The organism is Xanthobacter flavus (assembly GCF_017875275.1).
In the GTDB taxonomy this organism is placed as follows: Bacteria; Pseudomonadota; Alphaproteobacteria; order Rhizobiales; family Xanthobacteraceae; genus Xanthobacter; species Xanthobacter flavus_A.
This window is the reverse complement of the sequence record NZ_JAGGML010000001.1, coordinates 1,019,817-1,075,283: the sequence shown is the minus strand read 5'-3', so window position 1 is coordinate 1,075,283 and position 55,467 is coordinate 1,019,817. Positions and strand designations below refer to the sequence as shown.

Here is a 55,467-nt window from a genome sequence, read left to right as displayed (position 1 = left end):
CGGCCCGGCTCGGCCGTGCGCGCAGTCGGGCGCGCGCCCGGCCATGGTTGAAAGAACGAATGTCTGCGGCGCGCCACATGCCCTAGCAATGGACCAGCGCGGCGGCTCAATCAAGGCGTCCGCGAAGCGGGGCTCGCGGGGGCGGGGGCAATCCGTGCCTGTAGGCCTCTCGCGGCTGGCAAGGAGGCGTGGTCCCGGCTGGAGTCTATCGCGCGGCCTTGGACGGCGCGGGCATGAAAAAGGCCGCCAGAGGCGGCCTTCGAGAACATTGGAAATCGGAAGATGGCTTCAGCCGAACTCAGTTCAGCTTGGTCTTGACCTCGCCGATGGCGTTCGAGATCAGCCGGTCGGCCACGTCGCCCGTGGCAGCGCGGCCGAGAAGCACTTCGGCGGCCTTGGCGGCGGCTTCGGCAGCGATGGCCTTCACGTCGGCCACGGCCTGATGCTCCGCCTGGGCAATCTTGTCCTCAGCCATCTTGGTGCGACGGGACACAAAATCCTCAAGCTTGGCCTTGGCCTCGGCGGCGAGACGCTCGGCCTCTGCCTTGGCTGCGGTGACGATGGATTCGGCCTCGGCCTCGGCCTCGCGCTGCTTGCGCTTGAACTCAGCGACGAGCTTTTGCGCCTCTTCCTTGAGGCGGCGCGCTTCTTCCAGCTCGGCCGAGATACGCTGGCCGCGGCTGTCGAGCGCGGAGGCGATCGCGCGGTGCGCGCCGGCATAGATGAGGATGCCGACGAAGACCACGAAGGCGATGGCGACCCAAAGTTCAGCCAGTGACATCTCGTTCATAACGTGGTCCTCGGGTCCGTCTGCGTCAGCCCGGTCGGCCTGCGCGACGTTGAAACGTCAGGGGCTCGTCAAGAACGCAACCCGATCCGGCGCGTTCGGAATTCCAGGCCCGGCAGCCGTGACGGCCGCGGGCATCGCGGCCCTCAGGCCGCGTCCTTCTTGGCGAGGGCGCCATCGACCGCCTGCTCCACCTCGTGCTGAGCGGGGCTCGTGCCGATGAGGGTGGAAACAATGGCACCGGTGGCGTCCACGGCGATGCCCTTCACATGGGTGAGGGCCTCGGTCTTGGTGGAGGCGATGCGCTCTTCCGCGGAGGCCAGCTTGCTGGCGAGATCCGCTTCCAGAGACTTGCGATTGGTGTCCTGCTCGGCGCTGAGACGGTTGCGCGTCTCACCGGCGATGGAATTGGCCTTGGCGCGAGCCTCGGCGAGGGCCTTCTCGTAGGCCGCCTGGGCGGCCTCGCTGTCGGCCTTGTGCTTCGCCGCCTCCTCAAGGTCATCGGCGATGCGGTCGTGACGCTCTTCCAGGATGCGGCCGATGCGCGGGAGGGCGATGCGGCTCATCAGGAAGTAGAGCAGGCCGAAGCTCAGGGCGAGCCACAGCAGCTGCGAGGCGAAGGTGGTGCCGTCGAAAGGCGGAAAATGGCTCTTGTTGCCATGGCCCGCATCCGCATGCCCCGCTCCGGGAACTGCGGCGGCAGGCTCGTGTGTTCCGTGCCCGGCTGCGCCGGTGGGCGGAGCCGCCTGCGCGACCACGGCCGGCTTGCCGGCAGGATCGCTCGCCGCCGAGACGGGAGCGCCCATCAGGACCGCACCCGCAAACGCCAGCGCGACAGTCACTTTCCACGACTTCATCATGGCTTGCCCGCCTTCGCACCTGTCGAGGCAACGGCGCCTCGGCACAGGGTGTCAATCACTGCGCCCGGGCGCCTGGCGCCCGGGAGACCTCTTCCGTCGCGCGCCTGAAATCAGGCCACGAACAGCAGGACGAGGGCGACGACGAGCGAGAAGATGCCGAGACCTTCCGCGAGGGCCGCGCCGATGAACGCGCGGGCGAACTGGCCGTCGGCCGCCGACGGGTTGCGCAGGGCGCCGGAAAGGAAGTTGCCGAAGATGTTACCGACGCCGACACCGGCGAGACCCATGCCGAGGCAGGCGAGACCGGCACCAATGTACTTACCAGCTGCGGGATCCATGGACTGCTCCTTCAGAAAACTCGAGTTGGGGAAACGGCGGAACGGCGAGGCGACGTCCGGGTCAGTGACCCGGATGGATCGCGTCGTTGAGGTAGATCGAGGTGAGCACCGCGAACACGTAGGCCTGCAGCACCGCCACCAGAAGTTCCAGCGCGGTGAGCGCCACGATCATCAGGAAGGGCAGCGTCGCGCCGAACCAGCCGGCGACACCGGCCGAGGCCAGGCCCACCACGAAGAAGGCGAACACCTTCAATGCGATATGGCCGGCCAGCATGTTGGCGAAGAGACGCAGCGACAGGCTGATGGGGCGGGAGAGGAACGAGACGACCTCGATCACCACCAGGAAGGGCAGCAGGAACGCCGGGACGCCAGACGGCACGAACAGGTGCAGGAAGTGGGTCCCGTGCTTCATGAAGCCGTAGATGATCACGGTGCCGATCACCAGCAGCGCCAGAGCGGCGGTGACGATCAGGTGGGCCGTGACGGTGAAGGTGTAGGGGATGAGGCCCACCACATTCGCCACCAGCACGAACATGAACAGCGAGAACACCAGGGGGAAGAACACCATGCCCTGGTTGCCGGCGCTGTCGCGCACCATCTTGGCGATGAATTCGTAGCTCATCTCCGCCGCCGACTGCGCCCGGCCCGGTACGAGGGTGCGGCCGCGGGTGGCGTAGGTCAGGAAGAAGAAGATGATCGCCACGATGCCGAACATGAACACGGCGGCATTCGTGAACGAGAATTGCACGCTGCTGAAATTCAGCAGGTCGACATAGCGCTTGATCTCGAACTGGTGGATCGGATCGACGGTCATCCGAACACGCCCCCTGCCATCGCGGCCTCGGCCGCTGAACCCAAGATCACGGCCGAAGCCGCCAAATGCATCAACAGGACGCAATCCGTCGCCGGACCCACCCCAATGACCCGGGCGGCTCGCGCCACCCCGAAAAACTCGTCCCGCCCGCGCTTCCGTCGAGGAGCGCCCGTCAGGACTTGCCGGAGCCGATCTTCCGGCCTTCGCCGGAGACTCTCAGCATGTTCACCACGCCCGCGGCAAAGCCGACCAGCGTGAACACGATCAGCCCCCAGGGCGTGATCGAGAAGAAGCGGTCGATTCCGTAGCCGATGAGAGATCCCACCAGAACGCCCGACACAAATTCGGCACCCAGCCGGAAGGCAAGCGCGACGCCAGATTTGGACGAAGTATCCTGCCCTTTCGGGGCCGGCACCTCGGTTTTGGCACGCACCTGGCCCAACGAAGAGTTGAGCTGCTCAAGCCTCGCGGAGAGCTCGGTATCGCTGGGCCGGGAGCCTGCCGCCCCGTCCGGTCCGCTTTTGCCTCGCGAGGAGGTGTCGTCAGGTCCGGACATGGCGCAAGTTCCTGGCTCCGGTGGAGGACAGCAGCCCTCCCCCTCGAACCGCGGCGCACCATAGTTGCGTCAAAATTGGGTGTCAAGGCGGCCGCACTAGGTATCAAGTTTTTGAAAATAAAAGAGAAAAATGTGGCTGCGACATCGTGCTTCGCCGCTGTGCTGCCGTTCCGGGCGAAAGCGTGCGCCCACCGCCTTCCGCATGGGCGGCCAGGCCGCGCAGGAAAGGCCGCGCTCAAGCCTCTGCGGGGTCGCTAGACGGCCTCGCGCAGGCGCTCGGCGCTCTGCAGATCCACCGACACCAGACGGGAGATTCCCCGCTCGGCCATGGTCACGCCGAACAGGCGATTCTGGTGGGCCATGGTGATGGGATTGTGCGTGATGGTGAGGAAACGCGTGTCGGTGAGGCGCGTCATCTCCTCCAGCAGGGTGCAGAATCGCTCGACGTTGGCGTCGTCGAGCGGCGCGTCCACCTCGTCCAGCACGCAGATGGGCGCGGGATTGGTCAGGAACACCGCGAAGATGAGCGCCATGGCGGTCAGCGCCTGCTCGCCGCCGGAGAGCAGCATCAGCGTTTGCGGCTTCTTGCCGGGCGGCTTCGCGATGATGTCGAGGCCGGCTTCCAGCGGATCGTCCGCATCGGTGAGGACCAGTTGCGCCTCGCCGCCGCCGAACAGCGTGTCGAACAGCTTGCGGAAATGCCCGTCCACCACGGCGAAGGAGGCCTGAAGCCGTTCCCGCGCCTCGCGATTCAGGCTCTGGATCGCGGCGCGCAGGCGGCGGATGGCCTCGTTCAGGTCGTCGCGTTCGGTGGTGAGTCGGGTGTGCTGGGCTTCGGCTTCCTCCAGCTCCACGTCGGCGCGCAGGTTCACGGCGCCGAGGCGCTCCCTGTCGCGCTTCGCCCGCTCCAGCGTCGCCTCGATGGCCGCGACATTCGGGGGAGGGGACGAATCGCTGATTCCGGCCTGCTCTCGGGCGAGGTCCGGCGGACCGTCAAGGATGTCGGCAATCTCGCGCTGGAGATCGTCGCGGCGCTGGCGGGCGCCTTCCAGCCGGGCGTCGGCGCGGGCGGCCTCGGCGCGGGCGCCGGACATGGCCTCCAGCGCCTCGCGTGCGGCCCGGTCTGCAGCGGCGAGCGCCTCCTCGCCCTCGGCGAGGCGGTCGGCGGCCTCGCGTCGGGCGGCCTCCGCCTCTTCCAGCGCATTCATCAGGGCGCGGCGGCGGCGGATGAATTCGGAGGGCGCTTCCTCGATCTCGGCCAGCTCGGCCTGCGCCTCCGCTTCCCGGGCGGCGATGGCGGCGAGGCGCTCCCCGGCACCGCCGGCGCGCTGGCGCCAGGAGCGTTCCTCGGCGGCGATGGCTTCCAGGCGACGCATGCGCTGGGTGGCATCGCGCCGCAAGGCATCGAGCCGGGCGCGGGCCTCCGCCACGGCGGCGCGTCGCTCGGCCGTCTCGGCACGGGCGCGGGCCAGATCCGATTCGAGCACCTGCGGGGTGTCGAGCGCGGCAAGCTGGCGCTCGGCGTCCGCGAGGGCCGCTTCCGATTCGCTCCGCACGGCGGCGAGGCGGTTGCGCGCCTCGGCCAAAGCGGAAAGGCGGGCGAGATGCTGGGCGGCGCGGCGCTCGGCTGCTTCCAGCGTGGCGCGGCTCGCCTCGGCGGCGCGCTGGGCGGTGCGGCGGGCCTCGCGGGCCATGGTTTCGGCCTCGGCGGCCTGCCGCAGCACGCTCTCCCGATCGGCGAGGGTGGCGCGCACCTCGTCGAGATGCGCTTCCGCCACGGCCGCCTCGGCCTCGATGTCGGCGAGCCGGTTGCGCTCGGCGAGGCGGCGGGCGGCGGCGGTGGGGGCGTCGGCGGCGGCCACCACGCCGTCCCAGCGCCACAAGTCGCCCTCCATCGAGACGAGGCGTTGCCCGGCCTTGAGTCGCGCCGCCAGCGCCGGGCCGTCGGCGCGGGCCACGATGCCCACCTGTGCTAGCCGACGCGCCAGCGCCGGGGCGCCGGAGACAAATCGGGAAAGAGGCTCCGCGCCTTCAGGCATGGCGGGGTCGGCCGAATCGATGATTGCCCCAGACCAGCGGGCAGGGGCGGCCCCGTCCACCGGCAGATCGAGATCGTCACCCAAGGCCGCACCCAGCGCCGTCTCATAGCCCTTTGCGACGGTGACGAGGTCGGCCACCGGCGGGAAGCGTGCGTCGGAGGACTGAAGCACCTTCGCCAGCGTTCGCGCCTCGGTCTCCAGACGGCCGAAGCGGGCCTGCGCCTCAGCTAAAGTCGGGCGCAGTTCCTCCATGGCGCGGCGGGCGAGGGTGTGCGCCACTTCGGCGTCGATGCTGGATTCCTCGGCCTCGGCCAAAGCGTCGCGGGCGGCCTCTGCCTCCATGCGCAAGCCTTCGAGGGCGTCAGTGCCGGCCTGCTGCTTGAGGCGGCTTTCCTCCGCCTCCACCGAGGCGCGCTCGGCGGCGTTTCGAACCAAACGGTCGCGTGTCTCCCGCAGAAGCTGCTCCAGCGAGGCGCGCCGGGCGCCGAGATCGGCGAAGTGCGCGGTCTTCTCCTCCAGCGCGCGCTCGGCCTCCTCCAGAAAGGCGGCGGCCTCTTCCTGCATGTCGGTGGCGATGGCCTCGCGCTCGGCCGCCTCCTCCTGCTCGAAGCGCAGGTTTTCGGCCTCGGTGGCGAGACGCTCCAGCACGCTTTCGGCATCGTGGGAGAGTGCCTCCTCGCGGGCGGTATCCTGTGCCAGCTGGACGAGGCGGCGCTCCAGTTCTCCCTTGCGGGCGGCGAGGCGGGCCTCCTCGGCGTCCAGCTCCTGCCGGGCATGGGTGAGGCGCTGAAGCGCGGCGGCGGCTTCCGCCTCCTTCTGGCGTAGAGCGGGCAGGGCGTGGGCGGCGAGGGCCTGGAGGCGCGCGGCTTCGGCCTGAAGGCGTGTGTGCTCGGCGCCGTCGTGCCTGGCGGCTTCGACGGCCTGCTCGGCGTCGGCCAGCGCCTTCGTCACGTCCTGCCAGCGCAGCCAGAGCAGGGTCGCCTCGCACTGGCGGATCTCGGCGGCCAGCGACTTGTAGCGCACGGTCTGTCGCGACTGGCGGCGCAGGCTGTCCACCTGCGTTCCGAGTTGGGTGATCACGTCTTCCAGCCGCAGCAGATTTTGCTCTGCCGCCTTCAGCCGGGTCTCCGCCTCGTGGCGGCGGGCGTGGAGGCCGGCGACGCCGGCGGCCTCTTCCAGGATGCGGCGGCGGGCATTGGGCTTGGCGCCGACGATCTCGCCGATCTGCCCCTGCCGCACCAAGGCCGGGGAGCGGGCGCCGGTGGAGGCGTCAGCGAAGATGAGCTGCACGTCGCGGGCGCGCACATCCTTGCCGTTGATACGGTAGCTCGATCCGGAGCCGCGCTCGATGCGGCGGACGATCTCCAGCTGGTCCCACTCATTGAACGCGGCCGGGGCCGTCCGGTCGGAATTGTCGAGGTGCAGCACCACCTCGGCGGAATTGCGCGCCGGCCGCCCCGTGGTGCCGGAGAAGATGACATCCTCCATGTCGTTGGCGCGCATGGCTTTGTAGGAGCTTTCGCCCATCACCCAGCGCAGCGCCTCGACGAGGTTGGACTTGCCGCAGCCGTTCGGCCCCACGACGCCGGTGAGGCCGGGCTCGATCAGGAGATCGGTGGGCTCAACGAAGGTCTTGAAGCCCACGAGCCGCAGGCGGTCGAACTTCATGCCGCGATCTTGGCTGTGGGAACGGGGACGGTCATCGGCGCGGGGTGTGCCAGCCTTTCCGGTGGAGGTCAAACCAGCGTGCATGGGCCGTCGCCCCTGCGCAAGCCTTGGCCCGCCAACGATCCACAAAGGGTCATCGCTGTGGCGGCGGGAGATGCACGCAGATGCGCCTCATGGTTGCGCTGACGCCTCCTGCCTTACCTTCCCGGCCCGAAAGGGGTACAAGGCGGCAAGCGCCGCATTGCGTCGGTGCGCCGGCGCCCCATTTATGGGGAGCCCCCCGGCTGCGCGCCTTCGGGCGCCGCGGGGAACGATTTTCGGGGATTGCGACACATGCTGCTCAATCAGGCAGGCGCCATGGGTGCCAAACCGGCTGCGGGTTCGGACAGCGCCGGCGGCGACATCATCGAGACCACCACCCAGACCTTCATGGCCGAGGTGATGGAGGAATCGAAGCGACGTCCGGTCCTCGTGGATTTCTGGGCGCCTTGGTGCGGCCCGTGCAAGACGCTGACCCCGGTGATCGAGAAGGTGGTGAAGGCCGCCAAGGGCAAGGTGCGCCTCGCCAAGCTCAATATCGACGATCATCCGGTGATCCCCGGCAAGCTCGGCATCCAGTCCGTGCCCACCGTCTATGCTTTCGTGAACGGCCAGCCGGTGGACGGCTTCATGGGCGCGCTGCCCGAGGGGCAGGTGAAGGCGTTCATCGACCGCCTCCTCGGTCCCGCCACGGACGGGCTTGAGGAAGCCCTCGCGGCCGCCGAGGGCGCGCTGGCGGATGGCGACCTCACCGCAGCCGCGGAAATCTTCGCCGGCGTGCTCGGCGAAGAGCCGGACAATCTGAAGGCGCTCGCCGGGCTCGTGCGTACCCAGGTGGCGGCCGGCGCGCTGGAGCAGGGGAAGGCGACGCTGGCGCTGGCGCCTGCCGACAAGGCGAACGATCCGTCCATCGCCGCCGCCCGCGCCGCCCTTGATGTGGCAGAGCAGGCGGCCTCTCTCGGCGACCTCGCGACGCTTCAGGCGAAGCTCGATCTCGACCCCGCCGACCATCAGGCCCGCTTCGACCTCGCGCTCGGCCTCAATGCCAAGGGCCGGCGGGAGGACGCGCTGATCCACCTGCTCGACATCGTCAAGCGCGACCGCTCGTGGAACGAGGATGCGGCGCGCAAGCAGCTGGTTCAGCTGTTCGAGGCGTGGGGCCCGACCGATCCACTCACCCTTTCAGGCCGTAAGAAATTGTCAGCGATCATGTTCGCCTGAGAGCGCGGCCTTCCTGTCCGGGGCGGGCGCGTCTTTCGATCGTTTGGGTCGATGCGCTTTCCCGATGCGGATGGAATTTCGCTCGCAGGCGATCGAAAAGGATTTTTTTCGTGGCTGCCAACCGCAACTACCTGGCGCCGGCGGACATTCCGCTGGTGATCCCCGTATTTCCGCTAACCGGCGCGCTGCTGCTGCCGCGGGCGGAGCTGCCGCTCAACATCTTCGAGCCGCGCTATCTGGCGATGGTGGACGATGCGCTCGGGGGCGCGCGGCTCATCGGGATGATCCAGCCGGACGAGGCGGCGCCGGCCAGCGCGCGCGGCCCGGCTGTTCATAAGGTCGGCTGCGTGGGGCGGCTCACCCAGTTCGGCGAGACCGGGGACGGGCGCTACCTAATTACCCTGAGCGGAATCTGTCGCTTCCGGGTGGTCGAGGAGATGCCGGTGACGACGCCGTACCGCCAGTTCCGCATCGATACCGGCACGTTCGCCGAAGATTTCGATGTCTCGGCCGGCGAGGCGGAGGTGGATCGGGATGCCGTGCTTGCCGCCCTCGCGGCCTTTCTCGACGCGAACAAGCTGGAGGCGGACTGGGATGGCATCCGCCAGGCCGGCACCGAGACGCTGGTGAATGCGCTCTCGGTGATGTCGCCCTATGGCGCGCTGGAGAAGCAGGCGCTGCTGGAGGCGGACAATCTCAAGGCGCGGGCGGACATGCTGGTCGCGATCACCCAGATGATGCTGGCCCGCATGCCGGGCGACGGCGAAGGCTCGCTCCAGTAGCTCAGGGTTCCACCGCGAAGCGCAGCCGTCCGGCCGGCGCAAGCGTGCGGGCGTCGAAGGTGCGGATCTCGGTCGCGCCGTTGAGCTCGATGGCCACCACCACCACGTCGCCGGAGACGGCGGTGGAGACGATGCGGCTGCCCTTGGGAAGAAGCGCGGTCATTTCGCCGGAAGCGAGCGGTTTCGCCCGGATCATGCGATAACCGATCACGCCGAACACGGCCGCCACCCCCAGCACCATGACCAGCATGGAGATGCTGGAGAAGCGGCGGAACTTGCGGATCACGCGCTCCTGCTCCGGCGTCAGCGCCTCTTCGGGGGTGTCGATCTGGGGCGGGCGGTGGAACATGAGGGGCCGGGGCTCCTGACGGGACAAGAATGAACGCGAAGACGACCGAAGCTGCCCTTGCCGACGGCTTCGACGACCTCACCGATGAGATCGGGCCGGACGAGACCGGTCAGGACGCAGGCGCGAGCCTTATCCTCGCCGTCGCGCCCGAGGATGCGGGCCAGCGGCTGGATCGCGTCCTGGCACGCCTCGCGCCCGAACTCAGCCGCACCCGCATCCAGCGTCTCGTTGCGGAAGGGCAGGTGTCCATCGGCGGGGGAGTGGTAGGGGACGCGGCCGCGAGGGTCAATGCCGGCGAGGTCTACACTCTCACCCTGCCGCCCCCCGAGCCGGCCGAGCCGGTGGCCGAAGACCTCCCTCTCACCATCGCCTTCGAAGACGATCACCTCATCGTCATCGACAAGCCGGCGGGACTGGTGGTGCATCCGGCGCCGGGGCATGCCTCGGGCACACTGGTGAATGCGCTGCTGCACCATTGCGGCGACAGCCTGTCGGGCATTGGCGGAGTGCGGCGGCCGGGCATCGTGCATCGCATTGACAAGGATACGTCTGGGCTCCTGGTGGTCGCCAAGTCGGACGCCGCCCACAAGGGCCTTGCCGCCCAGTTCGCCGACCACGGCCGCACCGGGCCGCTGGAGAGGGCCTATCTCGCCTTCGTCTGGGGCGCGCCCGAGCCGAAGGGCAGGGTGGATGCGCCCATCGACCGCCATCCCACGCACCGCCAGAAGATGGCGGTGCGCGGGTCCGGCCGCCATGCGGTGACCCATTGGGACGTGCTGGGCACCTTCGTCGGCAAGAACGGCGCGGAGGTTGCGAGCCTCATCGAATGCCGTCTGGAGACCGGGCGCACCCACCAGATCCGCGTCCATATGGCCCACGCCGGCCACCCGCTCCTCGGCGACGAAGTGTATGGCCAGGGCTTCCGCACCAAGGTCTCGCTGCTGCCGGACGAGGCTCGGGCCTGCCTCGCCGCCCTCGGCCGGCAGGCGCTGCATGCGGCGCGGCTCGGCTTCGCGCACCCGGTGACGGGCGAGGAATTGTCGTTTGAAAGCGCGCTGCCGCAGGATCTTGCGGATCTGGAGGCGGCGCTGCGCGACTGATCGCGAGCGTGCAGAAACGCAATCCGCTCTCGCAGCGACGTGAGAGGATGAAACCTATCCGCGCCCCATTCGTATCTATATCATCATGCGTCGCGGTCGGCGTCATGCGGCCGCACAGGCGGCTGCCCGGACGGGGGCCGCGGGAGAAGGAGGCCTCGTGATGGCCCAGCAGAAGTCCATGTCCATTCCCTCCGCAGAGGGCGGGCTTTCTCGGTACCTGGAGGAAATCCGGCGGTTCCCCATGCTGGAGCCGCAGGAGGAATATATGCTCGCGAAAAGCTGGCGCGAGCACGGGGACCGCGACGCCGCTCACAAGCTGGTGACGAGTCATCTGCGCCTCGTGGCCAAGATCGCCATGGGATACCGCGGTTATGGCCTCCCCATCTCCGAGGTGATCTCCGAAGGCAATGTGGGGCTTATGCAGGCTGTGAAGCGGTTCGAGCCCGAGAAGGGCTTCCGCCTCGCGACCTATGCCATGTGGTGGATCCGCGCCTCCATCCAGGAATACATCCTGCGTTCGTGGAGCCTCGTGAAGATGGGCACCACGGCGGCGCAGAAGAAGCTGTTCTTCAACCTGCGCAAGGCCAAGAGCCAGATCTCCGCCCTGGAGGAGGGCGACCTTCGCCCCGATCAGGTGAAGCAGATCGCGACCAAGCTCGGCGTCACCGAGCAGGACGTGGTGGACATGAACCGCCGCCTCTCCGGCGACGCCTCCCTCAACGCCCCCATCCGCGAGGAGTCGGAGGGCGGCGAGTGGCAGGACTGGCTGGTGGACGAGCGCCTCGACCAGGAGGAGCAACTTGCGGAGAGCGAGGAACTGGACAATCGCCGCACAGCCCTGTCCGGCGCCCTGTCCGTTCTCAACGATCGCGAACGCCGCATCTTCGAGGCGCGCCGCCTCTCCGATGATCCGATGACGCTGGAGGACCTCGCTTCCGAGTTCGGCGTTTCGCGCGAGCGTGTGCGCCAGATCGAGGTGCGCGCCTTCGAGAAGGTGCAAAAGGCGGTCGTGGACCGGGTGCGCAAGATCGAGGCCCATGAGGCGGAGGCGATCTCCGCCTGATCCTTGACCTCGCGAGTCGCGTCTTCGTCGCCGGGCGGGGTCCGCAGAGCGCGGCCCATGTCCTTTGGGGGCTGTCGCGTTCGTGCTGAGAATCCTTGCCGGGTCACGCTGTCACATTAGGGCTGCTTCGGCCAGGGTTCGCCTGAATTGACGCACACGGCAGTCGATCAACTCTAAGTAATTGCTCCTCGAAGAAAAATCGGTCCAAAACGGCAAGGTTTGGATCGATCTGATCTGGATCGGTCCCACCTAGCATGATACCTGCCTAGCTCAACTTTGATCGGCTTCGACAGAGGCCCGCCGTGCCTGCTGATTGTTTCCTGGCGTTAGGAGCGTCAGCCGCGGCGGCGGGATGGCACTCGGGTATGCTGGACGTTGCGGTCATTATCGTCGATGACGACAAGGATTTCCTTGGTGAGGTGCGGCAAGGACTTGCCCTTGAGAACCTGTCGGTGGTCTGCGCTTCGTCTCCGCTGACCGCGCTCGACATCATCGAGCAGAATCTTGCCATCCGCGTCCTGGTCACCGACCTCTCCATGCCCGGTCTCGACGGGCTGGAACTGATCCGTCGCGTGGGCGAACTGCGTCAGGCGCCGCAGATCCTGCCCATCGTTCTCACGGGGAACGGATCGCTGGACAGTTGCATTGCCGCCCTGCGGATGGGCGCGGTGGATTTTCTCCAGAAGCCGTTGGAAATCGCCAGTCTCGCGGCAGCCATCCGGCGGGCGCTCGATCTTTCCCTGCAGAAGTGGCGGGCGGCGACCCTGCTCGACGATCCCCTGGCGCTGCTGCGTCTGCTGGATCGCCTGCGCATGGACCGCAAGCGCGTGCTTCCCAGCGTGGCCGGCGGGGATGCCGCCTGGGAAATGCTGCTCGATCTCGCCATGGCGCAGGCTGCCGGCCGGCAGGTTTCCGTCTCGGCGCTGTGTGCCGGTGCCGGAACCTCAACCACCACCGCGTTGCGTCGCCTGGAAGCGCTCGAGCAGGAGGGGCTGGTGGAGCGGCGCCCCGACCCCGAAGACCGGCGAAGGGTCTGGCTCCAACTCACCCACAAGGGCGGCGTGTCCGTCCGGCAGGCCGGACGGCGCTTCGCCGAGACACTTCGGGCGATGGTATGAAGTAAATTTCAATATGTGTCTGGATTATTTCGCTGCGATATCCGATCATCACAAATAAGGTCCGCTATGCCTAAAAATTTAGCTCCAGTTCTGGATGTTACGACAGAAATATGGACCTGATTACCATTGTGAAAATTTAGGTATAGAGGTACTTTCCGCTCAGTTAATTGGGTGGGGTGCCATGCGTGCAGCCGTGATTGCTGATGATGGCGGTCGTGTCATCAATCCTTCTCATCACGAGCGAGGTCTCGTTGCGGCCTGGCTCGGAAATGCCATCGGGACGTTTGTCGAGGTCGGCGCGGGTGACCCCATTCGCGGCAGCCAGACCTATCATCTCGAACTGAATGGCTGGCGCGGTCTGCTCATCGAGCCCTCCGCGGAGCTTGCCAGAGCCCTCAGGACGACGCGGAAGGCCGAGGTCGTCCCGGTCGCCTGCGCCGGTCCCGGAGCCCCGGCCACGCTTCAGCTCTGGCTCTTGGGATGGGAGGCGCGGTCGCACCTGTTTCCGGGCGAGCAGCCGAGCGGCGTGATGCAGGTCGAGGCCCGACGGCTCGACGATATCCTGACGGATGCGGGCGTGACCGGCTTCGACTTCCTCTCCATCGACGTGGGCGGCACGGAGGCGGATGTGCTCTCCGGCTTCACGGCCTCGCGGTTCCGGCCGCGACTTGTCCTGGTTGACGATCGGGTGCAGTTCGGCCGCAGCCGCCGCCTGCTCCGGGCGCAGGGTTATGTGCTGGTGCGTCGCACCGGTCACAATGCCTGGTTCGTGCCCCGTGCCGACAGCGGCATGGCGTTCGCGGACCGGATGGCCCTGGCATGGCACTACGGGCCGGCCCGCCTCGGGCGGCGGCTGTTGCGACGCGCCTTGGCCTGAGGCTGGGCGAGGGGGCGCTGGTCCTGATCCGATCAAGGTGAAACAACCCGATCGGTGAAGCGTCCTCGAACGCTCAAAAAGAGAACGCGTCATCCAAGCTGATCGCGCAATCAGATCGGCGCGTGCTCTAGCCGGCCGGCCCGGTCGTCGGCCTGGTCGCGGTCTCTCGGGCGATCTGCCTGCGCTTCAGCGCGGACAGCACGAACGACGCAGCCAGCATCAGCGCGACGCCGATGAAAATCCCCGCGAGACGTTCAAGCACCGGCATCAGCGCATCCGGTGGCCCTCCGTCCGTGATGAGTGCGGTGATGAAGGCGACGCCGCCCTGGGTGCCGATATAGCTCTGGGGCCCGCCGCCATTGTGCAGGCGGGAGAAATAGAAGATGCCGCCCGCCAGCACGGTCAGATAGACGACCAGATTGTCGAGCTGGAGCAGCAGCGCGGCAAGCCCGGCAAGCGCACCCAGGATGCAGCCGAGCACGCGCTGGCGTCCGCGCACCCGCATGGCGCCGAAGTCCTTGTCCAGCACCGCCAGCGAAGAGCCGATGGCCTGCGGCAGCGATGGCAGGTCGAACCAGGACCACAGCGCCACCATCGCCACCGCCGATGTGCCCGCCACGAGCCCGATATGCACGAGGTCGAGATCAGCCGGCTGCGCGGGCGCTGCCGGTTCACCGGGTGAGGCAGGCAACGCGGTCGCGGCCCGGTCGCTCCGGGGGCGGGCGGCGGCGTGAATGACGGCGCTTGCCACCACGCCACAGGCGATCTCCAGGAAACGGTTCTGCGCGAAGGAAAAGAGCGCGCCGGTCTCGACGATGCTCACCGCCAGCATCAGCATGAGCGTGATGGTGCCGTAGAACCACGCATAGCCGTAGCGGCTCCCGAACCGCAAATAGGAGCCGACCCCGCAGATGATGAACAGGGCCAGCGCCTGGAACAGCGGAATGCCCTCCAGCGCCACCGCAAGGACATAGCCGGCGGAAAGCCCCACCGCGGTGCCGGCGAGGCGCATGCCGGCCTTGCGCCAGAGCGCGGAAAAATCCGGGTTCGACACCACCCAGGCCGAGATCGCGGCCCACCACAGTCCCTGCAGCCCGAGCGCCGCCGCCATCAGCAGGGCGAGCACCACGCTCGCGGCTGTGATGAGGCCCTGCCGCGCGCTCCAGCCTGTCGCGGCCATGGGGTCAGAACCAGATCAGCACGCGGGCGTCGGCGCCGCGGTAGAGCGGCGCGCGCGCCGGCAGGTCGCCCATGTCGATGAGCACGGGGAAGCGGCGGGGCAGGCGGATCCAGTCGGTGCTCAGGGGCACGTAGGGGAGGGCACCATCCTCGCCGGCGGTGCGGGAGATGCCCGGCGAGATCGAGCGCACCGTGCCCCAGTGCGACCGCCAGGGATCGGAGCCGATGCTGAACAGCACGCTCTGGCCGGGCTTCAGCCGCGCCAGATGGCGCTCGTCCACCGCCGCGACGATGTGCCAATTCAGATCCGACACCACGGCCGCGAGGGGCCTGCCGGCGGTGGCGTAATCGCCGGTGCGCACCGTGAGCGGCGCGACGCGTCCCTTTACCGGGCTGACGATGCGGGTGCGGGAGAGTTCGTAGCTGGCCTTGGCGAGGGCCTGGGCGGCAGTCGCCTGCTCCGCCCGCCGCACGGTGACGAGGGTCTGCGCCACGGCGGCGAGGCTTTCCGCCTTCTGAAGGTCGGCGGCGGCGACCACCGCGTCCCGCCGCACCATATCCAGCGCCTCGGCGGAGATGTCGCCGGTCTGGGAGAGGGATTCGGAGCGGGTCTGCTGGCGCCGGGCGTTGTCGAGGGACGCGCGGGCGGCGGACACCATGGCCGTGCTCTCGTCGATCGCCGCCTCGGCAAGGCGAATGCGCTCGGCCGCCAGCGCGACCTGCGCCTCGGCGGCGCTGACCGCCAGCGCGAACGGCTCCCGCTCGATCTCGGCGAGCATCGCCCCGGCCGCGACCTGGGCGTCATCGCCCACCGCCACCTTGGCGAGGGGGCCGGACACCTCGGGCGCGACGAAGATTACATCCGTCGCCACATAGGCATCGCCCGTGTAGGCGAAGAACCGCACCGAGGTTTCGTAGACGAGGAACGCCAGCACCACGGAGCCGAGGATCGAGGCGATCACATGGCGTTCGACAAAGGACAGCAAAGGCGCCTCCCCACATGACCTCCGCAGGGCGCGGAGGTCAACCGCCCGCCGCGCTGGGGCGTGCCGCCGCTTGATACCCTTTGGGAACCCCTCGGCGCCAGAGCCGGACTTGAGAAGCTCCGGCGCCCTACGCCGGCTCAGCCGTTCCTGTCCTTGTTCTCCCCGATGGACGTGGCGATGTCGGTGAAGGTCGGGGCCGGGCCTTCCTGGCGATTGGTGGCTGCGCGCAGGAAGCGGATGGGAAACAGCACCCCTTCGGCCTGCCCCGGGCTTATGGTGCGGCAGGCGGCATCGCGGCGGCAGGCGTCCTCCGCCTCGGCGAGCGCCGTCTCGATCTCGCCGGATGTGAGGAGGCCCTTGTGCCGCATGGTCTCGAGTAGGCGTGACAAGGCGAGGAGCACGCCTTCCAATTGCAGGTTCGCGGTGTTCATGGGGTCCTCCGGACTGGCCCGGCGTTTCGCCGTCCAGCCATGCCAACGCTGCGGACCTCCCCCCGGTTTCCCCGCGCGCACCGCAGGTTCTCAATTGCACCGTTGCCGCATAGGATGTCAGCCCGCCCCGGCGCCTGCCCGCCACGCCCTGTTCCGATGTTCAGTCCCGCAGCGCTCCAGCCGGTTTGCCGGATGGCGGCCACCGGCACGTCGGGGCGCAAAGACCGATACGAAGACGCGATTCGATTGGCGCCCGTGCACTCTGCCGCGCGACGCCCAGGGAGAAAACCCAATGTCCGATGCCTATCCGAACGTCCAGCTCCACATCGACGGCGTCTGGCGCGACGCCGAGGGTGGCCGCCGCATCCCGGTCATCAATCCCGCCACGGAGGAGGAGATCGGTTCGGTCGCCCATTGCTCGCGCGCCGACCTCGACGCGGCGCTGGAAGCGACGGAGCGCGGATTCGCCACCTGGAGCAAGATGTCCGCCTTTGATCGGTCCAAGCTCATGCGCAAGGCCGCCGACCTGCTGCGCGAGCGCGCGGACGGCATCGCCCGCCTGATGACGCTGGAGCAGGGAAAGCCGCTGGTGGAGGCGCGGATGGAGACGCTGGCCGCCGCCGACATCATTGACTGGTTCGCCGAGGAGGCCCGCCGCGCCTATGGCCGGGTCATTCCGGCCCGCGCGCCCGGCGTCTACCAGCTCGTCATCAAGGAGCCGGTGGGGCCGGTGGCGGCCTTCACGCCGTGGAACTTCCCCATCAACCAGGTGGTGCGCAAGCTGTGCGGCGCCCTGGCGGCCGGCTGCTCCATCATCGTGAAGGCGCCGGAGGAGACGCCGGCCTCGCCCGCCGAGCTGATCCGCGCCTTCGTGGACGTGGGCGTTCCGGCCGGGGTCATCGGGCTTGTCTATGGCGTGCCGGCTGAGGTGAGCGAGTATCTCATCCCGCATCCCACCATCCGCAAGATCACCTTCACCGGCTCCACGCCCGTGGGCAAGAAGCTGGCGGCGCTCGCCGGCGAGCACATGAAGCGCGCCACCATGGAACTGGGCGGGCACTCGCCGGTGATCGTGTTCGACGATGCCGACGTGACCGCCGCAGCCAAGCAGATCGCCGCTGCGAAGTTCCGCAATGCCGGTCAGGTGTGCGTCTCGCCGACCCGCTATCTCATTCAGGAGAACGTCTACGAGGAGTTCGTGGACGCCTTCGTCACCGTCGCCAAGGGGGTGAAAGTGGGCAACGGCCTTGAGGCCGGGACCACCATGGGTCCGCTCGCCAACGAGCGCCGCATCCCGGCCATGGAGGCCCTCATCGCCGATGCCCGTCAGAAGGGCGCGGAGGTGGCGACCGGCGGCGGACGCATTGGAAACAAAGGCTATTTCTTCGAGCCCACGGTGGTCACCGGCGTCACCCGCGACATGCGGATGATGAATGAGGAGCCGTTCGGGCCGCTGGCCATGATGCTGCCCTTCTCGGATTTCGAGGAGGCCGTCACCGAGGCCAATCGGCTGCCCTATGGCCTTGCCTCCTATGCCTATACCCGCTCGGCCAAGACCGCCCAGCAGGTGGCGCACCGGGTGCAGGCCGGCATGATGACCATCAACCACCTGGGCCTTGCGCTGCCTGAGGTTCCGTTCGGCGGCATCAAGGATTCCGGCTATGGCTCGGAGGGCGGCTCGGAGGCCATCGAGGCCTATCTGAACCCCAAGTTCGTGTCGCAGGCCGGGATCTAACCCTCAGGCCGGAAATGACTTTCGCCGCCCTCCGGCTGGGCTGGAGGGCGGCGAGGGTTCAGGCGCCTACACCAGCATCTGCATGTCGCCGTCCACCGCGATGGCCTGGCCGGAGATGGTGGAGCCCATCGGGGACGACAGGAAAACTGCAACATTGGCAAGGTGTTGCGGCGGGATGAGGCGCTTCAGCGAGGTGGCGGAGAGGGCCATCGCCTGCACCTCCTCCATGGACATGTTGCGCTCCCGCGCCTTGTTCTCGAACACCGAGCGGATGCGCGGGCCGTCCACCGATCCGGGCAGTATGGCATTGGCGCGTATACCGAATTCGCCCAATTCCATGGCCAGCGACTTGATGAACCCGACCACCCCCCACTTCGCTGCCGCATAAGGCGAGCGGAGAGGAAAGCCGAAGCGGCCGGCGGCCGAGGAGAGGCCGATGATGGAGGCGTTGTCGCTCTCCTTCAGGGCCGGCACGGCGAGGCGGGTGACGTTGAAATGGCCGGTGATGTCCACCGCCAAAGTACGGTCCCAGTCCTCCGGCGAGATCTGGTCCACGCGGCCGGTGGGGCCGGCGATTCCCGCATTGTTCACAAGCACATCGAGGCCGCCGAGGCGGCCCAGCGCACCCTCCATGAAGGCGGCGACGGAGGCCCGGTCGGAGACGTCGCACCAGGTGCCGACGGCCCCCGGCGCGGTGTCGCCCAGGGCTTCCAGCGCGGCATCATCCACGTCGCAGACTTCGACCTTCGCCCCCTCCTTCAGGAAGGCGCGGGCGATCTCCAGGCCGATGCCGCCGGCGCCGGCGGTGATGATGACGCGGATGCCGGCGATGCCGAGGTCCATGGCGTTCTCCCTAGGTTTTCTAGTGGGGGTTCGGTGCAGTCAGGTGCCGGTTCGGGCGCATTCAGCTTTGAGTCAGTCCGGCAGCACGTCGCGCGAGAGGATGAAGTCGCCCGCGCTCCAGATATCCGCCACCAGCGCGTCGCGTGCCGCCTCCGGATCGCGGGCCTTGAGGGCGGCGACGAGGCGGGCGTGGTGGAGGTGGGCCTCCCCCTGCCGCACCCGCTCCGGGCCGGCGCGGAAATCGAGGTTGAGGACGGGACCGATCTGCAGCCAGAGGCCCTCGATCATGCCCATGAGGGTGGGCAGGTGGGCGGCGCGGTAGAGGGCGAAGTGCAGGTCCTTGTTGTGGCGCATGGCGGCGGCGCCGTCCGGTCTCTTCTTCCCCCGCTCGGCGGCGAAGGCGCGTTCAAAGCGGACCACCTCGGCGATCTCGTCCGCCGTCGCCTCGCGGGCGGCAGTGGCGGCGGCGAGGCCTTCGAGGCTCGTGCGGATGAGGCGCAATTCGGCGAAGCGGGCGCGGGGCATGAGGGGCACGCGCACGGCGCGGTTGGGCAGCACTTCCAGCGCGTTCTCGGCGACGAGGCGCGACACGGCCTCGCGCACCGGCATGGCGCTGGTGCCGATGGCGGCGGCGAGCCCGCGCAGGGTGAAGCGCTCGCCCGGGGCGGCGCGGCCGGAGAGCAGCAGCTCCTTCAGATCGCCATAGACCTGATCCGCCAGCGTCTGGCGGACGATGCGGCCGACGCGGCCATCGAGCGTTTCCGCCGGCGCCTCGCCGCGGGCCTCGGGGGCATCGCCATCGGTGGCGGATCGCATCTTGTGTTCCATGTTCCGCGTCTGCTATGTGTGATCACAGATAACAGATAGCCGAGCCATTCGGCAATCATTCCGGTGCGGTCCGGACGGGAAAAATCCTGCCACCGCAACATCCAAGCCGGATCCATGGGAGGAGACGACGCCGTGACTGACTTTCCGCTTCACGCCCGAATTGCGTCCGCATCCATCGGCCGCCGCACGCTCCTGAAGGGCGCCGGCGCGGCCGCGCTTCTCGGCGGCGTCGGCATGCCGGCGATCGTGAAGGCGCAGGCCGACACGGTGACCTTCGGCCATCTCACGCCGCTCACCGGCTTCCTCGGCCCGCTCGGCGCCTATGGCCAGATGGGCGTCCAACTCGCGGTGGAGGAACTGAACGCGGCCGGCGGCATCAACGGCCGCAAGATCAACCTCGTGATGGAAGACAGCGTGAACCCCGCCACCGCCTCCTCCAAGGCGGAGCGCTATATCGAGCGCGAGAAGGCGGCGGTCATCATCGGCGAGATCTCGTCCGCCTCTGCGCTGGCCATTGCCCAGGTTGTGGCGCGCAACAAGGTGGTGTTCGTGAACACGGGCGGCAATTCCGATGCGCTGCGCGGCAAGGATTGCAACCGTTACATGTTCCATGTGGAAGGCGCCAATACCCAATATGTGAAGGCGGTGGGCGCGGCGATGCTGCGTGACGGCCTCATCAAGGGCAAGAAACTCTTCTTCCTCACCGCCGACTATGCCTTCGGCCATGATCTGTCGCGCGTCGCCAAGCGCTTTATCGGCCAGAATGGCGGCGAGGTCATCGCCGACGAACTGGTGCCCACCGACGCAACGGACTTCTCGCCCTATCTTCTCAAGGTGCGCCAGTCGCGTCCCGACGTGGTGATCTCCAACCTCGCCGGAAACCAGATAACCAACTTCATCAAGCAGTATTCGGAATTCGGCCTGAAGTATCCGTTCGGCGGCTTCGGTTTCGATACGGCGGTGGCCTGGGGCGCCGGCAAGGGCACCTTCGGCGGCATCTGGCCCATGATCTGGCACCATGACGTGCCGACCCCCGGCTCGAAGGCCTTCGTCGCGGCCTTCGTGAAGAAGTTCGGCAAGCCGCCGGAGAACCAGGCCTGGGGCGATTACGTCGCCACCAAGAGCGTGGCCCGCGCCATGATCGAGACCAAGAGCACGGCGGCGGCCGACCTCATCGCCTTCTTCGAGAAGGAGCCGGAGCTGGACATCCTCAAGGCGCGCAAGGGCTATTTCCGCTCCTGGGACCATCAGCTCATCCAGGAGATGTACACGGTGACCGCCCGCCCGGTGGCCGAGGTCAAGGACCAGTGGGATCTCATGATCCTCGGCCCCGCCGTGCCCGGCGCGGAAACCGCCCTCTCGGCCATCGCCCCGACGCCGGAAGAGAACGCCTGCACCTTCCCCGCGGGGTGAGGGGGCGCGCACCTCCACAGGTGCCGGCCGACGGCTCTTGCGGCGCTGTACCCCTCACCCCAACCCTCTCCCGCAAGGGGAGAGGGGGCTTGGCCGGTTCGGGTCTGGAGGTCCGCTTCCTTTCACCGCCGTCATGCCCGGCCGTGTGCCGGGCATCCACGTCGGGCCGCCTGCGTTCTCCTCCCCTCTCCCTCGAAGTCGGCTGTTGCCGACTTCGACTTTCACGAACCGAACTCGGCAAGAGCCGAGTTCGGGCGGGAGAGGGGCCGGGGGTGAGGGGTGGGGATGTCTCCACAGGTGCCGGCCAACCGTTCTTGCGGCGCCGTACCCCTCACCCCAGCCCTCTCCCGCAAGGGGAGAGGGGGGCGAGCGGCGCGGGGTCCGCCGTCGATGTCTGTCAGTAAAAGCGCCTCAGGCCGGAGAAGACTTCATGCCCATGGAACTCGTCTTCCTCATCGAGCAATTGCTCAACGGGCTTCTTGTGGGTGTCGCCTATCTGCTGATCGCCCTCGGGCTCTCGCTCATCTTCTCCCTCGGCGGCATCGTGAACCTTGCCCATGGCGGCTTCTATGCCATCGGCGCCTATATCGGCGTCGAGGTCGGCAACCGCTTCGGCTTTCCCGCCGCCTTCGTCGCGGCGCCGCTGTCGGTGGCGCTCATCGGCATGGTCATCGAGCGCACCCTGTTCTCGCGCTTCTACCGGGCTGATCCCATCCTTTCGCTGCTGCTCACCTTCGGCCTCGCCATGGTGATCGAGCAGGCGCTGCGCATGGCCTTCGGCGCGACGCCCATTCCCTTCTCGATCCCCGAATTCCTGCGCGGCCAGATCTTCCTCGGCGATTTCATCTATTCGCGCTATCGCCTCGCCATCCTGGTGGTGGCGGCGGCGGCGGTGCTCGGCCTGTGGCTGCTGCTCCAGCGCACCGCCTTCGGCCGCGTGGTGCGGGCCGGGGTGCAGAACCCGGACATGGTGGGCGCGCTCGGCATCTCGCTCACCCCCTATCTCACGGCGGTGGCGGCCATCGGCATCGGCCTTGCGGGGCTCGCCGGCATCATGCTCGCGCCCATCTCCGGCGTGCATCCGGCCATGGGCTCGGAAATCCTCACCGCCGCCTTCGTGGTGGTGGTCATCGGCGGCCTCGGCTCGTTCTGGGGCGTGGTGGCGGCCGGGCTGCTGGTGGGCCTCGTGCGCGGGCTGACGGTCTACTTCATCCCGCCGGCGGCCGAGGCGTCCATGTACGTGCTCATGCTGGCGGTGCTGCTCACCCGTCCGCGTGGCCTGTTCGGCGAGCGCATCCTGCGCTTCGAGTGACCGCCATGCTGAAGACCTCCGCCGCCCCCAACGCTCCCGCCGTGACTGCGACACCTTCCTCTTCAGGAGCCGCGATGCTCGCCCGCAATGCCAACCTCATCGTCGCCGCGGTGGCTCTGGCTGTGCTGCCGGCGCTGCTGTCCGCCCTCGGCCTGACGGTGACCTCCGCCACCGACGTGGTGATCCTCGCGCTCGCCTGCATGGCGCTGAACCTGCTCGTGGGCTACACCGGCCTCGTCTCCTTCGGCCATGGCGCGTGGTTCGGCCTCGGCGCCTATGCGGCGGCGCTGCTGCAGCAGCGGCTGTTTCCCGACTGGGGCGTCGCCCTCGCGGTGCCGGCGGCGGCGCTGGTGACGCTGGCGGCGATCCCCGTGGGCTATGTGGTGCTGCGCCGGCGCGGCGTCTATTTCTCGCTGCTGACGCTGGCCTTGACCGCGCTCCTCTATACCGTCGCCTTCCGCTGGACGGCGGTGACGGGCGGCGAGAACGGGCTCGGCGGCGTCAATCGCGGACCCTTCTTCGGCCTCGACCTCGACCGCAACGCCACCTTCTACTGGGTGGTGGCGGCGGTGGCCTTCGTCATCATCTACAAGCTCCAGCGCTTCGTGCGCTCGCCGGTGGGCACGGTGCTCGTCGCCATCCGCGAGAACGAGCAGCGGGCGCGCTTCATCGGCTACGACACGCGGGCCTACAAGATCGCCTGCTTCACCCTGTCCGCGGGCCTCACCGCGTTCGCCGGCGCGCTCGTCGCCTTCAACCACCGCTTCGCCTCGGCCGATCCCATCGCCATCGCCTTTTCGGGCGAGCTGCTGGCCATGGTGGTCATCGGCGGCATGCGCTCCTTCCTCGGGCCGGCGCTGGGCGCGCTGTTCTTCGTGCTGTTCCGCGAATTCCTCTCCATGTGGACGCCGAACTGGCTGTTCTTCTTCGGCCTCCTGTTCATGGCCTTCATCGTCTTCTCGCCCACCGGGCTCGTGGGCGTCGCCGGCCGGCTTCTCGCGCCGCTGAGGAAGAAGACCATCGAGGCCGCCGCCATGGGCCGGCGCGCCTCCGCCGAGAAGCGGCCCTTGCCCTCCTCCCTCACCGCCCGCGCGCGGTGGGAGAGTCCCGCGCCGCTGCTCGAGGCGAAGGATCTTGCCCTCGGCTTCGGCGCCATCAAGGCGGTGCGGGCCGGCGCGGTGGCGGTGAAGGACCGCACGCTCCACGCCCTCATCGGCCCCAACGGCGCGGGCAAGACCACCACCTTCAACATGATTTCCGGCATGTTCGCCCCCCATGCCGGCGAGATCCGCCTCGCCGGGGAGCGCATCGACGGGCTCGCGCCCAACGCCGTGTGCATGAAGGGCCTCGCGCGCTCCTTCCAGATCACCAACCTGTTCCCGACGCTCAGCGTGGAGGAAAACCTGCGCCTCGGCGTGCAGGCCACCCACAAGAGCCGGCTCAATCCCTGGCGCGATGCCGCCGCCATCCCCGAGATCAATTCCGAGACGGCGGAGATGGTGGCCTTCCTCGGTGTCGCCGGCATGGAGAAGGCGGAGGCCGGCGCGCTCTCCTATGGCGGCCAGCGCCTGCTCGACATGGGCCTCGCCCTCACCTCCCGCCCGCGCGTGCTGCTGCTGGACGAGCCGCTCGCGGGCCTCGCGGCGGCGGAGCGCACCCGCGTCTCCAACCTCATCAAGGACATTTCCGCCGAGGTGCCGGTGCTGCTGGTGGAGCACGACATCGACCGCGTGTTCGAACTGGCCGACGCCGTGACCGTGATGGCCGATGGCGCTGTGCTGGTGGACGGCACGGTGGAGGATGCGCGGTCCGACAAGCGCGTGCAGGAGGTCTACATCGGCTCCGGTGCCGCGGCGCTCGCCGCCCGCGACCTTGAATCCGCCGCCACCGAGAAGACGATGCTGCGCCTCCACGGCATCGACGCCTTCTACGGCAAGAGCCGCATCCTCGCCGGCGTCTCGCTGGAGGCGAAGGAGGGCGAGATCCTCGCGCTGCTCGGCCGCAACGGGGCGGGAAAATCCACCTTGCTCAAGGCCATCACCGGCATCGTCAAGCCCATGAACGGCTCCCTGACCTTGGCGGGCGAAGAACTCATGGGCCTCTCCTCCGCCGCCATCGCCCGGCGCGGCGTCGGCTATGTGCCGCAGGGGCGGGCGCTGTTCCACGGCATGAGCGTGCGCCACAACCTCGAACTGGGGCGCCTCAAGCGCATCACCGGCGCCGGCCGGCACTTCAGCGAGGAAGAGGTGCTGGACCTCTTCCCCCGGCTGAAGGAGCGCATCGACACGCCGGCCGACCTCCTCTCCGGCGGCGAGCAGCAGATGGTGGCGGTGGCCCGCGCGCTCATGGGCGACACCCGCGTGCTGCTGCTGGACGAGCCCTTCGAGGGCCTGTCCCCGGCGGTCACGGAAGAGCTGTTCGACGCCTTCGACCGGCTGCGCCATGCGCTCACGCTCGTCATCGTGGATCACCATCTCGACGTGGTGCTGAACCTCGCCGACCGCGCCGTGGTGCTGGAGCGCGGCGAGGTGGTCCACGAAGGCCCCGCCCGCCCGCTGGCGCGGGACCTCGATCTGAGAAGGCAAGTGCTGTGGCTGTGAGGGGCGGCCGTGTGATCTCCGCGATCCTCCCCTCTCCCCTTGAAGTCGGCTGTTGCCGACTTCGACTTCCACCAACCGCACTCGGCAACTGCCGAGTGCGGGCGGGAGAGGGGGCGGGGGTGAGGGGGAGGGGCCTCTCCACCCTCGCACTCATCGGCCGAACGACACCACCCCTCATCCGTCTCGCGGCCTTGCCGCGATCCACCTTCTCCCGCGGGGGGAGAAGGGTCGTCCGGCTCTCGCACGGCGGCCTTCGGGCATCGCCGGCTGCGCCGACTTTTCCCCTGGGCCCCGGCTCGGCGCTCCGGCTGCGCCGTCGCTGGTCCGGGGCGCGGGTCTTTCTCGGAACGCGCGGACCCGTTCCCTCCGTCATGCCCCGGCTCGTCCGGGGCATCCACGGCGCCACAAGAGGGGTTTCTGGATGCCCGGCACGGCGCTTTCTGCGGGGTGGATCCCCCGGACGAGCCGGGGGATGACGGCGCTGTAAACACAAGGCGTCTGAGCTAGCCGCGTAACGGAATCGATTGAAGAGGCATCCATGACCAAGATCGCCATCATCGGCTCGGGCTTCATCGGCCGGGCCTGGGCCATCACCTTCGCCCGCGCCGGCTTCGACGTGGCGCTGGCGGACAAGGCGGAGGGCGCGCCCGAGGCGGCGCTCGCCTATATCGAAGGCGTGCTGCCGGACCTCGCCGCCAACGACCTGCTGAATGGCAACGCCCCTGAGGCCGTGCGCGCGCGCCTTTCCGCCGCTTCTTCCTATGCCGACGCGCTCGACGGCGCCGTCCATGCGCAGGAGAATGCGCCGGAAGACCTCGCCCTCAAGCAGGCGCTCTATGCCGAACTCGATGCGCTGGCGGCGCCGGAGACCGTGCTCGCCTCCTCCACCTCGGCGATCCTGCCCTCGCGCTTCTCGGAAGGCTTGAAGCATCGCGAGCGGGTGTGCGTGTGCCACCCCATCAATCCGCCCTATCTGATCCCCGCCGTGGAGGTGGTGCCCGCGCCGTGGACGGCGGCCGAGACCATGGCCCGCGCCGCCGATCTCATGCGCGCCGCCGGTCAGTCGCCCATCGTGATGAAGCGCGAGCTGGACGGCTTCGTGATGAACCGCATGCAGGGCGCGCTGCTGGAGGAGGCGTTCCGCCTCGTGGCCGATGGCTATGCGAGCGTCGAGGACGTGGACATCGGCATCCGCGAGGGGCTGGCGCTGCGCTGGTCCTTCATGGGGCCGTTCGAGACCATCGATCTCAACGCGCCCGGCGGCGTCGCGGACTATGTGGCGCGCTACCAGCAGATCTATGAGCGCATCTCGCCCGACCAGTGGCGCCGCGTGGATTGGGCCGGCCCGGTGCTGGAGACCGTGCTGGCCGAGCGCCGCGCGCGCCTGTCCCACGATGCGCTTCAGGAGCGGCAGGTGTGGCGCGACCGCCGGCTGATGGCGCTCGCCGCCCACAAGCGCAAGGCCGACAAGGATATCGGCGCCTGACCCTTTCCGACCCTTCGACATTCCCGAGAAACGAGGCAAGACCGCCATGAATGAGACCGTCATGACCGAGGCCGCCCCCGCCAAGAAATCCAATCGCAAGGTCATCATCACCTGCGCCATCACGGGGGCGATCCACACGCCCACCATGTCGCCCTACCTGCCCATCACGCCGGACGAGATCGTCGCCGACGCGCTGAAGGCGGCCGAGGCCGGCGCGGCCATCCTGCATCTGCATGCCCGAAACCCCGAGACCGGCCAGCCGGACCAGACGCCGGAGGCCTTCGCGCCCTTCCTGCCGCGCATCAAGCAGGCGACGAGCGCGGTCATCAACATCACCTCCGGCGGCAGCCCCTACATGAAGGTGGAGGAGCGCGTGCTGCCCGCCGCCACCTTCAAGCCGGAAGTGGCCTCCCTCAACATGGGTTCCATGAATTTCGGGCTGTTCCACCTGCTCGACAAGTACAAGGAGTTCAAGCACCCGTGGGAGAAGACGCATCTTGAGAACACGCGCGATCTCGTCTTCCGCAACACCTTCAAGGATATCGAATATATCCTGACCACCTGCTACGACAACGGCACGCGCTTCGAGTTCGAGTGCTACGACATCGGCCATCTCTACAATCTCGCGCACTTCCTGGAGCGCGGGCTGGTGAAGCCGCCGCTGTTCGTGCAGTCCGTGTTCGGGCTTCTCGGCGGCATCGGTCCCCATCCCGAGGACGTGATGCACATGAAGCGCACCTGCGACCGGCTGTTCGGCGATCAGTATCGCTGGTCCGTGCTGGGCGCCGGCCGCAACCAGCTCCCCATCGCCGCCATGGCCGCCTCCATGGGCGGCAACATCCGCGTGGGGCTGGAGGATTCGCTCTGGGCCGGGCGCGGCAAGCTCGCCACCTCCAACGCCGATCAGGTGAAGCTCGCCGCCAAGATCATCGAGGGCCTGGGCCTGGAAGTCGCAAGCCCCGACGAGGCACGCGAGATCCTCGAATTGAAGGGCGCGGACAAGACCAACATCTGAGGCCGCGCGGGGCGCCCCCACGCGGTTCCGCCATCGTGCGTCGGCTGCGCCGGCGCACGATGCGTTTCAGTGGATGCGCGCGTCAGCCGATGCGGGATTTGCCGATGATGGCGAAGCGCAGGCGGGAGGAGATGAAGTCGATCACCGCCACCATGATGAGCATCATCAGGATGAGAAACGACACCTTCTGCCATTCCAGCACGCGGATCTGCTCGGCGAGGTGAAGGCCGAGGCCGCCCGCGCCGACGATGCCGACGATGGTGGACTGGCGGGCGTTGGATTCGAAATAATAGAGCAGCTGGCTCGCCAGCACCGGCAGCACCTGCGGCAGCATGCCGAAGCGCACCGCCTCCACGGGCGAGCCACCGGTGGAGACGACGCCCTCCACGGGCTTGCGATCCAGCGCCTCCACGGCCTCGGAGAACAGCTTGCCCAGCTCGGCGAAGCTCGCGGTGGCGATGGCGAGGATGCCGGCGAACGGGCCGAGGCCCACCACCGTCACATAGATCAGCGCCCAGATCAGCCGGTCCACGCCGCGCACCGTGTCGAGCACGCGGCGGACAGTGAAATGGGCGAAGATGTTGGGGATGACGTTCTTCGCCGCGAGGAAGCCGAAGGGAAAGGCGATGAGTGCCCCGCCCAGCGTGCCGAGGAAGGCGATGGCCAGCGTCTCGCCCAGCGCGTGGATATAGAGCGGCAGCTGGGTGCCGGGATCGGGCGGCATCATCAGCGTGACGAAATGGGCGAGCTGCCCGATGCCGGTGCCGAGCCGGTCGAAATTGAAGCCGAGCTGCCAGAAGCCGAAGGCGGCGATGCCGGCGAACACCGCGATGATGACGCCCACGCGGACCCGCGTGTCGACGGGCGGCGCGACAAGGTGCGGATGGGCGGCGGCGAGGCGCGCGCGCTCCTCGCCCGAGAGGGTGATGCGCGCCCGGCTCATCGCTGCGCTCCGAAGCCGAGCAGGCGATGGCGCACCTGCTCGGTGACGAGATCGATCACCATCACCGTCGCGATGATGAGGAGGAGGATGGCGGAGACATCCGAATAATAGAACTTGCGGATGGCCTCCACGAGATCCTGCCCGATGCCGCCGGCGCCGACGAAGCCCATGATGGAGGCCTCCCGCACGTTGACCTCGAAGCGTAGCAGGCCGTAGGAGGCGAAGTTGGAGAGCACCTGCGGCACCACGGCGAAGCGCACGGTGGTGAGCCAGGACGCGCCGGAGGCGGTGGCGCCCTCCACCGGCTTCATGTCGATGTTTTCCACCACCTCGGCGAACAATTTGCCCAGCGCGCCCATGGTGTGGATGGCGAGGGCCAGCACGCCCGGCAGCGGGCCGAGGCCGAAGGCCACCACGAACAGCAGCGCGAACACCAGCTCCGGCACCGTGCGGCAGAATTCGAGAAAGCGCCGCGCGCCGAGCCGGATCCACGGGCTCCGCACCAGATTGGCGCTGGCGAGGAAGCACAGGCAGAAGCCGCCGATGGCCCCCATGAGCGTGCCAAGATAGGCGATCAGGATCGTATCCGCCAGCAGCTTCAGCCAGTGATCGAGGTTCCAGTACCACTCGGCGAGGTCGGCGCCGAGGGTGTCCCAGCGCAGGACCGGGGTGATGCTCCAGAAGTAATTGGGCAGCCGGTCGGCATGGGCGAAGAAGACCGCCGGCTTCACCTCGCCCATCCAGGCGGCGAGCACGATGCACACGGCGATCACGCCGGCGACGATCAGCGTATGCCGCCGCCGCGCCTGCACCGCCGCATCGTAATGGGCGATCAGCGGAGCGATCTGCTCGTCGGGCAGCCGGGTGATGGCGTGGGACAAGACCATGTTCTCCCTCGCGCCCCGGCCGACTGGAACGGAGCGGGAGCGCAGTGGAAGGAGAGCCGGGGCCCAGCGCAACACTGCGCCGGAGGCGGCTCAAACGAAAAGGCCGGCGGGCCATTGCCGGCTTCGCCGGACCTGACCCAGGGCCTCAGATTGGAGACCCCGGATCTACGCTCCGGCCGCGCCGTCGCTTGTCCGGGAGGGGGTTTCTTCCCGCCGTCATGCTCCGGCTTGACCGGAGCATCCATCTCTCCCCCGGGCAGCTTGCCCGCTCCTGCCATGGGTCCTCCGGTCAAGCCGGAGGACGACAGGGAGAGCGGCCTGCGGCACGCGGGCCGAGGAGAGGCGGAGAGCGCGCCTCAGCTCTTCTTCTTGCGCAGCTCGTCGACGAACTTGTTCAGCTCGATGATCTGCACATAGGCCTCGTTGTCGATGGGCTGCCAGGGCTGCTGCTTGCCTTCATAGATGCGGTCGAAGGCGGCCTTGTCCTTGGTCTGGATCGAGAAGAAGGCGTCGCGGATCTTGGCCTTCAGGTCGGCCGGCAGGTCCGAGAGATAGGCGAAGGGCGAGTTCACGATCTGGTCGGACGTGAAGATGATGCGGAAGTCGTCGTACTTCGCCATCCCCTTGCGCTCCATGCGCTTGAGGTTGGATTCCTGCGCGTCGTTCCACCAGTTGAAGGCGGCGTCGCAGGTGCCCTGCTGCACGGCGATGACGGCGTTCTCGTGCGAGCCGGCGTAGACCACCTTGCCGAAGAAGTCGTCGGGCTTGACGCCCATCTTGTTCAGGGCGAAGCGCGGCACGTTATTGCCGGAGGTGGAGTTGGGATCGACCAGGCAGAGGTTCTTGCCCTTCAGGTCCTCGATGGACTTGTAGGGGCTGTCGGCCTTCACATAGAGCACCGAGTGATAGCCCTTGGTGCCGTCGAGATTCACCTCGATGGCGAAGGCGTCGATCTTGGCGCCGGTCATCAGCGCGCGGGCGAAGGACGAGGGGCCGTAGGAGGCGATCTGGATGTTGCCGGCGCGCTGGCCCTCGATGACGGCCGCGTAGTCGTTGGCGACGCGCAGTGTCACCTTGGTGCCGAGCTCCTTGGAGAGATAGTCCATGAGCGGCTGGTAGCGGTCGGTCACGCCCGAGGCGTTCTCGGCCGGGATCACCGCGAACACCAGCTCGGGATACTTCGCCTTCCAGTCCTGCGCTGCGGCGGTGCCAGCGGACATCACGAGCGCGGCGGCGGCCGCGATCAGGCTACGACGGTTCAGCATGTCTGGTGCTCCTGTCGGACGAAATCGAACGTGAACAAGGCGATGCGGCCGGCCCGCGGTCGCGGGTCGGCGCGGGAGGCGCACGCTCAGGCGAGGGCGGCCGCTTCGGGGATACCGTCCTCAACGGTGGCGGGCCGGCCGGCCGGCATGTCCATCACCTCGCCGGCCTCGAGGCCGTAGAGGTCGTGCGCCACCGCATTGGTCAGCGCCGCCGGGGCGCCGTCGAACACCACGCGGCCCTGCGCCATGCCCACGAGGCGGTCGCAGTAGGCGCGGGCGAGATCGAGCGAGTGCAGGTTGCACAGCACGGTGATGCCGAAGTGCTTGTTGATGCGCAAAAGCGCATCCATCACGATCTTGGTGTTGCGCGGGTCGAGCGAGGCGATGGGCTCGTCGGCGAGGATCAGCGCCGGCTCCTGCGCCAGCGCGCGGGCGATGGCCACGCGCTGCTGCTGGCCGCCGGAGAGGCTGTCGGCGCGCTGCGCGGCGAGGGTGGCGATGTCGAACTGGTCGAGGGCGGAGAGGGCGATGGCCCGGTCATCCGCGCTCCAGCTCTTGGTGAGGGCGCGCCACGCGGGCACCGTGGCGAGGCGGCCCATGAGCACGTTGGTCAGCACGTCCAGCCGGCCGACCAGATTGAACTGCTGGAAGATCATCGCCGCCTCGGCGCGCCACTCGCGCAGCGCGCGGCCCTTGAGGGCGGTCACGTCCCGTCCGTCGAAGGAGATCCGGCCGGAGGAGGGGTCCTGCAGGCGGTTCACCATGCGCAGCAGGGTGGACTTGCCGGCGCCCGACCGGCCGATGACGCCCACGAAGGCGCCCTGGCCGATCTCGAGATTCACGTTGGATACGGCCTCCTTGTCGCCGAAGCGTCGGGTGAGGCCCTCGATCACCAGCATCCGCAGGCTCCCAGAGCACGCGACGGCCGGCTTGCAGGGCAAGCCGGCCGGACAGCGCAGTCTCGATCCAGTGGCCGGTGGTGGAGCGGGGGGACGGACCCGGACCGATCGCACACCGGCGCGTCGGACCGATCGATAGCGTTGCTCCGCAACACCCATATGACGATGGCGGAAGGATTGACGATGTTTGGAGGAGGGGATGCGGGGCGCGCGGTCGCAATCACGCTGGCGGCGGTGGGGGCGCCGGTGTGACAGGCCGTTTGTGACGGTGCCCCACGGGGTCCAAGCGTGCTGTCAAAGGCATGTCATGAAGGGCGGCCAGAAGGGGGACGGTATCCGGTAGCGCGACTGCCCGCGAGTCCGGACCCTGAAACGAGCGGCGCCGGGGAGTCTGGCTCCCCGGCGCCCTCGATCGACCGGACCTCGGTTCTTTGTGTTCTCGGGTCCCTAAGGGCGGTGGCGGGTCCGAACCTCAGACCAGACCAAACAGCACAGCGCCGACAAAGCCGAAGGCTGCGCACGTCTCGATCACGGTGAGGAGATGGCCGAATGTCACCTTGTGCCTCGCAGGGTCGATCTTGAGAGAAGCTTAACAAACTCTCAGACTGCGAAAAGAGGTAAGTTGTGCTGCATCGCCGCTGCAAACTATTGCAGCGCATGACTTTCCGCAGTGCAGCACGGGCCAAGTGCAGCCTGCCTCTATGCTTTCCCTTCCGCTGCGGCGCACGGTACGCGGCGGTGGAATACTGCATTTCAGGGCGCGATGGCGGCTTCCACGAGGTTCGCGACGCCGAGCGCCTGCCGGTCGCGGCCAAAACGCCCCACCACCTGCACGCCCACGGGCATGCCGTTGGCGGCGGAAAGGCCCGCCACATTGATCGCCGGGCAGCCCATCAGGGTCCACAGCCGGTTGAAGATGGCCGAGCCGGTGCTGGCGAATCCCTCCGGCGCCGGGCCGGGGGCGGAGAAGGTGAGGAGCGCGTCCACGTCCGCGAACACGTCGCCCAGCGCATGCCGCGCCCGCTTCGCGGTGCGCCGGGCGCCGTCATAAAGATCGGGCGGGATCGTGCGCGCGGCCTCCAGATGGCCGCGCAGCAGCGGCGAGAGGCGATCGGCGTCATAGGTCAGTTCGTCGCCAAGGGCGAGCGCCGCCTCGAAATCCTGCACCGTGCCGTGGATGGCGTCGGCCGCCTCCAGCGCTTCGGGCAGGTCCAGATCGAAGATGCGCGCGCCCTTCGCCTCGGCGGCGCGGGCAGCGGCCTCCAGCGCGGCGTGGGCGTCGGGCGAGGCGGCGCCGGCGCGGGCGGTGCGCACGATGGCGATGCGGGGCGCGACGGCGGTCTCGTCCCCGATGTCGAGGCCACGCCCGGCGATGGCATCGGCGGCGAACGCCACGTCGCGCACCCGCGCGCCGAACAGGCCGATCGTGTCGAGATGCCAGGAGAAGGTCTTCATGCCCAGCGTGGGCAGCAGGCGGAAGGTGGGCTTGTAGCCGGTGACGCCGCAGAAGGCGGCCGGGCGGATCACCGATCCGCCGGTCTGGGTGCCGAGCGCCAGCGGCAGCATCCCCGCCGCCACCGCCGCCGCCGACCCGGCCGAAGAGCCGCCGGGTGAGAAGCCGAGGTGGCGCGGGTTGCGGGTGCGCGCCGGCTCAAGGAAGGCAAATTCGGTGGTCTCGGTCTTGCCCACGACAAGGCCGCCGGCCCGGCGCGTCATCGCCACCACGGGCGCGTCGGTGCGCGGACGATAGCCGTCATAGATGGGGCTGCCGTAGGTGGTGGGCATGTCGCGGGTGTCGATGATGTCCTTCACCCCCACCGGCAGGCCGGCGAGCGGCGTCGCGGCAAGGCCCGGCGCGCGGGCGGCGACGCGGGCCTCGTCGAGCGCGAGGGTGACGAACGCGCCCACCTCGCCTTCCCGCGCGGCGATGGCCTCCGCGACCTGTTCGAGCACGGCTTGCGGCGTGGTGCGGCCGGAGCGGATGGCGTGGGCGAGATCACGGGCGGACAGGGGGGACGGCAGGCTCATACGCTCACTCTGCGGCATCGAAGGGCCGCCACCATGCGCAAGGCGGGCGGCGGAGGCAATGGTGCGGGGCGCGGAGAGGAAGACGCTCGGCCGATCCGCGTCGTCCTCCGGCTAGACCGGAGGGCGACGGCAGCGCGTTTGAATGCAGTGCCCCCCTCAGCACTCCGGGACGTTCACCGCGAGGCCGCCTTGCGAGGTCTCCTTGTATTTGGACTGCATGTCCGCCCCCGTCTGGCGCATGGTCTCGATGACCTGATCCAGCGAGACGAGGTGCACGCCGTCGCCCCGCATCGCGAGGGAGGCGGCGGCGATGGCCTTGTTGGCGCCGAAGGCGTTGCGCTCGATGCAGGGGATCTGCACCAGCCCGCCGATGGGATCGCACGTCATGCCGAGATGATGCTCCATGGCGATCTCGGCGGCGTTCTCGATCTGCGCCGGGCTCGCCCCGAGCACGCAGGCGAGCCCCGCCGCAGCCATGGCGGCAGCGGAGCCCACCTCGCCCTGGCAGCCCACCTCCGCGCCGGAGATGGAGGCGTTGCGCTTGATGAGCGCGCCAACGGCCGCAGCCGTCAGCAGGAAGTCGCGCAACTGGGCGTGGGTGGTGTCCGGGCAGATGTCGCGCACATAGCGCAGCACCGCCGGCACGATGCCCGCCGCGCCGTTGGTGGGGGCGGTGACGATGCGCCCGCCGGCCGCATTCTCCTCGTTCACCGCCATGGCGAAGACGGAGACCCAGTCCATGATCTCGTGCGGCGGCCGGCGGTTGGCGAGGCGGTCCGCCTCCAGCTGGTCACGGATGGCCTTGGCCCGTCGCCGCACGCGCAGCCGGCCGGGCAGGGTGCCCTCCTGCGCGAGGCCGCGATCGATGGAGGCGAACATGGCCGCGAGGAGCGCGTCCAGCCGCGCCTCCACCTCGTCCGCAGGACGCAGCGCGCATTCATTGGCCATCTGCAGGCCGGCGATGGAAAGCCCGGTGCGGGCGCAGGCGGAGAGCAGCTCCGAGGCTTTCGCGAACGGGTGGGGCACCTCAACCGCCTCCGGCTCGCGCGCCTCCCCCTCCGCCACCACGAAGCCGCCGCCGATGGAATAGAAGACCTGTTCATCGATGAGGGCGCCGTCTTCGCCATAGGCCCGAAAGCGCATGGCGTTGGAGTGCAGCGGCATCAGCGTGTCGAAATCGAAGATGAGATCGGCCTCGGGATCGAAGGCGATGCGGATGCCATCCACCTCGATGGACTTGCGGATGGTGAGCCGCGCCACCAGCGCCGGCACGTCGTCCGGCTCCAGCGTCTCAGGGCGGGCGCCCATGAGGCCGAGCGCTATGGCGCGGTCGGAGGCGTGGCCCTTGCCGGTCCAGGCCAGAGAGCCGAACAGCTCGGCGGTGATGCGACGGGTGCCGGCGGGCAGCGCCTCCCGGAAGCGGCGCGCCGCCACCATGGGGCCGACCGTGTGGGACGAGGACGGCCCGATGCCGATCTTGAACAGGTCGAACACGCTGGTCATCCGGTCCCTCCAGGGGCGGCGATCTTGTTCTATCGGTATCCCAGGGACTTGTCGCGCCCGTCTTGACCCGCTCAGGCACCGGGGCGAAGCTCCATCATGCTGGCCGGCGAGGGCGACCGCTCGTCCCCTTGCGACTTTCGTCTGGAACAGATGCGACACGTTCTCTCCGCCCGCGCCACGCCGTCCGCCAAGCTCAGGGTGGGGTTCGTGCTCCTGCCGAACTTCACGCTGACGGCCTTCTCCAGCTTCGTGGACGTGCTGCGCCTCGCCGCCGACAAGGGCGACCGCTCGCGCCCCATCGACTGCTCGTGGCAGGTGATGAGCCCGCGCCTGCGGCCGGCGCGCTCCTCCTGCGGCATCGACATCCAGCCCACCTCCGAGCTGCTCGACCCGCGGGAGTTCGACTACATCGTGGCGGTGGGCGGCCTGCTGCGCGGGGTGCCGGCGCAGGCCGATCCGCTGGGGGACTATCTGAAGCGCGCGGCGGCGGCGGGCGTGCCGCTCATCGGCGTGTGCACCGGCTCGTTCCTGCTCTGCCGGCTGGGGCTGATGGCGCAGCGCAAATGCTGCGTGAGCTGGTATCACTACCGCGATTTTCTCGACGAATTCCCCACCCTCGTGCCGGTGGCGGACCAATTGTTCGTGGTGGATGGCGACCGCATCACCTGCTCGGGCGGCGCGGGCGTCGCGGACCTTGCCGCCCGCCTCGTCACCGAGCATCTCGGTGCCGCCACGGCCCAGAAGGCGCTCAACATCCTCCTCATCGACCGCCCCCGCGCGGCCGAGAGCGCCCAGCCCGCGCCGCGCCTCGCGGAAGGCACGGTGGACGATGCCCGCGTCTCCCGCGCGCTGCTGCTGATGGAGCAGAACCTCGCCGAGCCGCTGGCCATCGCCGCCATCGCCGATGCGCTGGGGCTGAGCGTGCGCCAATTGGAGCGGCTGTTCGCGGATCGCCTCAGCGAGAGCCCGCAGGAGAGCTATCTGGCGCTGCGCCTGCGCCATGCGCGCTGGATGCTGGCCAACACGCGCTTTTCCGCCGCCCGCATCGCCGCCGACCTCGGCTTTGCCGACGGCTCCCATTTCGGCCGCGCCTTCAAGGCCCGCTTCGGCGCAACCCCCGCCGCCTTCCGCCGCACGGCGGCGCCGCGCCCAGGGCGGGGCGCGGCCGATGGCGAGGGGCGGGTGTTCGAGACGCCGTAGGCCGCGCGTTCCTCGCGAGGATCAGACGGTCGCGAAGATCTTGGCGAAGTCCCAGTCGTGCTGGGCCACGCCGCTGCTGTCGTTGGTCAGATGGCCCGGCGCGTCGCCATGGTCGCGGCCGAGGGACCACATGGCGATGGACGCGATGTGGTCGTTGCCGTCCGCATAGTCCACCAGCTGCTGCGCGTCCTCGAGGGTGAACACCTCGCTGCGCACGTCGTTGATGCCGATCATGGGCGTGATGCCCACCTTGGCATCGATGCCGAGGGCTTCGAGCTGGGCGATGGTGGCTTCCGCCGCGTCGATGGCGTCCTGGCCCATGTCGCCGGAATCGTTCTCCGCCCCGTAGTTCATCACCATGATGTTGACGGTGTCGATGTCCACGCCCGCCGCGTGCGCCGCCTGCAGCAGCTCGATGTCGTCCTGCGTCAGGCCGGTGGTCAGCGCCGGCAAGGTGAAGGAGATGGAGAGGTCCGGATTGGCCTGCTCCAGCGCCACCAGCGCCTCGTTGCGCAGGGCGTTGGCGGCGTCGTTGGTGAGGGCGTCGCCTTCCACGTCGAAATCGAGGGAGGTCACGCCATAGGTGTCGATCACCGACTGGTAGGCGGCGGTGAGGGCCGTGGCGTCGGTGAAATAGAGCGCCGGCTCTTCGCCGTGGCCGCCGCCGAAGGAGATGGTCACGTCCACGCCCTGCGCCTGAAGATCGTGGACCACCGAGGCGACGGAACTGCCGTCAGCGAGCGTGTTGCCGGAGCCGAGGCCGGCAAAGCCGATCGTGTTGCTCCCGGTGCCCACGACGAAGGCGAGGGTGACGGCATCGATGCCGGCCGCGCTCACGTCCTGAACCAGGTCGGCCGCGCTCGACACCATGGAGAGGTCCACATAGGGCGAGAACACCTGATGGTCCGCCGCATCGGTGCCCACCGGATCGGTGGTGACGGAGACGGCCTGCGAGGGGTGCGAGGCTCCCGCCTCGTCCAGCGCGACGATGGAGAAACTGTAGGACGTATCCGCCTCCAGCCCCGCCACCTTGAAGCTGCGGTCGGTGGTGGTGCCGATCAGCTCGCCATCCTGATAGACGGCATATCCGGAAATCGTGCCGACGCCGAACACCTCGGCGGCGTCCCAGGTCAGCGTCACCGAGGTCTCGGTGGTGGTGGCGGCATGGACATCTTCCGGCGTCTCGGGCGCCACCGGGGTCAGGTCCGAATAGCCGACGCGGGTCCACACATGGCCGGAGCCGGCGGGGCCGTAATCGTGCTCGGGATCGCTGCCCAGGGTCCACCACTTGGCCTCGTAGACCACATGGCCGACCGTGACCTGATCGCCCGCCGTATAGACCGTGTCGGCGGACCAGTCCGGCGCCTCGATCACCTGCGGCGGGACCGTGCCCGTGGTGTCGCCGGTCGTCTCTCCTTTTGCCTCGGCGATGGCCTCGGCCCAGGCGTCGGTGACGAAGCGGGTCTTGCCGATGATGTCGTCCGGCGACAGATCGGCGAGGGTCACGCCCGCGAGCGTGATGGTCTGCTGGCTGGAGGCGAGGATGATGACGAGGGAGCCATTGACCTCGGCCAGCGAGAAATCCTGCGGCTGGAGCCAGCCGAAATCGAGCGTGTCGTGGGCGGGGTCGAAAGCGATCACCTGCTGGGTGTTCCACTGCCAGCCCACCGTATAGGTGGTGCCCTCCGTGGCGCCCGCGCTCGCGCTGGCGGTGGTGCCGGCGCCGGCGCCCTTCAGCGCGGCATTCCACTCGGCGAGCAGGGCGCCGTCGGCCCCCTTGATGTTGCCGATGGCGAGGTCCTGAAGGCTGACACCCTCCAGGATGTAGGTCTGCTGCGACTTGGGCAGGAAGATCACGACCGAGCCGTTGGCCTCGGCGATGGCGATGTCGTCCGCCGTCAGGCCGGAGAAGTCGAGCGTGTCGTGCTGCGGGTCGAACGCCAGCACCGTGTCGGTGCTGCGCGCCACGGTGATCACGGTATTGACGCCGCCGGTGATGACGTGGCTCGCGGCGAGGGCATCGCTCCACTCCGCGAACATGGAGGCGTCATGGCCGGTGATGTTCGCAAGGGAGAGGTCCGCGAGCGTGACGCCCGTCAGCGTGTAGCTGTGGTTGTTGGCGGGCAGGTCGATGACCACCGAGCCGTTGACCTCGGTGATCGTGAAGCTGTCCGCGCCGATCCAGCCGAAATCGAGCGTGTCGGTGGCCGGGTCGAAATCGATTGTGTCGTGGGCGCCCCACGACCAGTTGATCGAGACGGTTGCCATGCAGCCCTCCACCTGGTCTTCCGCCGCCAGGGCGGGAGCTTCACAGCATACCGCCGCGCTCGTTTCGCGATAGGGGAAAATGGAGCCGAATCCGCAATAAATGCTTGATAAATATCAGGAAAATCGTCGCAAAATGCGAAAACAACGATGGATTCCAGCGGGTATCGCGGGCATGGGTCTTGGGGCGCAGCTTCTGATTGAATGGATGGCCGGCACCATGCCGCGCAGCCCCGCGGGACGCGCCCGGTCGGGCCGGATTCAGCCAGGGGCGAGGAGGTTGTTTTGCCGGGGCAGATGGCGCGCGGGTTCCACGCCACGCGACGAGAGGCATCGTCCGATCAGATTGCGACGCAAACCAGATCGGCGCCTGCCCTTAGGCTTCCGGAACGTTGCGCTCCAGCTCGGCCAGCCACACGCCCGGCCCGCTGTCGGAGGGCTGGCGCCAGTCGCCGCGCGGGGAGAGGGAGCCGCCGGAGGAGATCTTCGGCCCGTTGGGCAGCGCCGATCGCTTGAACTGGCTGGTGAAGAAGCGGGAGAGGAACACCTTCATCCAGCGGCGGATTTCGGGAAGGTCATAGGCCCGCTGCTCCGCCTGCGGGATGCCCTGCGGCCAGCGCCCCTTGTCCGCATCCGCCCAGGCGTGCTCCGAGAGAAAGGCGATCTTGGATGGCGGAAAGCCGTAACGGATCAAATAGAAGAGCGTGAAGTCCTGCAGCGGATAGGGCCCGATGATGCTCTGGGTGGACTGGATGGGGCCGCCCGCGCTCGCCGGCACCAGTTCCGGCGAGATCTCGGTGGCGAGGATGGCGTGGAGGATGCGCGCCGTCTCCGCGCTCACGTCGCCGGAGGCGGCGACGAAGCGGATGAGGTGCTGGATCAGCGTCTTCGGCACCGAGGCGTTGACGTTGTAATGGGACATCTGGTCCCCGACGCCATAGGTGCACCAGCCCAGCCCCAGCTCGGACAGGTCGCCGGTGCCCACCACGAGGCCGCGATGGTGGTTGGCGAGGCGGAAGAGATAATCCGTCCGCAGGCCCGCCTGCACATTCTCGAAGGTCACGTCATAGGTCGCCTGGCCCTCCGCGAAGGGGTGGCCGAGGTCCGCCAGCATCTGCCGCGCGGCGGGGCGGATGTCGATCTCCTCCGCGCTCACGCCGAGCGCGCGCATCAGCGCCCAGGCATTGCCCTTCGTCTCGTCGGAGGTGGCGAAGCCCGGCAGGGTATAGGCCAGCACGTTGGAGCGGGGATGGCCGACGCGGTCCATGGCGCGCACGGCGACGATCAGCGCCTGCGTGGAATCGAGGCCGCCCGAGACGCCGATGACCACCCGCGACATGCCGGTCGCGGCAAGGCGCTGGGCGAGGCCCTGCACCTGGATGTTGTAGGCCTCGTAGCAGTCTTCCCTGAGCCGCGCCGGATCGTTGGGCACGAAGGGGAAGCGCGCCACGTCGCGGTTCAGCGGCACAGGCTCGGCCGGCGGCGCATAGGCGAAATGGGCGGTGCGGAAGGGCGGGGCGGTGTCGCGCTCCAGCCGGGCGCACTCCCCGAACGTGTTGAGGCGCATCCGCTCCTGCCGGAGGCGGCCGAGGTCGATGTCCGCCACCGCCATGGTCGCGTCGGGGGCGAAGCGCTCGGCCTCGGCGAGGGTGTCGCCATATTCGAAGATGGCGGCGTGCCCGTCCCAGGCGAGATCGGTGGTGGATTCCCCCGGCCCCGCCGCCGAATAGGCATAGGCCGCGACGCAGCGGGCGGATTGCGAGCCGCACAGCAGCCGGCGGGATTCCGCCTTGCCGATGGTGATGTTGCTGGCGGAGAGATTGAGCAGCACCTCGGCGCCGGCGAGCGCGCCGCGCGTGGAGGGCGGCAGGGGCACCCACACGTCCTCGCAGATCTCCACATGGAAGGTGAAGGGCACCTCGCCTTCCGAGCGGAACAGCAGGTCCACACCAAACGGCACTTCGGCGCCGAGCAGCGCGATGTATCCGCCGTGCTCGTCGAGGCCGGGGGTGAAGTGGCGGCGCTCGTAGAACTCGCGGTAGTTGGGCAGATAGCTCTTGGGCACCACCCCGAGGATGGTGCCGGCATGGATCACCACCGCCGTGTTGTAGAGCCGGCCCTGATGGCGCAGCGGCGCGCCCACCACCAGCACGGGGGAGAGATCCTCCGAGGCCGCGACGAGGGTCGCGAGCGCGCCCTCCACCGCATCGAGGAGCGGGGCCTGGAACAGGAGGTCGTCGATGGCGTAGGCGGACAGGCCCAGCTCGGGAAAGAGCATCAGCGCGGTGCCCGCCTCATGGCCCTGCGTCGCCATCTCCAGCGTTTCGGCAACGGCGAAGCTCGGGTCCGCCACGGCCCCGCGCGGCACGCAGGAGGCGATGCGCAGGAAGTCGTGGCGGTAGAGGCAGCGGAAGTCTCGCATCGCGTCCCTGTCGTCCGGGCTCCGCGCGGCGGCGCGGGCCGGACTCTCCGGTGAAATCTCCGGCAGGAGAATAGGGCGCGGGCCGGCGATTGCCAGCGAAAGGCGACGACGCGCCCTTGCCGGCGCGCCGGCCCTTCAGGGCGCGGGGTTTCCGTGCAGCTGGTGCAGGGCGGCGATGCGCTGCTCGATCTCGGGCGTGATCGTCACGTCGAGCGAGGAGAGATTCTCCTCCAGCTGCGCGAGGGTGGTGGCGCCGATGATGTTGGCGGTCACGAACGGGCGGCTGGTGACGTAGGCGATGGCAAGCTGCGCCGGCTTGAGTCCCACTTCGCGGGCGAGCGCCACATAGGCCCGCACTGCCTGTTCCGTGCCCGGCTTCTCATAGCGCTGGCCGCGGTTGAACAGCGTGTGGCGGCTGCCGGGCGGACGCGCACCGTCGAGATATTTGCCCGTGAGGAACCCCTGCGCCAGCGGCGAATAGGCGAGCAGCCCCACGCCCTCGCGCTGGTGGAATTCGGCGAGGCCCGTGTCATAGGTCCGGTTGACGAGGTTGTAGGCGTTCTGCACCGAGGCGACGCGCGGGCCGATGCCCTTTTCCGCCGCCGCGAGGAAGGCCGAAAGGCCCCACGCGGTTTCGTTGGAGAGGCCGATGTGGCGCACCTTGCCGGCCTTTACCAGCCCATCGAGGGCCGCCAGCGTCTCCTCGATGGGCACTTCCGGCCCGTCGCCGCCGCCGCGGGCGCGGGTGGTGTCGCTCTGGCCGAACAGGGGCACGGCGCGGTCGGGCCAATGCAGCTGGTAGAGGTCGATGTAATCGGTGCCGAGGTTCTTGAGCGATCGCTCGACGGCCTCGTTGATGTTCTTCGCGTCGAGCCGGGTGCGACTGCCGTCGGCGCGGAAATAGGTGGCGTCGGAGCGGCCCACCACCTTGGTGGCGATCACCACCTTGTCGCGGCCGCCGCGCGCCTTCAGCCAGGAGGCGATGATGCGCTCGGTGGCCCCCTGCGTCTCCGCCTTGGGCGGGATGGGATAGAGTTCGGCGGCGTCGATGAGATTGATGCCACGGTCGCGGGCGCCGTCGAGCTGGGCGTGGCCCTCGGCCTCGGTGTTCTGCTGGCCGAAGGTCATGGTGCCGAGCGCGATGGACGACACCGAGATGCCGGTGCGCCCGAGGGGGCGATATTCGAGCATGGGGGAATGGGAATCCGGAAGGTGAGCTGGGGCGGAAGGTGGCCGCGCGGGGCCGGCGCGTCAATGCGGGAAGGGCAATCCGTGGCGCTCGGCGATCAGCTCCAGGATGCGGCGGGTGAAGGGCGCGCTCAATATGAAGTGCCGGCGCGGAGCCATGCCTCGGGTGCCGCCCGGGCCAACCTCGCGCTGCATGCGACGAAGCTCGGCTGGCATGCCCACGGCATCGCCCGGCTTCATCGTCGGCTCCCCCGGTCTACAAGACCTCCTGCGAAGAGGGTACGCTGCGCGAGAAGCTGTTCCGCCGCGGTCCCCTCCTGCCCGACACCCACCCCGCCGCCGGCTTCCGCCGGACTGCAGGGGCCGTCGCCGAGAAGCCGCGCGCCACGGCCTGATCGCTTGAGGGCGTTCGCGCGCCGTCCCATGGAGTTTGCCCGCTGATGCCCGAGACTGCCGACACCTCCGGCGCCACCCTCGCGCCCGACGAGGCCGCCGCCGCCCGTGCTTTGCTGGAGGCCCGCTACGGCGCGGCCGAGGCGCCCGCCTCAATCCTTCTCAACGACACCATCGCCGGCCTGCTGAACCACCGCACCGTGCGCGCCTTCACCAAGGAGCCGCTGCCCGAAGGGCTGATCGAGACGCTGGTGGCGGCGGCGCAGTCGGCGCCGTCCTCCTCCAACCTCCAGACCTTCAGCGTGGTGGCGGTGGAGAACCCGGCCACCAAGGCGCGCCTCGCCGAGATCGCCGGCGGGCAGAAGCATGTGGTCGAGGCGCCTTTGGTGCTGGTGTGGCTCGCCGACCTTTCGCGGCTGGAGGAGATCGGCCGCCGCAACGCCCAGCCCACAGACGCGCTCTCCTTTCTGGAGACGCTGTTCGTCGGCATGATCGATGCGGCGCTGGGGGCGCAGAATGCGCTGGTGGCGCTGGAATCCCTCGGCCTCGGCGGGGTCTATCTCGGCGCGCTGCGCAACCGGCCGGAGGAACTCGCCGAGCTGCTCGGCCTGCCGCCCAATGTGGTGGGCGTGTTCGGCCTCGCCATCGGCCATCCCGACCCCGCCCGCCCGGCGGACGTGAAGCCGCGCCTCTCCCAGCGCCTCGTGCTCCACCGCGAGCGCTATGACGCCAGCCTGCCCCAGGATGCGCTGGACCATTACGAGGCGGCGCTTAAGGCGTTCCAGAAGGGGCAGAAACTCCCCGAGATCGGCTGGATCGCCGCTGCCTTGCCGCGCGTGCGCGGCGCGCAATCCCTCGCCGGTCGCGACCGCATCCGTGATGCGCTCACCGCGCTGGGCTTCGGCCTGCGCTGAGAGCTTTCGGCGCAGCGGGTTCGGGCGGCAGCGAGAGCGGCGAGCCGGTCGTTCTCGCCAGGGCGGCCCCCGCGTTGGGGAACTCTTCGTGCCCCCATGGCTTGTCTCCTGATCCCCGGTCTGTGCGCGGCGCGCCGGGGAGAAGCCCAGACATGCAAGCGCGAGGAGGAAGCCATGGCGGCACCCCGACCGGCCCATCCCGCAACGACGGCCTATCCCGACGATCTTCTCCAGAGCGAACGCGACCGTCGCAATCCACCACTGGCGCAGGCTTCCGCAGCCGAGGGCGCGCCGAGCGACAGCGTCTATGAGGGCAAGGCCGGCGGCGAGCGGCCGGCGACGGATTTCGGCAGTGCCCTCTCGCCAATCCACGGGCGCGACGTGCTCCCCGGCCCCGATCCGCAGTCCCGGGGCGAGAGCCATTGGGACGCTCCACTCCCCATCCCTCTCGCCGCGACGGCGGTCCCCGGCCTCGTGCTGCGGACCCTGGCGGACGCGGGTGCCTTCGTCTCCGGACGCTATGCCACGCTCGAGCATTCAGCCGCCCTGCAGGAGACTGCTCACGTCCTCATCGACGCGGCGCGGCTCGGGACCGACGCGGCGGTGGATTCGGCCAGCCGGCACATGGCGGCCTATCTCGCCGCCATGCGGATGAGCTGAGGAGCGCCAACCATGAACGAACTGAGCGATGCCGCCAGCGGCTTCTTTTTCCTCGCGGTGGTCGGCGGTGCCGTCGTATTGCTCGCCGCGCTGCTCTTCGGCGCCTACCAGCGGCGCCGCCGCCGGCAGGAACTCAATGAGCGCCTGCCGGGGGAAGATCCGCCACGCTGAGGTCGCGTGCGGCCCTGAGGTCGGCGAGGAAGCCGGCATAGGCGCCCGCCCGGTCGGCGTCGGGCGCCCGCAGGATGGAGGACGGGTGGACGGTGACGAAGGCCTCCCGGCCCTGCAGACGCGCCGGCCCGCGCAGGCGGGATATGGCGAGGGGCTTCCCGGAAAGAGCCAGCAGGGCGGTGGCACCCAGCGTCACCACGCGGCGTGGCGCGACGAGATCGAGCTCTGCCTCCAGCCACCAGCGATAATAGGCGACATCCCCCGCGCCGGGCTTCTGATGGATGCGCCGCTTGCCACGCTGGACGAACTTGAAGTGCTTCACCGCATTGGTGAGATAACAGTCTCTCCGCGCAATCCCCGCCTCCTCCAGAGCCCGGTCGAGCAGCCTGCCGGCGGGGCCGACGAAGGGGCGGCCTTCCTCGTCCTCCTTGTCGCCCGGCTGCTCGCCGATGAGCGCGAGTGGCGCGTCGAGGGGACCTTCACCGAACACCGGGCGGGTGGACGCTGCCCAATGCGGCCCCTTCTCCGCCCCGGCCGCATTCAGTGCCGCGAGCGCCTCCGCGCGGCCGTCTGGAGCGCGCCAATTGAGCGGCGGCTGCGCCATGCCCGGCTCCTGTCATGAAAACGGCGCCCGCCGGAGCGGGCGCCGGATGGACCGCCTCAGGCGGCCTTCTTGTTCACATTGGCGGAGGCGAGGCGGGTGAGGAGCTGGTCGGTCTCCTTCTCCTCTTTGAGGGTTGCCTCCAGCAGGGGGACCGCATCGGCGAGGCCGAGCTGCTTGGCCCAGGCGATCAGCGTGCCGTAGCGGGCGATCTCATAATGCTCCACCGCCTGCGCGGCGGAGAGAAGGCCGGCGTCCAGCGCCTCGGTGCCGGCGAAATCCTCCATGATCTCCTTGCCCTCGTCCACGATGCCGACGATGGCCGGGCAGTGCTTGCCGCGGGCGGCCTTGCCCATCATCTCGAATACCTGCTCCAGGCGCTCGATCTGGCCTTCGGTCTGCTCCTGATGGGTGAGGAAGGCGGCCTTCAGCTCCTCCGACTGGGCGGAGCGCGCCATCTTCGGCAGCGCCTTCAGGATCTGCTTTTCGGCGTAATAGATGTCCTTGAGCGTCTCGGAGAAGAGGTCCTGCAGGGTCTTGGACTGTGCCATGGGAGATGTCCTTTCGGTTGGCGTTGCCGCCGGTTGTTCTCGTGTCGCAGGCCCAAATCGCACCATGGCGCGCCGGCGCGCGCGACGGCGCGCGTCCATCCGCGGGGGGCACGGGTGGGACCGGGTTGTCCTTGGGCGATCACCCGCGAGCGCGATGCGCTTCGGGCTGCGAGCACAACGGGCAGCGGGCGGCAGAGTTCCGTTGCGTCGCGCGGCGCGTGCTCTAGCGCTGCGCCTCGCGCACGAAGGCCGCGACGGTCTTCCTGCTCTCGGCGTCGATCAGCTCTTCGCCATCCTGCGCGAGATCGGCGAGGGTCTGGGTCTTCAGGGACTGGCGCCACAGCTCTTCCGCCGCCAGCATCCGGCGCTTGATGAAGCAGTCCGTCTGGTAGGCGCAGGGGTCCTTGGACTTGCCCGGCCCGCGCCGGCGGATCTCCCTGCAGGTGAAGGCGGGCTCTTTGCCGTCGATGGCCTCCACGATGTCGAGAAGCGTGATCTCGTGCGGGCGCCGCGCCAGCCGATAGCCGCCGCGGGGGCCGGGGAGGGCTTCCACGAGGCCGGCCTCGGTGAGGGCGCGCATGTGCTTGAGCAGGTAGCTCTCCGACAGGCCGTGCATCTCGGCGAGGCTCTTGCCCGGCAGCACCTTGCCCGGCTCCAGCCAGCACAGCACCAGCGCGCAGTGCAGCGCCGCCTCCACCCCGTCTCCCAACCGCCTCATGCCTGCTCCGGATACTGCCCCGGGTCCATCACCGGCTGGCCTCTTTCCTACTCCGATAATCATCGATATAATATGTCCATGATTCTCGGCCAAGACGGGCGGGATCGCACATCCGAGAGCAGACTGGAGAGCGCGCATGGAACCCAGGATGAACGTGGCCGAGGCCGCCCCCGCCCTTTATGCCGCCGTGCGGGCGCTGGACGGGGCGGTGATGAAGTCGGGGCTGGAGAAGCGGCTCCTGCATCTCGTCAAGCTACGCGCGTCGCAGATCAACGGCTGCGCCTACTGCATCGACATGCACGTGAAGGAATCGCTCGCCGACGGCATTCCCGCCCAGCATCTCCACATGCTTGCGGCGTGGCGCGAATCGCCCCTCTACAGCCCGCGCGACCGGGCGGCGCTGGAATGGATCGAGAGCGTGACGCTTATTTCCCAGACCGGCATTCCCGACAGCGCCTATGCGGCGGTGACGACAGAATTCTCGCCGGAAGAGATCGCCAAGCTCACCATCGCCATCGGGACCATCAATGTGTGGAACCGCATCGCGGTCTCCTCGCGCATGCTGCACCCGGTGGATCGCGCCGCCGCGGCCTGAGGGAGCGGCGCCGCGCGCCCCTCGGGGCGCTTCAATCCGGAGCGTTTCGGCCCTATGGCTATTCCGGTGCGGAAAGCGTGGCGGAGGCGGGCATGGATGACGCGGGCAAGACGCAGCCAGGAGCCGGTGCGGGAGAGGGCCGCGACTTCTGGCTGCGCGAGGGGCCGTATCTCGCCATCCTCGCGCTGACGGTGGGCGGCATCGCCTATGTGGCGATGACCCGCCGCCCCCTCGTCGCCTTCTGGGAATTCGTCGCGCTGGCAAGCTGCGCCGTGGGCATCTTCGCTGGCTGGCGCCGCGCGGCGCTCAAGGAACAGCGCATCCGGCTGGTGGTGACGCAGCTCCTCCACTGGGGCGCCTTCCTCGCGGCCATGAACCTCGTGTTCCTGCCGAGCGTGCAGGCGGTGGCCGACGCCGATTCCACCAGCCTCATCGTGCTTCTGCTGCTGGCGCTGGGCACCTTCGTGGCCGGTGTTCATACCCAGTCGTGGCGCATGGGGCTGAATGGCGTGTTCATGGCCCTGTGCGTGCCGGCCGTGGCGTGGCTGGACCAGTCGGCGCTGTTCGTCGCGCTGGTCGGCGCCGTGGCGGTTGCACTGGCCGGCTTCGTGCTGTGGGCGCGCCTGCGGATCTGAGGGGGCCGAACGATCGCCCCCCTCTCCCCTCGCGGGAGAGGGATCGGGGGTGAGGGGGCTGGCCGCGCAATCCCGAGTTGGGGCAAATGGAGCAATACCCCTCGCCCCAACGCTCTCCCGCAAGGGGAGAGGGAGTGCGGCCCCCGCTCCGCCGCCCTTCACCCCCGCCCGAGCGCCCGCGCGATGTCCGCCTGAAGCTGCGGCACCAGCTCGGCGTCGAAATAGGGGTTCTTCTTCAGCCAGCCGGTGTTGCGCCACGAGGGGTGGGGCAGGGTGTAGACCGCCACCGGATGGGCGAGCTGTTCCCCCGCCGCGCGCACCGCCCGCCAATTGGCCACCGTCTCGGTCAGGCTCGGCTTCAGATGCGCCGCGAGCCCGAGGCGCGACAGGTGATAGGCCTGCGCCGGGCGCCCCACGGCGAGGATCAGCCGGAAGGGCGGCAGGGTGGAAAACAGCGTGTCGTGCCAGGTGGCGACGCATTCCCGCCGCGGCGGCAGGTCGCCCCCCGCCGCATCCTGTCCGGGAAAGCAGAAGCCCATGGGGGCGATGGCGATGCGGGCGGCATCGTAGAAGGTGGCCTTGTCCACCCCCATCCAGGCCCTGAGCCGGTCGCCGGAGGCATCGGTAAAGGGCAGGCCGGAGAGGTGCACCTTCGTGCCCGGCGCCTGGCTCGCAATCAGGATGGAGGCGGCGGCGGACACCTGAAGCACCGGCCGCGGCTCGTGGGGAAGGGGCGCCCCGCGCGGGGCCTCGCGGCAGACCCGGCAGGCGCGGATGCGCGCGACCAGAGCGTCGAGATCGCCGTCAGAGGTCGCGCTCAAGCCCGTCCTCGGCCACGGTGAAATGGGCTTCATCCACCTCGCCCCGCCGCGCCCACATCTCGTCGCCCATGTGGGTGAGCAGGATGTGCTTCGCCCCCAGCGCTTCGCGCTTTTCCGCGATGGTCTCGTAGGCCATGTGGCCGTGCGGGCTGCCGGAGAAGGCGAAGCATTCGCAGATGAAGAGGTCCGCCCCGGCAGCGATGGGCAGCAGCGCGTCGGTCCACTGCGTGTCGCCGGAGAAGGCAATGGTGCGCTTGCCGTCCGTGACCCGGAGCGCGGTGGAGGGGGCGCCGGAGCCGTGGAGCACCTCGGCGGTGGTGAGGGTCAGGGGGCCGTGCCGGGAGGTCGAGCCGGGCTCGACCTCCCTCACCTCGAAATCGAACCGCCAGGCATTGGTGGCCATCCTCGGGAACAGCACCTCCATGGCCGCGTCCAGGCGTGCCCCGGTGCCGGGCGGGCCGATGATGGTCAGCGGTTCGCTGCGGCGGTGGACGAACTGGCCGTCAAGCAGCAGGAAGGGCAGGCCGCCGAAGTGATCGCCGTGCAGATGGCTGAGAAACACCTGCCGCACGCCCTGCGCCTCCAGGCCGAGCCGGTGCATCTGGACGAGGGCGCTCGCGCCGAAGTCGAGGGTCGCGACATGCCCGTCCGTCTCGATCCGGTAGCAGGAGTTTCCCCGCCCGCCCGAGCCGAACGCATCGCCGCACCCCACAACCGTAAGCTTCATGATCTCAGGCCTTCGCGCTCGGCCGCTGGGAAACGACATCGTACCAGCGCTTGAGGTGGGTCTGGTGCTCGGACACCTCGGTGCGGATCACCCGCAGGAAATCCACCGCCACCAGCATGGTAATGTCCGCCACCGTGAAGCGGGGGCCGGCGATGAACGCCCTGTCGGCCAGCTGGTCGTTGAAAAAGCCAAGCGCGGCGAGAACCTTGGGCTTGTTCGCCTCGCCCCATTCGGGCACCTGCGGCACCTCCATCTGGGCCATGGCGGGGTTGAGGTGCCGCAGCACCATCATGATGGGATAGAACAGGTCCAGCTCCACCCGCCGCTGCCACATCTCCACCAGCCCCTGCTCCTCCGGCGTGCGGCCGAACAGGTTGGGCTCGGGCTGCAAGGCCTCGAAATAGCGGCAGATGGCGATGGTTTCGGCGATGGCCGTGCCGTCATCGAGCACAAGGAGCGGCACGCGCTGGCGGGGATTGAGGCCGGTGAATTCGGCGCTCTTGTGCTCGCCCTTGCCCAGGTCGATGGGCACCAGCGGCACCGAAATCCCCTTTTCCGCCAGGAAGATGCGGACGCGGCGCGGGTTCGGCGCACGGTTGGTGTCATAGAGCTTCATGGCGTCGCGCCTCCCCGGCGTGGTTGTTGTGGCCCGCGAAAGACCATGCCTGCGGCGACCGCGCAAGGGTGCGCCGGTTCCGCCCGCCCGTTCCACGATCACGGGCCGCGCGGATGCTCGGCCCGGTAGTCGGCGGGACGCTGGAAGCTGCCGGCCCACAAGCCCCGCCGTGCCGCCCGTGCTGTCGCCTCCTCGCTCTGGTAGGCATTGCCAAGATAGGCGACGGCCAGCCCCTGACGGACCATCAGCGACGCGAGGTCGGTGCCGCTGACGGTGCAAAGGGCGAGGGGCCGCCGGTATTTGTCGCGCTTCTCGGCGCGGCAGGAAACGGTCCCGCCCGCGAGCGCCTCTTCCAGCGCCGCCCGCGCCGCCTCGCCGCAGCGCCAGGCGCGGCCCTCCCGCTCGCAGGTCTGGCGCAGCTCCGGTGCATCGATGCCGGAGAGGCGGATGTGCGTGCCGGCAATGTCCAGCGTGTCGCCGTCCACCGCCTCCGCCCGGCCTTCCAGATGCTCGGCGCGCGAGAGCATTTCCACTGCGGCAGCGAGCACGGCGAGGATCAAGGCGGCACGCAAAATATCGAACAGACGCATGGGCTTGATGGGTCCGGCCTCGGCCGCCGCACGGGTGCGGCGCATCCGCCGGGGAGGATGGGGCGAGGGCGTTAACCAATCGTTAACCCACCTGCCGCAGGAGTCGGAGCCAAGGTGACGTTCCGCAGGGTGGTCGATTCCACCGACACTCCGTCCGCGAAGGGTTCCCGCCGCATGTCCGGCCCCCTCTGCCTCCCCCTCGGTCCTGCCGCGGCCTCCCAACCGGAGCCGGCGGAGGCGGAGGAGGGATTCGCGGCTCCGGCGGTGATCCCCGCGAAACTCATGGTCATCGCCATCGCGGCCGTCGCCGGGGTCGCGCTGGCGGGTGGCGCGGTCGCCGGACCGGCCCTCGCGCTGCTCGGCGCCGCTGTCGGCGCCATCGGCGTCTTTCTTGTCGGCCGGCACGTCCGGCGCCTCGATGCGGCGCGGGCCGCGGCCGAGGCCCGCGCGTCCGAGGCCGAGGCGGAGAGCCGGCGGGTGGCGGCGGAAAGCCTCGCCAAGTCGCGTTTCCTCGCCGAGATGAGCCACGAGCTGCGCACGCCGCTCAACACGGTGATGGGCTTTTCCGAAATGATGGCGGAGGAGGTGCTGGGTCCGCACCGCGTTCCGGCCTATGGCGGCTACGCCCGCGACATCCACGGCGCCGGCCGGCACCTGCTGGCGCTCGCCGACGATCTGCTGGATCTCGCCCGCATCGAGAGCGGCCACCGCACGCTGGTGGAGACGCCCGTGCGCCTCGATGCGCTCGCCGAGGATTGCCTCGCCATGATGCGTCCCCTCGCGGCCGAGCGGCGGCTGCGCCTGTCGCTGGAGCAGGGCGCAACCGTGCGGCTGTGGGGCGACGAGCGGGCGATCCGGCAGGTCGCGCTCAACCTATTGACGAATGCGGTGAAGTTCACCCCGCTGGAGGGACAGGTGCGGCTGGTGACCGGGCTCGGCCCCGATGGCGGCGCCATGCTCGTCATCGAGGACAGCGGCCCGGGGATCGCCGATGGCGAACTCCCGCTCGGTGCCGCCCACGCCCGCGAGAGCCGGCTCGATCTGGCGACCGGCCGGGGCGCGGGCCTTGGCCTTGCCATCGCGCGGGGCCTCGCGACGCTTCATGGCGGAGAGCTGGAGCTGGCCCGCCGCGCGGGTGGCGGGACGCGGGCGCGGGTGACGTTCCCGCCCGCCCGCACCCTGCGCGGCGCCTGATTCAGCCCTCGGAGACGCCGGCCTCGGCGAAGGTCGCCATGCCGCGATGGCAGGCGACGGCCGCCTTCACCACGCCGATGGACAGCGCGGCGCCCGAGCCTTCGCCCAGCCGCATGCCGAGATCGAGCAGCGGCACCAGCCCGAGCCGATCCAGCAACTGGCGGTGGGCCTTCTCCGCCGAGACGTGCCCGGCGAGGCAATGGTCCAGCGCGGACGGGTTCATGGCATGGAGCACGGCGGCGGCGGCGGTCACGACATAGCCGTCCAGCACCACGGGGACCTTCTCGTGCCGCGCGGCGATGATGGCGCCGGCGATGGCGGCGATCTCCCGCCCGCCGAGGCGCCGCAGCACTTCGAGCGGATCGGAGAGATGATCCTTGTGGAAGGCAACGGCGGCGCGGACGGCCGCGATCTTGCGATCCAGAACCTCGCCGGATGCGCCGGTGCCGGCGCCCACCCACTCCTCGGCCGTGCCGCCATAAAGGCCGTGGCAGAGGGCGGCGGCGACGGTGGTGTTGCCGATGCCCATCTCGCCGAGGCACAGCAGGTCAGATCCGCCGGCGATGGCTTCCATGCCGAAGGCCATGGTGGCGGCGCAGGCCTTCTCGTCGAGGGCGGCGTTCGTCGTGATGTCGGGGGTCGGATAGTCGAGGGCGAGGTCGAACACCCTGAGCCCGGCGTCGAAGGTGGCGCAGATCTGGTTCACCGCCGCCTTGCCGGCGGTGAAGGTGGCCATCATCTGCTTGGTCACGGCGCCGGGATAGGGCGACACGCCGAGATCGGCCACGCCGTGGGTCGCGGCGAACACCGCCACCATGGGGCGGTTGACGGTGGGCATGGAATTGCCCTGCCAGGCGGAGAGATGGGCGGCGATGGCTTCGAGCCGCCCGAGCGCGCCGGGCGGCTTCACCAACTGCTCCTGCCGGGCCAGCGCCGCCTCGCGGGCGCCCTCATTGGGGCCGGGCAGGGTGGCGACGAGCTGGCGGATGTCGTCGAAGGGCGAGCCGGTATCTTGCGGGAACATCGGGCGGAATGACCTCTGGAGCACGCGCCGACCTGATTGCGTCGCAATCAGATCGGATCACGCGTTCTCTTTCTTGAGTTGAGAGGGCGATTCACCGATCAAGTTGATTCAACTTGATCGGATCGTGCTCTAACCACCGGCATCGCCGGGCGGGGAACGCTGCCGCTCAATAGAGCGGGCGCCCCGATCCGGCAAATCCGCCCCGCCGCCCGCGGGACGGTGGGGGTGCCTCAGCGGTCGCCCTGCTGAGCCTGGGAGACGTGGTCGCGCAACTCCTGCAGCGAGGCGAAGCGGACGACGCCGGTGGGCAGCTCGGCCTGGATCGAGCCGTCCGAATAAAGCGTATAGGCCATGCCGCCGACGATGCCGGACTTCAGGATGCGCGGCTCGTCCGGCTCACGCGCCGGGGCGGGCGGGGCGATGGCGGCCTGCTCGGGCGGTGCCGCGCGGGCAGGACGGGGCGGGGGCTCATAGCCGGTGCGCGGGCGGGGCGGCGCGGGCGGGGCGGCCGGCGCCTCGGGTGCCGGCTCCGGGCCGCGCTGAAGCCGCTGGCGGCGCGCATCGAGCATGGGATCGGCCGGCTGGCCGGCCTCGGGCGGCGGCAGCGAGGCCGGGGCGGCGGGACGACGCGGCGCCGGCGGACGCTCCGGTTGCCGCTCGGCCGCCCGTTCGGGGGCGCGCTCCGGGTTCCGCTCCTGATTGCGCTCCTGATTGCGCTCCTGGGGCCGCTCGGCGCGGTCGCGGGCGGCCGGCGCGGGGGGCTCGGCGTCCTGCTCCGGTGCGACGAGATCATCCACGGAGAGGCGGGGCGCCGCGTTGCGGCCAGCGCGGGCGGGGCGGGCGGCCGGCGGTGCCGCGGGCTCCTCGGCCTCGGCCTCGTCCTCGCCGGCGGGATAGGAGCGCTCGATCTGCCGGGTCAGCCGGTCCAGCTGGCGCAGCACCAGCCCCATGGCGGTGATGACGAAGCCGCCCGAGGCGGCCACCGCGCCGGTGGTGATCAGCGTATTGCCGAAGGCCGAGACGTAGATCGTCACCCCAAGGCCGATGACCGCGAGCCCGGCCAGAGCGATGAGAACGCCGAGAAGGACCAGGAACCACCACATCTCGCACCCCACTTCCGCTTGCCGGCCTTAGCCGTTCTTAATCAAAGGTGGTACCTCGCCGCGAAAATCGGCCGCTTCAAGGTTGTTTGATGGCGAACGCAACCCTATCTAGGTCCACGCTCGGACATGTCGTATACCCGGTATGCCGCCGGGGCAGCGATTTCGCCCCGGGCGAGACGCCGGATAGATTGCGGAGATGTTTCATGTCCTTCACGCTGCCCGACCTGCCCTATGCCTATGACGCGCTTGCGCCCTACATGTCGCGCGAAACGCTGGAATACCATCACGACAAGCATCATCTCGCTTATGTCAACAATGGCAACAATCTCCTAAAGGGAACTGAATTTGAAGGGAAAACCCTTGAGGAGATCGTCGTGGGCTCGTTCGGCAAGAACGCCCCGCTCTTCAACAACGCCGGCCAGCACTACAACCACCTCCATTTCTGGAACTGGATGAAGCCCAACGGCGGCGGACCCATCCCCGGCGAGCTGGAAAAGAAGATCATCGAGGACCTCGGCTCGGTCGAGAAGTTCAAGGAGGACTTCATCGCCGCCGGTGTCGGCCAGTTCGGCTCGGGCTGGGCGTGGCTCGCGCTCAAGGACGGCAAGCTCTCCATCATGAAGAGCGCCAACGGCGAGAACCCGCTGGTGCAGGGCGCGACCCCGCTGCTCGGCGTCGACGTGTGGGAGCACTCCTACTACATCGACTACCGCAACCGCCGTCCCGACTACCTGAAGGCGTTCGTCGAGCACCTCATCAACTGGGACTACGTGGCCGAGCTTTACAGCAAGGCCGGCTGACCCTTTTCCGCCGGGCTTGCGCCGCTCCGCGAGGGGGTGGCGCAAGCCTGCTGCGAAGCCCTGACGGCGCCCGCGAGTTGCGAGGCGCCGTTTTTCTTTTCCTGCGAGTGATTGACTCTGCCTCGCAAGAACAAGATGCCGCCTTAACTTACCGTCCGTCAGCTCTGCTGCCTCATTTGTTCCCGAAGCTGCCTTATTTTTTTGCAGCGCCAGGCATAATTTTGTTGCGATCCGCCTCTACTCCATCTTAGCTGTGTTCCGCGTAGCCACCTGCGGTATTATGGTGGAGTGCCGCGCTGGGGGCCCGGGAGCGATCCTGGAAACGGCGCGACGGAGTTGGGTTCGGGATCCTCCATCAATGTCGTTCCTTGAAATCGAACGTCGGCCGGGCGCGATCGCGGACGCCTGCGCCGTTGTCCTGATCGCCGGCGTGGCGGTCATCGCCGCGCTCACGTTCTCCGACTACGGGCTCGGCTGGGATGACTTCACCCACTCCCAGTATGGCGATCTGCTCTATTCCTACTTCTCGTCGGGATTGACGGAGCGGAAAGTCTTTTCCTTCGTCAACCTCTATTACTACGGCGGCGGCTTCGACCTCGCCGCGGCGGCCATCGCCAAGGCCCTGCCGTTCGTCGATGTGTTCGACATCCGCCGCCTGCTGGGCGCGCTGGTCGGCATCATCGGCTTCCTGCTGGTGTGGCGGACCGGGCGGCGCCTTGCCGGCCCCTGGGGCGGACTTGCCGCCGTCGCCCTGCTGATGATCTGCCCGCTCTACTACGGGCACATGTTCATGAACGCGAAGGATGCGCCCTTCGCCGTCGCGGTGGCGGGCGTGCTCTATGCCTGCGTGCGCGCGTTCGATGAATTCCCCCAGCCGTCGCCGCGCACCGTCACGCTTTTCGGCCTCTTCCTCGGCCTTGCCGTCGGCACGCGCGTGCTCGGCCTGCTCTGCGGCGTCTATCTCTCCGCGGCCATCGCCTTCGTGCTGGCGGTCGAATGCGTGCGGCTCGGCATCAAGCCCGCCCTGCTGCGCACCCTGCGCTTCACCGGCCTGTTGCTGCTGGCCATGCCGCTCGCCTATTTCGTGCTGGGCATGGTCTGGCCCTGGGGCGTCGCGGAGCCGCTCAACCCGCTCGTGGCGCTGAAGTATTATTCCCACTTCTGGGAAGTGCCGTGGCGCGAGATGTTCGAGGGCCGGCCCATCCTCGTGCCGGACATGCCGCGCACCTATGTGCCGACGCTGTTCTCCGTGCAGATGCCCGAGCTGTTCCTCGGCCTCGCGGTGGCTGGCGCGGCGGGGGCCATCGTCTCGGCG

At 68.9% G+C, this 55,467-nt stretch carries 53 protein-coding genes (2 of these 53 running past the window's edge); 21 read left to right on the top strand and 32 right to left on the bottom strand.

Annotation, left to right across the window (positions count from 1 at the left end; all coding sequences use genetic code 11):
• The 7 genes from J2126_RS05225 to smc form a co-directional block, all read right to left on the bottom strand.
• Positions 1–79 carry the start of an SGNH/GDSL hydrolase family protein gene (locus J2126_RS05225; RefSeq protein WP_209484611.1) on the bottom strand. 1,184 nt of this gene lie to the left of the window's left edge, so 79 of the gene's 1,263 nt are visible here — the first part of the coding sequence; it begins with the start codon at positions 77–79; the stop codon falls past the left edge of the window.
• A gap of 219 nt (positions 80–298) precedes the next feature.
• Positions 299–790 carry an ATP F0F1 synthase subunit B gene (locus J2126_RS05220; RefSeq protein WP_209484609.1) on the bottom strand — a complete coding sequence of 164 codons (492 nt, stop codon included), beginning with the start codon at positions 788–790 and terminating at the stop codon, positions 299–301.
• Positions 791–933: 143 nt separating this feature from the next.
• A complete protein-coding gene (locus J2126_RS05215; protein ID WP_245327212.1) occupies positions 934–1,647 on the bottom strand; it encodes a F0F1 ATP synthase subunit B in 714 nt (237 codons plus the stop codon).
• A gap of 110 nt (positions 1,648–1,757) precedes the next feature.
• Positions 1,758–1,985, bottom strand: coding sequence for a F0F1 ATP synthase subunit C (locus tag J2126_RS05210; protein ID WP_209484607.1), 228 nt, complete (start codon positions 1,983–1,985; stop codon positions 1,758–1,760).
• Positions 1,986–2,046: 61 nt separating this feature from the next.
• Positions 2,047–2,799 carry a F0F1 ATP synthase subunit A gene (locus J2126_RS05205; protein ID WP_209484605.1) on the bottom strand — a complete coding sequence of 251 codons (753 nt, stop codon included), beginning with the start codon at positions 2,797–2,799 and terminating at the stop codon, positions 2,047–2,049.
• A gap of 172 nt (positions 2,800–2,971) precedes the next feature.
• On the bottom strand, positions 2,972–3,355 hold the full coding sequence (locus J2126_RS05200) for an AtpZ/AtpI family protein (protein ID WP_209484603.1): 384 nt from the start codon (positions 3,353–3,355) through the stop codon (positions 2,972–2,974).
• Positions 3,356–3,609: 254 nt separating this feature from the next.
• Positions 3,610–7,062: a chromosome segregation protein SMC gene (gene smc, locus J2126_RS05195; protein ID WP_209484601.1), complete on the bottom strand. Its 3,453-nt coding sequence runs from the start codon at positions 7,060–7,062 to the stop codon at positions 3,610–3,612.
• A 333-nt stretch (positions 7,063–7,395) separates the two neighbouring features.
• Between smc and trxA the strand changes: the two genes are divergently transcribed.
• Positions 7,396–8,322: a thioredoxin gene (gene trxA, locus J2126_RS05190; RefSeq protein ID WP_209484599.1), complete on the top strand. Its 927-nt coding sequence runs from the start codon at positions 7,396–7,398 to the stop codon at positions 8,320–8,322.
• Between the two features lie 110 nt (positions 8,323–8,432).
• Entirely contained in the window at positions 8,433–9,104 is a 672-nt protein-coding gene (locus J2126_RS05185; RefSeq protein ID WP_209484597.1) for an LON peptidase substrate-binding domain-containing protein, read from the top strand.
• A gap of 1 nt (position 9,105) precedes the next feature.
• Here J2126_RS05185 and J2126_RS05180 read toward each other — a convergent pair whose 3' ends face one another.
• Positions 9,106–9,453, bottom strand: coding sequence for a hypothetical protein (locus J2126_RS05180; RefSeq protein ID WP_209484595.1), 348 nt, complete (start codon positions 9,451–9,453; stop codon positions 9,106–9,108).
• Between the two features lie 29 nt (positions 9,454–9,482).
• On the opposite strand from J2126_RS05180, the gene J2126_RS05175 reads away from it, so the two are divergent.
• The 4 genes from J2126_RS05175 (at position 9,483) to J2126_RS05160 (ending at position 13,611) form a co-directional block, all read left to right on the top strand.
• On the top strand, positions 9,483–10,553 hold the full coding sequence (locus J2126_RS05175) for an RluA family pseudouridine synthase (protein WP_209484593.1): 1,071 nt from the start codon (positions 9,483–9,485) through the stop codon (positions 10,551–10,553).
• 160 nt (positions 10,554–10,713) lie between these two features.
• Positions 10,714–11,616, top strand: a complete 903-nt coding sequence (gene rpoH / locus J2126_RS05170) for an RNA polymerase sigma factor RpoH (RefSeq protein ID WP_209484591.1) — start codon at positions 10,714–10,716, stop codon at positions 11,614–11,616.
• 365 nt (positions 11,617–11,981) lie between these two features.
• Positions 11,982–12,734 (top strand): response regulator, encoded by a 753-nt coding sequence (locus tag J2126_RS05165; protein WP_209484588.1) that lies wholly within the window; start codon positions 11,982–11,984, stop codon positions 12,732–12,734.
• Positions 12,735–12,915: 181 nt separating this feature from the next.
• A complete protein-coding gene (locus J2126_RS05160; protein WP_209484586.1) occupies positions 12,916–13,611 on the top strand; it encodes an FkbM family methyltransferase in 696 nt (231 codons plus the stop codon).
• 127 nt (positions 13,612–13,738) lie between these two features.
• Here the strand turns inward: J2126_RS05160 and J2126_RS05155 are convergent, their stop codons facing one another.
• The 3 genes from J2126_RS05155 to J2126_RS05145 form a co-directional block, all read right to left on the bottom strand.
• Positions 13,739–14,791, bottom strand: a complete 1,053-nt coding sequence (locus J2126_RS05155) for an FUSC family protein (protein ID WP_209484584.1) — start codon at positions 14,789–14,791, stop codon at positions 13,739–13,741.
• Between the two features lie 4 nt (positions 14,792–14,795).
• Complete coding sequence (locus J2126_RS05150; RefSeq protein WP_209484582.1) at positions 14,796–15,776, bottom strand: HlyD family secretion protein; 981 nt, start codon at positions 15,774–15,776, stop codon at positions 14,796–14,798.
• Positions 15,777–15,913: 137 nt separating this feature from the next.
• Positions 15,914–16,207: a hypothetical protein gene (locus J2126_RS05145; RefSeq protein ID WP_209484580.1), complete on the bottom strand. Its 294-nt coding sequence runs from the start codon at positions 16,205–16,207 to the stop codon at positions 15,914–15,916.
• 292 nt (positions 16,208–16,499) lie between these two features.
• Here J2126_RS05145 and J2126_RS05140 point away from each other — a divergent pair, with 292 nt between their 5' ends.
• The gene (locus J2126_RS05140) at positions 16,500–17,942 is read left to right on the top strand and encodes an NAD-dependent succinate-semialdehyde dehydrogenase (protein ID WP_209484578.1); all 1,443 of its coding nucleotides are present in this window, start codon (positions 16,500–16,502) and stop codon (positions 17,940–17,942) included.
• A 66-nt stretch (positions 17,943–18,008) separates the two neighbouring features.
• Here the strand turns inward: J2126_RS05140 and J2126_RS05135 are convergent, their stop codons facing one another.
• Together J2126_RS05135 and J2126_RS05130 are read right to left on the bottom strand one after the other, a co-directional pair.
• Positions 18,009–18,785: an SDR family oxidoreductase gene (locus tag J2126_RS05135; RefSeq protein WP_209484576.1), complete on the bottom strand. Its 777-nt coding sequence runs from the start codon at positions 18,783–18,785 to the stop codon at positions 18,009–18,011.
• Positions 18,786–18,857: 72 nt separating this feature from the next.
• Complete coding sequence (locus J2126_RS05130; RefSeq protein ID WP_245327211.1) at positions 18,858–19,601, bottom strand: GntR family transcriptional regulator; 744 nt, start codon at positions 19,599–19,601, stop codon at positions 18,858–18,860.
• A 144-nt stretch (positions 19,602–19,745) separates the two neighbouring features.
• Between J2126_RS05130 and J2126_RS05125 the strand changes: the two genes are divergently transcribed.
• The 5 genes from J2126_RS05125 to J2126_RS05105 all read left to right on the top strand — a co-directional run bounded on the left by J2126_RS05125 (position 19,746) and on the right by J2126_RS05105 (position 27,439).
• Positions 19,746–21,026 (top strand): ABC transporter substrate-binding protein, encoded by a 1,281-nt coding sequence (locus J2126_RS05125; protein WP_348634234.1) that lies wholly within the window; start codon positions 19,746–19,748, stop codon positions 21,024–21,026.
• 436 nt (positions 21,027–21,462) lie between these two features.
• Entirely contained in the window at positions 21,463–22,338 is an 876-nt protein-coding gene (locus tag J2126_RS05120) for a branched-chain amino acid ABC transporter permease (RefSeq protein ID WP_209489863.1), read from the top strand.
• 74 nt (positions 22,339–22,412) lie between these two features.
• Entirely contained in the window at positions 22,413–24,938 is a 2,526-nt protein-coding gene (locus J2126_RS05115) for a branched-chain amino acid ABC transporter ATP-binding protein/permease (protein ID WP_209484573.1), read from the top strand.
• A 538-nt stretch (positions 24,939–25,476) separates the two neighbouring features.
• A complete protein-coding gene (locus J2126_RS05110) occupies positions 25,477–26,424 on the top strand; it encodes a 3-hydroxyacyl-CoA dehydrogenase (RefSeq protein WP_209484571.1) in 948 nt (315 codons plus the stop codon).
• A 46-nt stretch (positions 26,425–26,470) separates the two neighbouring features.
• A complete protein-coding gene (locus J2126_RS05105; protein ID WP_245327210.1) occupies positions 26,471–27,439 on the top strand; it encodes a 3-keto-5-aminohexanoate cleavage protein in 969 nt (322 codons plus the stop codon).
• An 82-nt stretch (positions 27,440–27,521) separates the two neighbouring features.
• On the opposite strand, the gene phnE (J2126_RS05100) is transcribed toward J2126_RS05105, so the two are convergent.
• From phnE (J2126_RS05100) to J2126_RS05075, 6 genes are all read right to left on the bottom strand, one after another.
• Positions 27,522–28,382, bottom strand: a complete 861-nt coding sequence (phnE, locus tag J2126_RS05100) for a phosphonate ABC transporter, permease protein PhnE (protein WP_209484569.1) — start codon at positions 28,380–28,382, stop codon at positions 27,522–27,524.
• Entirely contained in the window at positions 28,379–29,263 is an 885-nt protein-coding gene (gene phnE / locus J2126_RS05095) for a phosphonate ABC transporter, permease protein PhnE (RefSeq protein WP_209489861.1), read from the bottom strand. The genes phnE (J2126_RS05100) and phnE (J2126_RS05095) overlap by 4 nt, the downstream gene beginning before the upstream one ends.
• Before the next feature lie 362 nt (positions 29,264–29,625).
• Positions 29,626–30,534 (bottom strand): phosphonate ABC transporter substrate-binding protein, encoded by a 909-nt coding sequence (gene phnD, locus J2126_RS05090; RefSeq protein ID WP_209484567.1) that lies wholly within the window; start codon positions 30,532–30,534, stop codon positions 29,626–29,628.
• An 86-nt stretch (positions 30,535–30,620) separates the two neighbouring features.
• Positions 30,621–31,433, bottom strand: coding sequence for a phosphonate ABC transporter ATP-binding protein (gene phnC / locus J2126_RS05085; protein WP_209484565.1), 813 nt, complete (start codon positions 31,431–31,433; stop codon positions 30,621–30,623).
• A 753-nt stretch (positions 31,434–32,186) separates the two neighbouring features.
• A complete protein-coding gene (locus tag J2126_RS05080) occupies positions 32,187–33,461 on the bottom strand; it encodes an amidase (RefSeq protein WP_209484563.1) in 1,275 nt (424 codons plus the stop codon).
• Positions 33,462–33,617: 156 nt separating this feature from the next.
• Positions 33,618–34,964 carry an L-serine ammonia-lyase gene (locus J2126_RS05075; RefSeq protein WP_209484561.1) on the bottom strand — a complete coding sequence of 449 codons (1,347 nt, stop codon included), beginning with the start codon at positions 34,962–34,964 and terminating at the stop codon, positions 33,618–33,620.
• Between the two features lie 150 nt (positions 34,965–35,114).
• On the opposite strand from J2126_RS05075, the gene J2126_RS05070 reads away from it, so the two are divergent.
• Complete coding sequence (locus J2126_RS05070) at positions 35,115–36,164, top strand: GlxA family transcriptional regulator (RefSeq protein WP_245327209.1); 1,050 nt, start codon at positions 35,115–35,117, stop codon at positions 36,162–36,164.
• A gap of 21 nt (positions 36,165–36,185) precedes the next feature.
• Here J2126_RS05070 and J2126_RS05065 read toward each other — a convergent pair whose 3' ends face one another.
• The 4 genes from J2126_RS05065 to J2126_RS05050 form a co-directional block, all read right to left on the bottom strand.
• Positions 36,186–38,432 carry a fibronectin type III domain-containing protein gene (locus J2126_RS05065; RefSeq protein ID WP_209484556.1) on the bottom strand — a complete coding sequence of 749 codons (2,247 nt, stop codon included), beginning with the start codon at positions 38,430–38,432 and terminating at the stop codon, positions 36,186–36,188.
• A gap of 373 nt (positions 38,433–38,805) precedes the next feature.
• On the bottom strand, positions 38,806–40,851 hold the full coding sequence (locus J2126_RS05060) for an NAD(+) synthase (RefSeq protein WP_209484555.1): 2,046 nt from the start codon (positions 40,849–40,851) through the stop codon (positions 38,806–38,808).
• 135 nt (positions 40,852–40,986) lie between these two features.
• Positions 40,987–42,042 (bottom strand): aldo/keto reductase, encoded by a 1,056-nt coding sequence (locus J2126_RS05055; protein ID WP_209484553.1) that lies wholly within the window; start codon positions 42,040–42,042, stop codon positions 40,987–40,989.
• 60 nt (positions 42,043–42,102) lie between these two features.
• Positions 42,103–42,279: a hypothetical protein gene (locus tag J2126_RS05050; protein WP_209484551.1), complete on the bottom strand. Its 177-nt coding sequence runs from the start codon at positions 42,277–42,279 to the stop codon at positions 42,103–42,105.
• A 200-nt stretch (positions 42,280–42,479) separates the two neighbouring features.
• On the opposite strand from J2126_RS05050, the gene J2126_RS05045 reads away from it, so the two are divergent.
• From J2126_RS05045 to J2126_RS05035, 3 genes are all read left to right on the top strand, one after another.
• Positions 42,480–43,346: an NADPH-dependent oxidoreductase gene (locus J2126_RS05045; protein WP_209484550.1), complete on the top strand. Its 867-nt coding sequence runs from the start codon at positions 42,480–42,482 to the stop codon at positions 43,344–43,346.
• Between the two features lie 174 nt (positions 43,347–43,520).
• Positions 43,521–44,006, top strand: coding sequence for a hypothetical protein (locus J2126_RS05040; protein WP_209484547.1), 486 nt, complete (start codon positions 43,521–43,523; stop codon positions 44,004–44,006).
• A 12-nt stretch (positions 44,007–44,018) separates the two neighbouring features.
• Positions 44,019–44,177, top strand: coding sequence for a hypothetical protein (locus tag J2126_RS05035; protein WP_209484545.1), 159 nt, complete (start codon positions 44,019–44,021; stop codon positions 44,175–44,177).
• Here J2126_RS05035 and J2126_RS05030 read toward each other — a convergent pair.
• From J2126_RS05030 to J2126_RS05020, 3 genes are all read right to left on the bottom strand, one after another.
• Positions 44,140–44,781, bottom strand: coding sequence for a UdgX family uracil-DNA binding protein (locus J2126_RS05030; RefSeq protein ID WP_209484544.1), 642 nt, complete (start codon positions 44,779–44,781; stop codon positions 44,140–44,142). The two genes, J2126_RS05035 and J2126_RS05030, sit on opposite strands and share 38 nt — an antisense overlap.
• A 56-nt stretch (positions 44,782–44,837) precedes the next feature.
• Complete coding sequence (locus J2126_RS05025) at positions 44,838–45,329, bottom strand: ferritin-like domain-containing protein (protein WP_209484542.1); 492 nt, start codon at positions 45,327–45,329, stop codon at positions 44,838–44,840.
• Positions 45,330–45,552: 223 nt separating this feature from the next.
• Positions 45,553–46,047, bottom strand: coding sequence for an RrF2 family transcriptional regulator (locus J2126_RS05020; RefSeq protein WP_209484540.1), 495 nt, complete (start codon positions 46,045–46,047; stop codon positions 45,553–45,555).
• Between the two features lie 136 nt (positions 46,048–46,183).
• Here J2126_RS05020 and J2126_RS05015 point away from each other — a divergent pair, with 136 nt between their 5' ends.
• Together J2126_RS05015 and J2126_RS05010 are read left to right on the top strand one after the other, a co-directional pair.
• Complete coding sequence (locus J2126_RS05015; protein ID WP_209484538.1) at positions 46,184–46,642, top strand: carboxymuconolactone decarboxylase family protein; 459 nt, start codon at positions 46,184–46,186, stop codon at positions 46,640–46,642.
• A gap of 92 nt (positions 46,643–46,734) precedes the next feature.
• A complete protein-coding gene (locus tag J2126_RS05010) occupies positions 46,735–47,277 on the top strand; it encodes a hypothetical protein (RefSeq protein ID WP_209484536.1) in 543 nt (180 codons plus the stop codon).
• Positions 47,278–47,435: 158 nt separating this feature from the next.
• On the opposite strand, the gene J2126_RS05005 is transcribed toward J2126_RS05010, so the two are convergent.
• The 4 genes from J2126_RS05005 to J2126_RS04990 all read right to left on the bottom strand — a co-directional run bounded on the left by J2126_RS05005 (position 47,436) and on the right by J2126_RS04990 (position 50,031).
• Positions 47,436–48,131, bottom strand: a complete 696-nt coding sequence (locus tag J2126_RS05005) for a uracil-DNA glycosylase family protein (protein ID WP_209484534.1) — start codon at positions 48,129–48,131, stop codon at positions 47,436–47,438.
• Positions 48,082–48,825, bottom strand: coding sequence for an MBL fold metallo-hydrolase (locus J2126_RS05000; RefSeq protein WP_209484532.1), 744 nt, complete (start codon positions 48,823–48,825; stop codon positions 48,082–48,084). The genes J2126_RS05005 and J2126_RS05000 overlap by 50 nt, the downstream gene beginning before the upstream one ends.
• A 4-nt stretch (positions 48,826–48,829) precedes the next feature.
• A complete protein-coding gene (locus tag J2126_RS04995) occupies positions 48,830–49,441 on the bottom strand; it encodes a glutathione S-transferase family protein (RefSeq protein WP_209484530.1) in 612 nt (203 codons plus the stop codon).
• Positions 49,442–49,539: 98 nt separating this feature from the next.
• The gene (locus J2126_RS04990) at positions 49,540–50,031 is read right to left on the bottom strand and encodes a thermonuclease family protein (RefSeq protein ID WP_209484528.1); all 492 of its coding nucleotides are present in this window, start codon (positions 50,029–50,031) and stop codon (positions 49,540–49,542) included.
• Positions 50,032–50,145: 114 nt separating this feature from the next.
• On the opposite strand from J2126_RS04990, the gene J2126_RS25265 reads away from it, so the two are divergent.
• Positions 50,146–51,225: a sensor histidine kinase gene (locus J2126_RS25265; RefSeq protein ID WP_209484526.1), complete on the top strand. Its 1,080-nt coding sequence runs from the start codon at positions 50,146–50,148 to the stop codon at positions 51,223–51,225.
• A 1-nt stretch (position 51,226) separates the two neighbouring features.
• On the opposite strand, the gene cobT is transcribed toward J2126_RS25265, so the two are convergent.
• Together cobT and J2126_RS04975 are read right to left on the bottom strand one after the other, a co-directional pair.
• A complete protein-coding gene (cobT, locus tag J2126_RS04980; RefSeq protein WP_209484524.1) occupies positions 51,227–52,249 on the bottom strand; it encodes a nicotinate-nucleotide--dimethylbenzimidazole phosphoribosyltransferase in 1,023 nt (340 codons plus the stop codon).
• Between the two features lie 230 nt (positions 52,250–52,479).
• A complete protein-coding gene (locus J2126_RS04975; protein WP_209484523.1) occupies positions 52,480–53,352 on the bottom strand; it encodes a hypothetical protein in 873 nt (290 codons plus the stop codon).
• Between the two features lie 203 nt (positions 53,353–53,555).
• Between J2126_RS04975 and J2126_RS04970 the strand changes: the two genes are divergently transcribed.
• Positions 53,556–54,152, top strand: a complete 597-nt coding sequence (locus J2126_RS04970) for a superoxide dismutase (protein ID WP_209484521.1) — start codon at positions 53,556–53,558, stop codon at positions 54,150–54,152.
• Positions 54,153–54,510: 358 nt separating this feature from the next.
• On the top strand, positions 54,511–55,467 hold the 5' portion of the coding sequence (locus J2126_RS04965) for an ArnT family glycosyltransferase (protein WP_209484519.1). The gene runs 672 nt beyond the window's last position; only the first 957 of its 1,629 coding nucleotides appear in the window; the start codon lies at positions 54,511–54,513; the stop codon falls past the right edge of the window.

What these genes read in the sequence shown, in the direction of transcription:
- J2126_RS05220 (WP_209484609.1), bottom strand. Translation starts at nt 790, where the DNA reads ATGAACGAGATGTCACTGGCTGAACTTTGGGTCGCCATCGCCTTCGTG.
- J2126_RS05215 (WP_245327212.1), bottom strand. Translation starts at nt 1,647, where the DNA reads ATGATGAAGTCGTGGAAAGTGACTGTCGCGCTGGCGTTTGCGGGTGCG.
- J2126_RS05210 (WP_209484607.1), bottom strand. Translation starts at nt 1,985, where the DNA reads ATGGATCCCGCAGCTGGTAAGTACATTGGTGCCGGTCTCGCCTGCCTC.
- J2126_RS05205 (WP_209484605.1), bottom strand. Translation starts at nt 2,799, where the DNA reads ATGACCGTCGATCCGATCCACCAGTTCGAGATCAAGCGCTATGTCGAC.
- J2126_RS05200 (WP_209484603.1), bottom strand. Translation starts at nt 3,355, where the DNA reads ATGTCCGGACCTGACGACACCTCCTCGCGAGGCAAAAGCGGACCGGAC.
- smc (WP_209484601.1), bottom strand. Translation starts at nt 7,062, where the DNA reads ATGAAGTTCGACCGCCTGCGGCTCGTGGGCTTCAAGACCTTCGTTGAG.
- trxA (WP_209484599.1), top strand. Translation starts at nt 7,396, where the DNA reads ATGCTGCTCAATCAGGCAGGCGCCATGGGTGCCAAACCGGCTGCGGGT.
- J2126_RS05180 (WP_209484595.1), bottom strand. Translation starts at nt 9,453, where the DNA reads ATGTTCCACCGCCCGCCCCAGATCGACACCCCCGAAGAGGCGCTGACG.
- J2126_RS05175 (WP_209484593.1), top strand. Translation starts at nt 9,483, where the DNA reads ATGAACGCGAAGACGACCGAAGCTGCCCTTGCCGACGGCTTCGACGAC.
- rpoH (WP_209484591.1), top strand. Translation starts at nt 10,714, where the DNA reads ATGGCCCAGCAGAAGTCCATGTCCATTCCCTCCGCAGAGGGCGGGCTT.
- J2126_RS05165 (WP_209484588.1), top strand. Translation starts at nt 11,982, where the DNA reads ATGCTGGACGTTGCGGTCATTATCGTCGATGACGACAAGGATTTCCTT.
- J2126_RS05160 (WP_209484586.1), top strand. Translation starts at nt 12,916, where the DNA reads ATGCGTGCAGCCGTGATTGCTGATGATGGCGGTCGTGTCATCAATCCT.
- J2126_RS05155 (WP_209484584.1), bottom strand. Translation starts at nt 14,791, where the DNA reads ATGGCCGCGACAGGCTGGAGCGCGCGGCAGGGCCTCATCACAGCCGCG.
- J2126_RS05145 (WP_209484580.1), bottom strand. Translation starts at nt 16,207, where the DNA reads ATGAACACCGCGAACCTGCAATTGGAAGGCGTGCTCCTCGCCTTGTCA.
- J2126_RS05140 (WP_209484578.1), top strand. Translation starts at nt 16,500, where the DNA reads ATGTCCGATGCCTATCCGAACGTCCAGCTCCACATCGACGGCGTCTGG.
- J2126_RS05135 (WP_209484576.1), bottom strand. Translation starts at nt 18,785, where the DNA reads ATGGACCTCGGCATCGCCGGCATCCGCGTCATCATCACCGCCGGCGCC.
- J2126_RS05130 (WP_245327211.1), bottom strand. Translation starts at nt 19,601, where the DNA reads ATGCGATCCGCCACCGATGGCGATGCCCCCGAGGCCCGCGGCGAGGCG.
- J2126_RS05120 (WP_209489863.1), top strand. Translation starts at nt 21,463, where the DNA reads ATGGAACTCGTCTTCCTCATCGAGCAATTGCTCAACGGGCTTCTTGTG.
- J2126_RS05115 (WP_209484573.1), top strand. Translation starts at nt 22,413, where the DNA reads ATGCTCGCCCGCAATGCCAACCTCATCGTCGCCGCGGTGGCTCTGGCT.
- J2126_RS05110 (WP_209484571.1), top strand. Translation starts at nt 25,477, where the DNA reads ATGACCAAGATCGCCATCATCGGCTCGGGCTTCATCGGCCGGGCCTGG.
- J2126_RS05105 (WP_245327210.1), top strand. Translation starts at nt 26,471, where the DNA reads ATGAATGAGACCGTCATGACCGAGGCCGCCCCCGCCAAGAAATCCAAT.
- phnE (WP_209484569.1), bottom strand. Translation starts at nt 28,382, where the DNA reads ATGAGCCGGGCGCGCATCACCCTCTCGGGCGAGGAGCGCGCGCGCCTC.
- phnD (WP_209484567.1), bottom strand. Translation starts at nt 30,534, where the DNA reads ATGCTGAACCGTCGTAGCCTGATCGCGGCCGCCGCCGCGCTCGTGATG.
- phnC (WP_209484565.1), bottom strand. Translation starts at nt 31,433, where the DNA reads ATGCTGGTGATCGAGGGCCTCACCCGACGCTTCGGCGACAAGGAGGCC.
- J2126_RS05080 (WP_209484563.1), bottom strand. Translation starts at nt 33,461, where the DNA reads ATGAGCCTGCCGTCCCCCCTGTCCGCCCGTGATCTCGCCCACGCCATC.
- J2126_RS05075 (WP_209484561.1), bottom strand. Translation starts at nt 34,964, where the DNA reads ATGACCAGCGTGTTCGACCTGTTCAAGATCGGCATCGGGCCGTCCTCG.
- J2126_RS05070 (WP_245327209.1), top strand. Translation starts at nt 35,115, where the DNA reads ATGCGACACGTTCTCTCCGCCCGCGCCACGCCGTCCGCCAAGCTCAGG.
- J2126_RS05065 (WP_209484556.1), bottom strand. Translation starts at nt 38,432, where the DNA reads ATGGCAACCGTCTCGATCAACTGGTCGTGGGGCGCCCACGACACAATC.
- J2126_RS05060 (WP_209484555.1), bottom strand. Translation starts at nt 40,851, where the DNA reads ATGCGAGACTTCCGCTGCCTCTACCGCCACGACTTCCTGCGCATCGCC.
- J2126_RS05055 (WP_209484553.1), bottom strand. Translation starts at nt 42,042, where the DNA reads ATGCTCGAATATCGCCCCCTCGGGCGCACCGGCATCTCGGTGTCGTCC.
- J2126_RS05050 (WP_209484551.1), bottom strand. Translation starts at nt 42,279, where the DNA reads ATGAAGCCGGGCGATGCCGTGGGCATGCCAGCCGAGCTTCGTCGCATG.
- J2126_RS05045 (WP_209484550.1), top strand. Translation starts at nt 42,480, where the DNA reads ATGCCCGAGACTGCCGACACCTCCGGCGCCACCCTCGCGCCCGACGAG.
- J2126_RS05040 (WP_209484547.1), top strand. Translation starts at nt 43,521, where the DNA reads ATGGCGGCACCCCGACCGGCCCATCCCGCAACGACGGCCTATCCCGAC.
- J2126_RS05035 (WP_209484545.1), top strand. Translation starts at nt 44,019, where the DNA reads ATGAACGAACTGAGCGATGCCGCCAGCGGCTTCTTTTTCCTCGCGGTG.
- J2126_RS05030 (WP_209484544.1), bottom strand. Translation starts at nt 44,781, where the DNA reads ATGGCGCAGCCGCCGCTCAATTGGCGCGCTCCAGACGGCCGCGCGGAG.
- J2126_RS05025 (WP_209484542.1), bottom strand. Translation starts at nt 45,329, where the DNA reads ATGGCACAGTCCAAGACCCTGCAGGACCTCTTCTCCGAGACGCTCAAG.
- J2126_RS05020 (WP_209484540.1), bottom strand. Translation starts at nt 46,047, where the DNA reads ATGAGGCGGTTGGGAGACGGGGTGGAGGCGGCGCTGCACTGCGCGCTG.
- J2126_RS05015 (WP_209484538.1), top strand. Translation starts at nt 46,184, where the DNA reads ATGGAACCCAGGATGAACGTGGCCGAGGCCGCCCCCGCCCTTTATGCC.
- J2126_RS05010 (WP_209484536.1), top strand. Translation starts at nt 46,735, where the DNA reads ATGGATGACGCGGGCAAGACGCAGCCAGGAGCCGGTGCGGGAGAGGGC.
- J2126_RS05005 (WP_209484534.1), bottom strand. Translation starts at nt 48,131, where the DNA reads ATGAAGCCCATTTCACCGTGGCCGAGGACGGGCTTGAGCGCGACCTCT.
- J2126_RS05000 (WP_209484532.1), bottom strand. Translation starts at nt 48,825, where the DNA reads ATGAAGCTTACGGTTGTGGGGTGCGGCGATGCGTTCGGCTCGGGCGGG.
- J2126_RS04995 (WP_209484530.1), bottom strand. Translation starts at nt 49,441, where the DNA reads ATGAAGCTCTATGACACCAACCGTGCGCCGAACCCGCGCCGCGTCCGC.
- J2126_RS04990 (WP_209484528.1), bottom strand. Translation starts at nt 50,031, where the DNA reads ATGCGTCTGTTCGATATTTTGCGTGCCGCCTTGATCCTCGCCGTGCTC.
- cobT (WP_209484524.1), bottom strand. Translation starts at nt 52,249, where the DNA reads ATGTTCCCGCAAGATACCGGCTCGCCCTTCGACGACATCCGCCAGCTC.
- J2126_RS04975 (WP_209484523.1), bottom strand. Translation starts at nt 53,352, where the DNA reads ATGTGGTGGTTCCTGGTCCTTCTCGGCGTTCTCATCGCTCTGGCCGGG.
- J2126_RS04970 (WP_209484521.1), top strand. Translation starts at nt 53,556, where the DNA reads ATGTCCTTCACGCTGCCCGACCTGCCCTATGCCTATGACGCGCTTGCG.